General features: G+C 41.9%; 59 protein-coding genes, 1 tRNA gene, 1 other RNA gene, 1 pseudogene and 3 riboswitches (2 of these 65 only partly in view). Of the genes and pseudogenes, 17 read left to right on the top strand and 45 right to left on the bottom strand.

Going from position 1 to position 57,671, the window contains the following annotated elements; genetic code table 11:
• The 6 genes from ACFO3D_RS12895 to ACFO3D_RS12870 all read right to left on the bottom strand — a co-directional run.
• On the bottom strand, window positions 1-175 hold the beginning of the coding sequence (locus ACFO3D_RS12895) for a methylated-DNA--[protein]-cysteine S-methyltransferase (protein WP_390296587.1). Its footprint begins 332 nt before the window's first position; the window shows 175 of its 507 coding nt (coding positions 1-175); the start codon lies at window positions 173-175; its stop codon lies beyond the left edge, outside the window.
• A 32-nt stretch (window positions 176-207) separates the two neighbouring features.
• On the bottom strand, window positions 208-1,353 hold the full coding sequence (queG, locus tag ACFO3D_RS12890; RefSeq protein ID WP_390296585.1) for a tRNA epoxyqueuosine(34) reductase QueG: 1,146 nt from the start codon (window positions 1,351-1,353) through the stop codon (window positions 208-210).
• Between the two features lie 13 nt (window positions 1,354-1,366).
• On the bottom strand, window positions 1,367-3,070 hold the full coding sequence (locus tag ACFO3D_RS12885; protein ID WP_390296583.1) for an ABC-ATPase domain-containing protein: 1,704 nt from the start codon (window positions 3,068-3,070) through the stop codon (window positions 1,367-1,369).
• A gap of 157 nt (window positions 3,071-3,227) precedes the next feature.
• A tRNA-Gly gene (locus tag ACFO3D_RS12880) sits at window positions 3,228-3,301 on the bottom strand.
• Between the two features lie 152 nt (window positions 3,302-3,453).
• A complete protein-coding gene (locus ACFO3D_RS12875; RefSeq protein ID WP_390296581.1) occupies window positions 3,454-3,771 on the bottom strand; it encodes a helix-turn-helix domain-containing protein in 318 nt (105 codons plus the stop codon).
• On the bottom strand, window positions 3,761-4,144 hold the full coding sequence (locus ACFO3D_RS12870) for a cyclic nucleotide-binding domain-containing protein (protein ID WP_390296579.1): 384 nt from the start codon (window positions 4,142-4,144) through the stop codon (window positions 3,761-3,763). The genes ACFO3D_RS12875 and ACFO3D_RS12870 overlap by 11 nt, the downstream gene beginning before the upstream one ends.
• Before the next feature lie 142 nt (window positions 4,145-4,286).
• Here ACFO3D_RS12870 and dat point away from each other — a divergent pair, with 142 nt between their 5' ends.
• Together dat and ACFO3D_RS12860 are read left to right on the top strand one after the other, a co-directional pair.
• Window positions 4,287-5,150, top strand: a complete 864-nt coding sequence (dat, locus tag ACFO3D_RS12865; protein ID WP_390296577.1) for a D-amino-acid transaminase — start codon at window positions 4,287-4,289, stop codon at window positions 5,148-5,150.
• Between the two features lie 656 nt (window positions 5,151-5,806).
• Window positions 5,807-7,807, top strand: a complete 2,001-nt coding sequence (locus tag ACFO3D_RS12860; RefSeq protein WP_390296575.1) for a S9 family peptidase — start codon at window positions 5,807-5,809, stop codon at window positions 7,805-7,807.
• Between the two features lie 50 nt (window positions 7,808-7,857).
• Here ACFO3D_RS12860 and ACFO3D_RS12855 read toward each other — a convergent pair whose 3' ends face one another.
• Window positions 7,858-8,817 carry an alpha/beta hydrolase gene (locus ACFO3D_RS12855; RefSeq protein ID WP_390296573.1) on the bottom strand — a complete coding sequence of 320 codons (960 nt, stop codon included), beginning with the start codon at window positions 8,815-8,817 and terminating at the stop codon, window positions 7,858-7,860.
• A 128-nt stretch (window positions 8,818-8,945) separates the two neighbouring features.
• Window positions 8,946-9,437, bottom strand: coding sequence for a DinB family protein (locus ACFO3D_RS12850; protein WP_390296571.1), 492 nt, complete (start codon window positions 9,435-9,437; stop codon window positions 8,946-8,948).
• Between the two features lie 112 nt (window positions 9,438-9,549).
• On the opposite strand from ACFO3D_RS12850, the gene ACFO3D_RS12845 reads away from it, so the two are divergent.
• Window positions 9,550-10,650 carry an SDR family oxidoreductase gene (locus ACFO3D_RS12845; protein WP_390296569.1) on the top strand — a complete coding sequence of 367 codons (1,101 nt, stop codon included), beginning with the start codon at window positions 9,550-9,552 and terminating at the stop codon, window positions 10,648-10,650.
• Between the two features lie 552 nt (window positions 10,651-11,202).
• Here ACFO3D_RS12845 and ACFO3D_RS12840 read toward each other — a convergent pair.
• Together ACFO3D_RS12840 and ACFO3D_RS12835 are read right to left on the bottom strand one after the other, a co-directional pair.
• On the bottom strand, window positions 11,203-11,535 hold the full coding sequence (locus ACFO3D_RS12840) for a DNA-deoxyinosine glycosylase (RefSeq protein ID WP_390297339.1): 333 nt from the start codon (window positions 11,533-11,535) through the stop codon (window positions 11,203-11,205).
• On the bottom strand, window positions 11,502-11,699 hold the full coding sequence (locus ACFO3D_RS12835) for a uracil-DNA glycosylase family protein (protein WP_390296567.1): 198 nt from the start codon (window positions 11,697-11,699) through the stop codon (window positions 11,502-11,504). Before ACFO3D_RS12835 ends, ACFO3D_RS12840 begins: the two co-directional genes overlap by 34 nt.
• 115 nt (window positions 11,700-11,814) lie before the next feature.
• On the opposite strand from ACFO3D_RS12835, the gene ACFO3D_RS12830 reads away from it, so the two are divergent.
• Window positions 11,815-12,750: an NADP-dependent oxidoreductase gene (locus ACFO3D_RS12830; RefSeq protein ID WP_390296565.1), complete on the top strand. Its 936-nt coding sequence runs from the start codon at window positions 11,815-11,817 to the stop codon at window positions 12,748-12,750.
• 221 nt (window positions 12,751-12,971) lie between these two features.
• Here the strand turns inward: ACFO3D_RS12830 and ACFO3D_RS12825 are convergent, their stop codons facing one another.
• The 16 genes from ACFO3D_RS12825 to ACFO3D_RS12750 all read right to left on the bottom strand — a co-directional run bounded on the left by ACFO3D_RS12825 (window position 12,972) and on the right by ACFO3D_RS12750 (window position 28,341).
• Window positions 12,972-13,472, bottom strand: coding sequence for a GNAT family N-acetyltransferase (locus ACFO3D_RS12825; RefSeq protein WP_390296563.1), 501 nt, complete (start codon window positions 13,470-13,472; stop codon window positions 12,972-12,974).
• Between the two features lie 251 nt (window positions 13,473-13,723).
• Window positions 13,724-15,169 carry a DHA2 family efflux MFS transporter permease subunit gene (locus ACFO3D_RS12820; RefSeq protein WP_390296561.1) on the bottom strand — a complete coding sequence of 482 codons (1,446 nt, stop codon included), beginning with the start codon at window positions 15,167-15,169 and terminating at the stop codon, window positions 13,724-13,726.
• Window positions 15,170-15,278: 109 nt separating this feature from the next.
• Complete coding sequence (locus tag ACFO3D_RS12815; protein WP_390296559.1) at window positions 15,279-16,424, bottom strand: AI-2E family transporter; 1,146 nt, start codon at window positions 16,422-16,424, stop codon at window positions 15,279-15,281.
• A 158-nt stretch (window positions 16,425-16,582) separates the two neighbouring features.
• Complete coding sequence (locus tag ACFO3D_RS12810; RefSeq protein WP_390296557.1) at window positions 16,583-16,954, bottom strand: VOC family protein; 372 nt, start codon at window positions 16,952-16,954, stop codon at window positions 16,583-16,585.
• Between the two features lie 145 nt (window positions 16,955-17,099).
• Complete coding sequence (locus ACFO3D_RS12805; RefSeq protein WP_390296555.1) at window positions 17,100-19,541, bottom strand: S8 family serine peptidase; 2,442 nt, start codon at window positions 19,539-19,541, stop codon at window positions 17,100-17,102.
• A 152-nt stretch (window positions 19,542-19,693) separates the two neighbouring features.
• Complete coding sequence (locus ACFO3D_RS12800) at window positions 19,694-20,353, bottom strand: response regulator (RefSeq protein ID WP_390296553.1); 660 nt, start codon at window positions 20,351-20,353, stop codon at window positions 19,694-19,696.
• The gene (locus ACFO3D_RS12795) at window positions 20,328-22,181 is read right to left on the bottom strand and encodes a GAF domain-containing sensor histidine kinase (RefSeq protein ID WP_390296552.1); all 1,854 of its coding nucleotides are present in this window, start codon (window positions 22,179-22,181) and stop codon (window positions 20,328-20,330) included. Before ACFO3D_RS12795 ends, ACFO3D_RS12800 begins: the two co-directional genes overlap by 26 nt.
• A gap of 296 nt (window positions 22,182-22,477) precedes the next feature.
• Window positions 22,478-22,660: non-coding RNA, 6S RNA (ssrS, locus tag ACFO3D_RS12790), on the bottom strand.
• 64 nt (window positions 22,661-22,724) lie between these two features.
• Window positions 22,725-22,982, bottom strand: a complete 258-nt coding sequence (locus tag ACFO3D_RS12785; RefSeq protein ID WP_390296550.1) for a sporulation protein — start codon at window positions 22,980-22,982, stop codon at window positions 22,725-22,727.
• Between the two features lie 2 nt (window positions 22,983-22,984).
• Entirely contained in the window at window positions 22,985-23,125 is a 141-nt protein-coding gene (gene sspL, locus ACFO3D_RS12780) for a small, acid-soluble spore protein L (RefSeq protein WP_390296548.1), read from the bottom strand.
• A gap of 252 nt (window positions 23,126-23,377) precedes the next feature.
• Window positions 23,378-24,982, bottom strand: a complete 1,605-nt coding sequence (locus ACFO3D_RS12775) for an acyl-CoA synthetase (protein WP_390296546.1) — start codon at window positions 24,980-24,982, stop codon at window positions 23,378-23,380.
• 237 nt (window positions 24,983-25,219) lie between these two features.
• On the bottom strand, window positions 25,220-25,681 hold the full coding sequence (locus tag ACFO3D_RS12770) for an RDD family protein (RefSeq protein ID WP_390296544.1): 462 nt from the start codon (window positions 25,679-25,681) through the stop codon (window positions 25,220-25,222).
• A 12-nt stretch (window positions 25,682-25,693) separates the two neighbouring features.
• Complete coding sequence (gene sppA, locus ACFO3D_RS12765; RefSeq protein WP_390296542.1) at window positions 25,694-26,692, bottom strand: signal peptide peptidase SppA; 999 nt, start codon at window positions 26,690-26,692, stop codon at window positions 25,694-25,696.
• A 157-nt stretch (window positions 26,693-26,849) separates the two neighbouring features.
• On the bottom strand, window positions 26,850-27,074 hold the full coding sequence (locus tag ACFO3D_RS12760; RefSeq protein WP_390296540.1) for a YdbC family protein: 225 nt from the start codon (window positions 27,072-27,074) through the stop codon (window positions 26,850-26,852).
• Window positions 27,075-27,086: 12 nt separating this feature from the next.
• Window positions 27,087-27,686, bottom strand: a complete 600-nt coding sequence (locus ACFO3D_RS12755) for a short chain dehydrogenase (protein ID WP_390296538.1) — start codon at window positions 27,684-27,686, stop codon at window positions 27,087-27,089.
• A gap of 40 nt (window positions 27,687-27,726) precedes the next feature.
• Window positions 27,727-28,341: a 3'-5' exonuclease gene (locus ACFO3D_RS12750; protein WP_390296536.1), complete on the bottom strand. Its 615-nt coding sequence runs from the start codon at window positions 28,339-28,341 to the stop codon at window positions 27,727-27,729.
• Between the two features lie 136 nt (window positions 28,342-28,477).
• A riboswitch (SAM riboswitch) is annotated at window positions 28,478-28,582 on the top strand.
• Window positions 28,583-28,711: 129 nt separating this feature from the next.
• Between ACFO3D_RS12750 and ACFO3D_RS12745 the strand changes: the two genes are divergently transcribed.
• On the top strand, window positions 28,712-29,818 hold the full coding sequence (locus ACFO3D_RS12745; RefSeq protein ID WP_390296534.1) for a 5-methyltetrahydropteroyltriglutamate--homocysteine S-methyltransferase: 1,107 nt from the start codon (window positions 28,712-28,714) through the stop codon (window positions 29,816-29,818).
• Window positions 29,819-30,396: 578 nt separating this feature from the next.
• Here the strand turns inward: ACFO3D_RS12745 and ACFO3D_RS12740 are convergent.
• Together ACFO3D_RS12740 and ACFO3D_RS12735 are read right to left on the bottom strand one after the other, a co-directional pair.
• Entirely contained in the window at window positions 30,397-30,858 is a 462-nt protein-coding gene (locus ACFO3D_RS12740; protein ID WP_390296532.1) for a GNAT family N-acetyltransferase, read from the bottom strand.
• 125 nt (window positions 30,859-30,983) lie between these two features.
• A complete protein-coding gene (locus tag ACFO3D_RS12735) occupies window positions 30,984-32,393 on the bottom strand; it encodes a DHA2 family efflux MFS transporter permease subunit (protein ID WP_390296530.1) in 1,410 nt (469 codons plus the stop codon).
• Between the two features lie 234 nt (window positions 32,394-32,627).
• On the opposite strand from ACFO3D_RS12735, the gene ACFO3D_RS12730 reads away from it, so the two are divergent.
• Genes ACFO3D_RS12730 through serA form a run of 3 tightly spaced genes read left to right on the top strand, consistent with a single transcriptional unit; the run spans window position 32,628 to window position 36,161 of the window.
• Entirely contained in the window at window positions 32,628-33,398 is a 771-nt protein-coding gene (locus ACFO3D_RS12730; RefSeq protein WP_390296528.1) for an NRDE family protein, read from the top strand.
• Between the two features lie 20 nt (window positions 33,399-33,418).
• Window positions 33,419-34,564 carry a pyridoxal-phosphate-dependent aminotransferase family protein gene (locus ACFO3D_RS12725; protein WP_390296526.1) on the top strand — a complete coding sequence of 382 codons (1,146 nt, stop codon included), beginning with the start codon at window positions 33,419-33,421 and terminating at the stop codon, window positions 34,562-34,564.
• A 10-nt stretch (window positions 34,565-34,574) separates the two neighbouring features.
• Window positions 34,575-36,161, top strand: a complete 1,587-nt coding sequence (gene serA, locus ACFO3D_RS12720) for a phosphoglycerate dehydrogenase (protein WP_390296524.1) — start codon at window positions 34,575-34,577, stop codon at window positions 36,159-36,161.
• A 142-nt stretch (window positions 36,162-36,303) separates the two neighbouring features.
• Here serA and ACFO3D_RS12715 read toward each other — a convergent pair whose 3' ends face one another.
• The 3 genes from ACFO3D_RS12715 to ssuE all read right to left on the bottom strand — a co-directional run bounded on the left by ACFO3D_RS12715 (window position 36,304) and on the right by ssuE (window position 39,125).
• Window positions 36,304-37,086, bottom strand: a complete 783-nt coding sequence (locus tag ACFO3D_RS12715; protein ID WP_390296522.1) for an HAD family hydrolase — start codon at window positions 37,084-37,086, stop codon at window positions 36,304-36,306.
• 135 nt (window positions 37,087-37,221) lie between these two features.
• A complete protein-coding gene (locus ACFO3D_RS12710) occupies window positions 37,222-38,205 on the bottom strand; it encodes a ring-cleaving dioxygenase (RefSeq protein WP_390296520.1) in 984 nt (327 codons plus the stop codon).
• A gap of 371 nt (window positions 38,206-38,576) precedes the next feature.
• A complete protein-coding gene (gene ssuE / locus ACFO3D_RS12705; protein WP_390296518.1) occupies window positions 38,577-39,125 on the bottom strand; it encodes an NADPH-dependent FMN reductase in 549 nt (182 codons plus the stop codon).
• 95 nt (window positions 39,126-39,220) lie between these two features.
• Window positions 39,221-39,327: riboswitch (SAM riboswitch) on the bottom strand.
• 397 nt (window positions 39,328-39,724) lie between these two features.
• A riboswitch (PreQ1 riboswitch) is annotated at window positions 39,725-39,769 on the top strand.
• Between the two features lie 82 nt (window positions 39,770-39,851).
• Here ssuE and queC point away from each other — a divergent pair.
• The 3 genes from queC to queE are packed head-to-tail and all read left to right on the top strand — an operon-like array spanning window position 39,852 to window position 41,708.
• A complete protein-coding gene (queC, locus tag ACFO3D_RS12700; RefSeq protein WP_390296516.1) occupies window positions 39,852-40,520 on the top strand; it encodes a 7-cyano-7-deazaguanine synthase QueC in 669 nt (222 codons plus the stop codon).
• On the top strand, window positions 40,520-40,987 hold the full coding sequence (gene queD / locus ACFO3D_RS12695) for a 6-carboxytetrahydropterin synthase QueD (protein WP_390296514.1): 468 nt from the start codon (window positions 40,520-40,522) through the stop codon (window positions 40,985-40,987). Before queC ends, queD begins: the two co-directional genes overlap by 1 nt.
• A complete protein-coding gene (queE, locus tag ACFO3D_RS12690) occupies window positions 40,980-41,708 on the top strand; it encodes a 7-carboxy-7-deazaguanine synthase QueE (protein WP_390296512.1) in 729 nt (242 codons plus the stop codon). The genes queD and queE overlap by 8 nt, the downstream gene beginning before the upstream one ends.
• A 78-nt stretch (window positions 41,709-41,786) precedes the next feature.
• On the opposite strand, the gene proC is transcribed toward queE, so the two are convergent.
• Window positions 41,787-42,629 carry a pyrroline-5-carboxylate reductase gene (gene proC, locus ACFO3D_RS12685; protein WP_390296510.1) on the bottom strand — a complete coding sequence of 281 codons (843 nt, stop codon included), beginning with the start codon at window positions 42,627-42,629 and terminating at the stop codon, window positions 41,787-41,789.
• Window positions 42,630-42,931: 302 nt separating this feature from the next.
• Between proC and ACFO3D_RS12680 the strand changes: the two genes are divergently transcribed.
• Window positions 42,932-43,660 carry a M48 family metallopeptidase gene (locus ACFO3D_RS12680; RefSeq protein ID WP_390296508.1) on the top strand — a complete coding sequence of 243 codons (729 nt, stop codon included), beginning with the start codon at window positions 42,932-42,934 and terminating at the stop codon, window positions 43,658-43,660.
• 28 nt (window positions 43,661-43,688) lie between these two features.
• On the opposite strand, the pseudogene ACFO3D_RS12675 reads toward ACFO3D_RS12680, so the two are convergent.
• Window positions 43,689-44,424: pseudogene (locus ACFO3D_RS12675) on the bottom strand (nucleotidyltransferase domain-containing protein).
• A gap of 145 nt (window positions 44,425-44,569) precedes the next feature.
• Here ACFO3D_RS12675 and ACFO3D_RS12670 point away from each other — a divergent pair.
• The gene (locus tag ACFO3D_RS12670; RefSeq protein WP_390296506.1) at window positions 44,570-44,662 is read left to right on the top strand and encodes a putative holin-like toxin; all 93 of its coding nucleotides are present in this window, start codon (window positions 44,570-44,572) and stop codon (window positions 44,660-44,662) included.
• Window positions 44,663-44,853: 191 nt separating this feature from the next.
• On the opposite strand, the gene ACFO3D_RS12665 is transcribed toward ACFO3D_RS12670, so the two are convergent.
• From ACFO3D_RS12665 to ACFO3D_RS12655, 3 genes are all read right to left on the bottom strand, one after another.
• Complete coding sequence (locus tag ACFO3D_RS12665; RefSeq protein WP_390296504.1) at window positions 44,854-46,140, bottom strand: type I restriction enzyme endonuclease domain-containing protein; 1,287 nt, start codon at window positions 46,138-46,140, stop codon at window positions 44,854-44,856.
• Between the two features lie 3 nt (window positions 46,141-46,143).
• On the bottom strand, window positions 46,144-46,266 hold the full coding sequence (locus ACFO3D_RS12660; RefSeq protein ID WP_390296502.1) for a MerR family DNA-binding transcriptional regulator: 123 nt from the start codon (window positions 46,264-46,266) through the stop codon (window positions 46,144-46,146).
• Window positions 46,267-46,386: 120 nt separating this feature from the next.
• Entirely contained in the window at window positions 46,387-46,584 is a 198-nt protein-coding gene (locus tag ACFO3D_RS12655; protein ID WP_390296500.1) for a cold-shock protein, read from the bottom strand.
• 257 nt (window positions 46,585-46,841) lie between these two features.
• Here ACFO3D_RS12655 and ACFO3D_RS12650 point away from each other — a divergent pair, with 257 nt between their 5' ends.
• Window positions 46,842-47,027: an H-type small acid-soluble spore protein gene (locus ACFO3D_RS12650; RefSeq protein WP_390296498.1), complete on the top strand. Its 186-nt coding sequence runs from the start codon at window positions 46,842-46,844 to the stop codon at window positions 47,025-47,027.
• A gap of 97 nt (window positions 47,028-47,124) precedes the next feature.
• Here the strand turns inward: ACFO3D_RS12650 and ACFO3D_RS12645 are convergent, their stop codons facing one another.
• From ACFO3D_RS12645 to ACFO3D_RS12635, 3 genes are all read right to left on the bottom strand, one after another.
• Window positions 47,125-47,736 carry a DedA family protein gene (locus ACFO3D_RS12645; protein WP_390296496.1) on the bottom strand — a complete coding sequence of 204 codons (612 nt, stop codon included), beginning with the start codon at window positions 47,734-47,736 and terminating at the stop codon, window positions 47,125-47,127.
• Window positions 47,737-47,936: 200 nt separating this feature from the next.
• Window positions 47,937-49,526 carry a BCCT family transporter gene (locus ACFO3D_RS12640; RefSeq protein ID WP_390296494.1) on the bottom strand — a complete coding sequence of 530 codons (1,590 nt, stop codon included), beginning with the start codon at window positions 49,524-49,526 and terminating at the stop codon, window positions 47,937-47,939.
• Between the two features lie 250 nt (window positions 49,527-49,776).
• A complete protein-coding gene (locus ACFO3D_RS12635) occupies window positions 49,777-50,808 on the bottom strand; it encodes a S66 family peptidase (protein WP_390296492.1) in 1,032 nt (343 codons plus the stop codon).
• A gap of 181 nt (window positions 50,809-50,989) precedes the next feature.
• Between ACFO3D_RS12635 and ACFO3D_RS12630 the strand changes: the two genes are divergently transcribed.
• Window positions 50,990-51,952: a GGDEF domain-containing protein gene (locus tag ACFO3D_RS12630; RefSeq protein WP_390296490.1), complete on the top strand. Its 963-nt coding sequence runs from the start codon at window positions 50,990-50,992 to the stop codon at window positions 51,950-51,952.
• Window positions 51,953-52,464: 512 nt separating this feature from the next.
• On the opposite strand, the gene ACFO3D_RS12625 is transcribed toward ACFO3D_RS12630, so the two are convergent.
• The 3 genes from ACFO3D_RS12625 to ACFO3D_RS12615 all read right to left on the bottom strand — a co-directional run bounded on the left by ACFO3D_RS12625 (window position 52,465) and on the right by ACFO3D_RS12615 (window position 54,710).
• Entirely contained in the window at window positions 52,465-52,953 is a 489-nt protein-coding gene (locus tag ACFO3D_RS12625; protein ID WP_390296488.1) for a metallophosphoesterase family protein, read from the bottom strand.
• Window positions 52,954-52,972: 19 nt separating this feature from the next.
• Window positions 52,973-54,370: a hypothetical protein gene (locus ACFO3D_RS12620; protein WP_390296486.1), complete on the bottom strand. Its 1,398-nt coding sequence runs from the start codon at window positions 54,368-54,370 to the stop codon at window positions 52,973-52,975.
• A gap of 133 nt (window positions 54,371-54,503) precedes the next feature.
• The gene (locus ACFO3D_RS12615) at window positions 54,504-54,710 is read right to left on the bottom strand and encodes a hypothetical protein (RefSeq protein ID WP_390296484.1); all 207 of its coding nucleotides are present in this window, start codon (window positions 54,708-54,710) and stop codon (window positions 54,504-54,506) included.
• A 137-nt stretch (window positions 54,711-54,847) separates the two neighbouring features.
• Between ACFO3D_RS12615 and ACFO3D_RS12610 the strand changes: the two genes are divergently transcribed.
• Window positions 54,848-56,035 (top strand): cation:proton antiporter, encoded by a 1,188-nt coding sequence (locus tag ACFO3D_RS12610; RefSeq protein ID WP_390296482.1) that lies wholly within the window; start codon window positions 54,848-54,850, stop codon window positions 56,033-56,035.
• A 35-nt stretch (window positions 56,036-56,070) separates the two neighbouring features.
• Here the strand turns inward: ACFO3D_RS12610 and ACFO3D_RS12605 are convergent, their stop codons facing one another.
• Window positions 56,071-56,634 carry a DUF3231 family protein gene (locus tag ACFO3D_RS12605; RefSeq protein WP_390296480.1) on the bottom strand — a complete coding sequence of 188 codons (564 nt, stop codon included), beginning with the start codon at window positions 56,632-56,634 and terminating at the stop codon, window positions 56,071-56,073.
• Between the two features lie 111 nt (window positions 56,635-56,745).
• Between ACFO3D_RS12605 and ACFO3D_RS12600 the strand changes: the two genes are divergently transcribed.
• Window positions 56,746-56,910 (top strand): hypothetical protein, encoded by a 165-nt coding sequence (locus ACFO3D_RS12600; protein ID WP_390296478.1) that lies wholly within the window; start codon window positions 56,746-56,748, stop codon window positions 56,908-56,910.
• Window positions 56,911-56,928: 18 nt separating this feature from the next.
• Here the strand turns inward: ACFO3D_RS12600 and ACFO3D_RS12595 are convergent, their stop codons facing one another.
• Both ACFO3D_RS12595 and ACFO3D_RS12590 read right to left on the bottom strand, forming a co-directional pair.
• Window positions 56,929-57,192 (bottom strand): hypothetical protein, encoded by a 264-nt coding sequence (locus tag ACFO3D_RS12595; protein WP_390296476.1) that lies wholly within the window; start codon window positions 57,190-57,192, stop codon window positions 56,929-56,931.
• A gap of 387 nt (window positions 57,193-57,579) precedes the next feature.
• On the bottom strand, window positions 57,580-57,671 hold the end of the coding sequence (locus tag ACFO3D_RS12590; RefSeq protein WP_390296474.1) for a TerC family protein. It continues 820 nt past the right edge of the window; 92 of the gene's 912 nt are visible here — the last part of the coding sequence; its start codon lies off the right edge, out of view; its stop codon occupies window positions 57,580-57,582.

The following is a 57,671-nucleotide window of genomic DNA, read 5'->3' as shown; positions in this document are numbered from 1 at the left end:
CGTGTGAAGCATCCCGGATAAATTCAGGACTGTCAAAATAACGGTTGCTCCAACGCATCATTTTTTCTTCAACATCCGCCAATGAACCATATTCTATCCGGACAATTTTTTCGCCATCACTAACCAGCAGCAATATGCCGACAGGTGTTTCCATTTCATCATAATAAAGTTTCATGTCAGATCTCCTTCCAGATTAAAGGTCAAGCCTTATCTAGCTGACGATTCCTGTTGAAAGCAAAGTCCTTTTTCCATTTCGACTATTACCTGTTCATCTTCTTCTTTTGTCATTGCTTTCCGAATTGCACGATACGCTTCGTCGGTTCCTATTTTTCCAAGCGCCCATGCGGCAGTACCTCTTATCACCGGACGGACATCGTTATTCATGACTTCGATAATCTCATCGACCGCTGATTCGTCCCGGTAGTGCGCAAGCGCAATCAGAGCGTTACGCTGCAATGGTTTCTTCCCGCGCCAGGAACCGGCTATATGGCCGAAAGTTTTTTTGAACTCCCGGTTAGACATCCGCAGCATAGGTTTGAGTTTTGGCTTGGCGACATCGGGATCCGGCTCAAGCTCCTCATGCAAGTGAAAATCAACGTTTTTATTATACGGACAAACTACCTGGCATGTATCAAACCCATAAATGAAGTTACCGATTTTGGAACGGTATTCATCATCAAGGAACCCCTTCGTCTGTGTCTGAAACGCAAGGCATTTTTGTGCATTCAATTGTCCGCCTTGAACAAGGGCTCCAGTCGGACATGCATCCAGACATTTGGTGCAAGAGCCACAGCCATCGGCCAGCGGTTTATCCGGAACAAACGGAATATTGGTAATCAGTTCTCCTAAATATACGTAGGAACCAAACTCCGGGGTTATAATAGCGGTATTCTTACCACTGAATCCTATTCCGGCACGTTCGGCAACAGCCCGGTCAGACAGCTCTCCCGTATCCACCATTACCTTATTCGACGCACCGGGTATCTTTTCCTTTATAAAAGTGTTAAGCTTCTCCAATTTCTCGCGCAATACCACATGGTAATCGACACCCCATGATGCACGGCAGAACACACCCCGCCGTTCATCTTTGCTGCTTTTCGGTGCATTTTTTATTCTTGAAGGGTACGCGAGGGCTATTGAAATAATTGATTTAGCCTCGGGCAGTAACCGCTCAGGCTCGGTCCGTTCCTCAATCGACCCTTTTTCAAATCCAGACTGGTAGCCAAGAGACTGCTGTGTACGTAAGCGTTCCTTCAGCTCACTGAACACGTCAGCTGAAGCGAACCCTATTTTATCTATGCCAATTTCTTTACTGTAGTCAATGATGTCCTGCTTCAGCTGAACGTTATCCATTCAGTAAACCTCCCTATTTTTGTGTCACGTTTGCTGTCCGCATCCGGTTCAGAACTGCGGCAATTTCATACCGGCGCGGTCGGGCAATATCACCTGGATGCTGGTTTTTAAACACGGTGAATGATGCCAGCCCATCCCGGTCCATTTGCTGCTCAATATCATCAAGTAATTCAGCCAGTGACTTTCCGCCAAGTTCACTATTTCTGTCCAGATACTGGATGATTTCAGCAATCATTCGTGTCTGAGACGGATCCACCAGTTGCTCTGTATCATCAAACGATATATCGGTTCGTCCCATAATGATTTTTGTAAGACCCTTTGCCTGGGTTTTATGATTCTTTCCTTTTTTGGTCTGCAAGGAATTTTGTTTAAAAGACCGCTTGGTTACATCACCGAATGATTGATCTGCTGTCATATCACGTTCCAATGGATTCTTTCGCATGATATCGCGCGCCTCATCTGTCACATTATACGGAACATATGACTCCATCTTGATCACGGAATCGGCAACGGCAAAATAATCACCGGATCCGCCCATAACTAAAATTGTCGAAACCCCACGCTGGTCGCTCATCTGTTTAATTCGATCAATAAACGGTGTAATCGGTTCTTTATCTTTTTTCACGAGTTGCTGCATACGATGGTCACGGATCATGAAATTCGTCGCACTCGTATCTTCATCAATCAGTAATGTAGATGCCCCGACTTCAAGTGCCTCCATAACGTTTGCCGCCTGTGAAGTGCTTCCGCTGGCATTCTCTGTTGAAAAAAACGAGGTATCCTGTTTATGCGGCAGGTTATTGATAAATGGTGAAATATTAACACCAGTTACCTTTCGTCCGTCTTCCGCCCGGATTTTAACTGCGTCACGATCTGTCAGAACAAACCCCCGTCCGTCCCCTTCAACATGCGAATAGACCCCACGCTCGATTGCTTGAAGAATTGTACTTTTTCCGTGGTAACCTCCGCCTACAATAAGTGTAACGCCCCTCTTGATGGCCATTCCTTTCACGGGTTCAACACGGTGCGGAATGTTAATGGACACCTCATTCTCAGCGGGGCTTCTGAAAGCCACCGCGTTCTTCATAGGCCTATTGCTAATCCCGCTTTCCCGCGGCAATATTGACCCATTCGCAATGAATGAAATCCAATCGTTTGTTTGCATTTCGGCCCGGATTGCTTCCTGCTGATCAGCCAATTGGGTCGCCTTCTGAATCTCTTCATCGGTAATTTTAAACACAGAGTTATTAATAACCTGTGGAATCACGCTGGAAAATAACTTCTCTGCCTCACGTCCATTAATTCGCCGTCCATTGGCGGGAAGGCCTACTGATATACAGACGGTCATTGATTCTGGACTCACCTGAACTGCACTGCGTTCCAAAACTTCCTGACCAGGTTTGTCGAATAGAATCTGACCACTCTTCCCGGACCCTTTTATAAAAAAGTTTCCCTGCGTGATTGCAGACCCTACTTTACGGGCAATTATATCTTCTGTAGCTGTTTTCCTTGCCTCGGTTTCTAGCCAGGTCTTTTTAACCTCGCGCTTTGCGGCTGGAATTACAACCCGAATCTTAGATGGTGAAGCAAACGGGTCACCCTGAACATAATCCAAGTGTAAATTAAAATTTTTATACTTGTAGTGACCCTGCACACTTTTGTATGCTTTATATCCTTTCCCATCTAGCTGTTTTAACTTCTGCATCAATTCTTTCATAGCCACAACCCCTTACATCACAGTTTGTATCCTTGTTTAAGAATACTATGTAAAAAACAGCCGCTTCAAGCGAACCGCAGATTTGTTACAAAATAAAAAACGCAACGCTTCGTAAATCCTGGTTACGAAACACTGCGTTAAGACGTATGTAATGTATTGGAGCGGGTGATGGGAATCGAACCCACATCATCAGCTTGGAAGGCTGAGGTTTTGCCACTAAACTACACCCGCACTTGAAATTATCCGCTTTTTTTGGGAACGATTTTAATTATAACAACTCTATTAAATCGTGGCAACAATTTTCTACAATTTTTTTACCTCCCATAATCTTCCTCAACTAAACGAAGTCCCCTGCACGCTCCATCTGAGCTCAGGGGAGGCGATTACAGCACACAATTATTGACTCCGCATTTGTCACATACCAGCAGTTTCTTAAAATAGTCCATGTCTTTCAGTGTGAAAGTTTTATTTTCGTTTTCAATTATCCCTTGATCCTTCCATTTATTCACAATCCGGCTGACTGTTTCCCGGGAGACAGCAATGTGCTTGCTTATAACGCGAATCATGATTGGTTCGGTAATCTCAATTCCATTTCCCGTTACTTTTCCGTGCATATTGGAATATCGGACAAAAACTGAAGCGACTGCTCCTTCCGATCCAAATGCAAGATAATCTCGTATTTTAGCATTGCTAGCCTCCAAGGACTCCGCCACCCAGCGTGTAAATTGGATGCCCATCCCCCCCATTTTCTGTGATTATATTTTCAATTGTATCCCTATCTATTTCACATAATAGGCATGAAGACTGTGTTTCTGCTGTATTAGAATATCTGCTTCCACTGAAGATACCTATTTCTCCAAACCCGTCATTCAGTCCACGCATAAAAATAGTCAAATCTTTATTCTCCCCGAGTTTTTTGTACACCCGCACCTCTCCCTTCAGAATAAAGAACAGCTTATCAGCACGGTCGCCTTCCTCAAACAAAGGAACCCCTTTTTGTACCTTCCTTTGGTGTGAATTTGCCAGAAGCAGATCATATTCTTGCTTGTTCAAACGCTCTAATAAAGGTTCCATTTTCCACAGCTCCCTTATGTTTCTAATCAAAATTATAATTAAGATACGAAAGAGTTTCTGTGATAATTATCACTATTCATTAAAAGTTTTACATATAGTTAAATACACTTTAAAATAATCATCATACTGAGGAGGCGAAAATATGGATGTATACCCGATTATATTGGCACAGACCAAGTTTATCCAAAGAGAGGATTTAACATACCCTTTTGAAGAACGTGGATTGCAGTTTGGTGATGGTGTTTATGAAGTTATCCGCATCTATGATGGTAAGTATTATCTATTGGAGGAACACATAAATAGACTATTCCGTTCAGCAGAAGCTATTAAACTTGAACTCCCATTCTCAAAAGAAGAGATTACTGATCTATTACTTGAAATGCTTAACAAAAATTCCATGACACGTGATGGAAAGCTTTATATGCAGGCTTCCCGTGGATCTGCTCCCCGTGATCATGTATTCCCTGGGGATGTGCCGGCTAACGTTTACGCGTATATGCAAGATTTACCCCGCAAAACTGACCTTCTTAAGACAGGGGTTAGTACGATTACCCAAGAGGATACCCGTTGGAAGAAATGCTATATAAAGAGTCTTAACCTTCTCCCAAACGTTCTTGCAAAGCAGGAAGCTAAAGAAAACGGGTGCTATGAGGCAATCCTCCATGAAGATGGACTCGTGACCGAATGCAGCTCATCGAACATCTATCTGGTTAAGGACGGAAATATTTATACTCATCCTGCCACCCACCGGATTCTGCATGGATGTGTTCGTATGCGTGTTGAGAAATTCGCGGAGGATCTGAAGATTCCATTTGTGGAGGAAGCATTTAAATTGGAATCCATTAGCGATGCCGATGAGATGTTTCTTTCCAGCAGTACGTCGGAAGTACTTCCTGTCACGAAAGTGGATAATACGGTGATTGCTGACGGCAATGTTGGCAAAATCACCCGTCAGCTGCAGGAAGCCTACGAACAGGACGCCAATATAGCCAAACATGTTGTCTGAGGCTGGGACGAAAGTGTATAAGTAACATAAATCCGAACTATAAAATGATATGCTCCCTTTTAAGTAGACAGTTTAAAAAACAAAAAACTTCTACTTTAAGGGGGCATTTTTATGTTAGCATGCCTTCAAATAAGCTATAAAATGCGACATAACGGCGAAGCTTCGCTCCGGAAATACACTACGCTTTCCACGGGCTCGCGTTGAGCCTCCTCGCTCGCAAAGAACGCTCGCTGTGGGGTCTCAACGTCTTCGCTTTCCCGTAGGAGTCTACGTGTATTTCCTTCGCTGATATAGCTGATGATTGAAGCGTAGGGCAGTCGACTCCTGCGGGAAAAGCAACAGCTGAAAATCCCGCAGGAAGTGGTTTTCTTCCGAGGAAGTTGAAGCGTTGCCCGCGGAAAGCGACTGCGCGAAGCGGAAATAAACATAGCTAGCTATGTCGCAATTTATATCAACTTTGAAATAAAATCCAATTATAGAAGGGTAACATTAAAAGCTTCCCATCCTAATTAGTTCGTCTCTGGAAAGCAAAGTTTTAGTTATGTCCCAGCCTCATTTTTTTGTTTAAATATATGAAAATATTCTGCCAATCTAATTGATTCGCGTTACGAAATAGTTTACTATAAAGAAAATCTAAACTAATTAGGAGGTACTTTATGAGTGAGAAAAAACGGCCCCTGAAAGCTGACGATCTAACGAAAATTGATGTTTATAGTGATCCCCGGTTTACACCGGACGGCTCGGGCTTCGCATTTGTTTCGATGACAGTTAATGATAAAAAAGAATATGAATCACATTTATTATTTCAGCGGCTAAATGAAAAATATCCTTCCTGCTGGACATTCAATGAGGCAAAGAACAGTAATCCACGGTTCTCCCCTGATGGAAAGAAAGTTGTATTTCAATCTGACCGAAGCGGTGTGCCTCAATTGTGGCTCTTACATACTGATGGTGGAGAAGCATGGCAAATTACTACATTCAAACATGGCGCGGTAAACCCTGTGTGGTCAAGCGACGGTAAAAGCATTATATTCAGCGCTTCTCTTGAAAAAGGTGATGATGTTACTAATCAGGAAGAACAATCCAAGGAAGAGCAGAGGAAAGAAAAGGAAGATAAGAGCAAGAAACCAATCGTTATAACTCGTTTAAAACACAAATCCGATGCAAAGGGTTTCCATGATGAAAAATATAGCCAGATCGTTCTTTATGATATTGAAAAAAGCACATTCAAACAATTGACTGACGGAGAAGCACACCATAACTTCGAGGATATTTCCCCTGACGGAAACCAAATCCTTTATACAGCCAATCTGAATGAGGATGCGGACTATGAGCTGACTAATGACCTTTATCTCTTGGACGTGCCCACGGGAGATACGACCAAACTTACTGATAGCACTGGAGGGTATGGCAGTGCATCATTTTCACCAAACGGAAATAGGATTGCCTGCTTTGGCCACGAATATGATTATCTAGGAGCCACTTTAAATGAGTTGTATGTCCTTGATATTAACAGTGGTGAACGAACACTATTTAGTAAGGGATGGAACTTTCAGCTGGGCGATGCGATGATTGGTGATACACGCCTTGGACAATCGGAATTAGGACCCGTCTGGGATGAAAACGGAAAGCATTTATATTTTATAGGCACTGATCATGGAAGCACAGGACTTTATCGGGTCAGCCTGGATAATGCTGAACTGGAGACCCTTTATGAAGAAAATAATCATGTTTTCGGGTTCTCTTACCATAAAGGCGAGTTCATCCTTGGCATTAGTACACCAACGGATCCGTGCAATTTCTATCATTTAAATAGTCAGGGCAAGCTAAAACGGCTGACCAATGCAAACGAAGAATTTCTCGGAAATGTTACTATAAGTGAACCTGAAGAACTGACATTCAAAGCAGAAGATGGATGGGATATTCAGGGATGGCTTATACGCCCATATGGTTTTGAAGAGGGCAAAAAGTATCCGTTTGTTTTGGAAATACATGGTGGTCCACACGCGATGTACGGCCAGACATTTTTCCATGAAATGCAGCTGTTGGCGGCAAAAGGGTATGTTGTTCTATACACCAACCCACGCGGCAGTCATGGTTACGGGCAGGAGTTCGTAAATGCCTGTCGTGAGGATTATGGCGGCAAGGACTATACAGATTTGATGAGTGCAGTAGATAATGCCTTGGAAACCTATAATTTTATTGATCAAGATCGTCTTGGAGTTACCGGTGGAAGCTATGGAGGATTTATGGCCAACTGGATTGTCGGGCATACCAATCGTTTTAAAGCGGCTGTTACACAACGTTGTATCAGCAACTGGCTCAGTTTCTATGGTGTGAGTGATATCGGTTATTTCTTTACAAAATGGGAACTTGGGAAGAACCTACTTGAAGACCCTGCAAAACTATGGGACTTTTCTCCACTGAAATACGCTGTGAATGTGGAAACGCCGCTATTGATTGTTCACGGAGAGAAGGATTACCGCTGTCCAATTGAACAAGGCGAGCAAATGTTTACAGCGCTTAAACACCTGCGAAAAGAAGTTGAATTTGTCCGCTTCCCAGATGCTAACCATGAATTGAGCCGAAGCGGCAAACCAGAAATGCGAATAGAACGATTGAACCACATTACACGCTGGTTTGAAAAATATTTATAAAGACAAAGACTAAGAAGGCTGACATCCAATTTTGGACATCAGCCTTCTTTCTAATCTTCCATATAATTTCCAAGAAACGTTTTCAGTCTTTCCACATATTTTTCTTTTTCCGTTACGAATGCTTCCCCATGGCCAGCCCCATCGACAATCATGAGTTCAGCTTCACTTTGTGTATTCTTATAAAGAACCTTAGCCATTTTCGTTGGGACAAACGTATCGGCATTACCATGAATATACAAGATTGGCACTTCTGCCTTCTTCACCTGCTCAAGAGCTGAAGCCTCAGTAAATGAATAGCCAGCTTGTAACTTTGAAACTATGCTTGTGCTTGGGAGAACTGGAAAGGACGGAATATTGTACATCCGATCCATCTGATAGGAAAACATACCCTCTACACTTGTATATGGACTGTCCGCGACAATTGCTTTTACATTTGACGGCAACTCTTCACCGGCCGACATCAGAACAGTCGCGGCTCCCATTGAAACACCGTGCAGAACGATTTCCGTATCTTTACCATATTTCTCAACGATTCGATTTATCCAATCGATATAGTCAAGACGGTCATGCCACCCAAAGCCAATGTAGTCACCGCCACTTGCAGCATGCCCCCGTGCGTCAGCCATAAAAATATTGTAGCCGAACTGCTCATAATAATACTGACCGTATAGGCCCATATCCTGCGCATCACCAAGATAACCGTGTGCCAGCACCACTACTTTATTGGTAGGTTCCTTAGCCTCCAGGAAATAGCCTTTCAGCTTAATGCCATCATAGGAGGTCATCGTCCATTCATCAAAGTCCTGATTGGCGACCCATGTGCGCCAGTCACCATCAAGGAAAACCTCCATTGCTTCGGCAGAAACCTCCAGATCTTGATTTCCCTGTAGAAATTCTTTTTTATTCCGGTCGATTGCAAGATTATAAAAATAAAAGCTTGCTATAATATCTATAAGTAACAGGACAGCGAATATCCCGAGTGTAATCTTAAGCCATTTTTTCTTTTTCACGCCTCTTCCCCTTTCAAATATTGTCTCTTTGTATCTATTATACTAAAAATTCGACATAATTTCGCCCTTAAAAATATGGAAGTTTACGATAGAAAAAGGACAGCCTATAGCTGCCCATAATATTAATTCTATGCAATTCCAAGCTGTATTTTCACTTCCCTAATCTGTTGCACGTGCCGAAGCTCATGATATCCAACGAACGGAATCCACTGTTTGAGACTCATATCATTGAAGAAAGGGTGTGGAAACCCGCGCTCAGATAATAACTTCTCATCCGATGTATCCGCGAGAGTCTGCAGATTACGATGCGATGTCGCCAATTTTTCTTTCATCTCCTCGACTGTCGCAAAATCTTCAGTAGGTCTTGCAAACTCTGGTGCCTCGACTTTCCGCTGCCGATTGATCGTCTGATCGATTGGATGATCTTCTGCGTTTATCATCTCACCGTTGTCGAGCTGTCCCTGTATGTTGTTCGCAATCCCCTCTTCCATAAGATACAAGTGCTCCAATATTTGCTTTATGGACCATTTGTTTTCTGCTGACTTCTTGTTTAAATTTTCATCAGATATTCCGTCTATTTCCTCCATAAGTTGTTTGCGAGCCTTTTCATTAACTTCCACTCTACCACTCCTAACAAATGCAAATTTTTTATAATAAGTGAATCTCTACTTTACCATCGCATAATATACTATAATAATAGAAAGTTAAAAAATTAGAAAAGGGGCGAACAATTTGAAACATACTCATTTTCTTACAGGTTATCCCGGTTTTCTTGCATCAAGTCTGACCGAACAACTTATCCAAGACCACCATGATTCTATCCAACATATTTACCTTTTAGTATTACCTACCCTCAAAGATAAAGCAGCTAAACAAATTCACCATTTTGCTAAAAATAACAACATCAACCCTGACATGTTTACTGTTGTTGGTGGAGATATCACGGAACCTAACCTTGCAATAGACAGTGACACGCAACGCATTCTGCAGGAGACAGTTACACACGTGTTTCATCTTGCTGCGGTATACGACCTGGCAGTGCCCCAGGATATAGCTTTTAAAGTGAATGTAGATGGTACAGAGAATATCAATAACTGGGTGAAAACCTTAGGGAATCTAGAACGTTATATCTATTTCAGCACCGCGTATGTAGCCGGAAAACGCGAAGGGAAAATTTATGAGGAGGAACTTGCCGAAGGTCAATTATTTAAAAACCATTATGAGGAAACAAAATATCATGCTGAAGTCCTTGTTGATGGCCTGAAAAGCTCAGTCCCAACAACCATTATTCGGCCAGGTATAGTTAAAGGTCATTCGCAGACCGGGCAGACAATCAAGTTTGATGGCATCTACTTTATGCTGAACCTGCTTGACCGATTACAGTTCATGCCAGTTATTCCATACATAGGGGAAGGCATCCCTGAAGGAAACTTCGTGCCCTCTGATTATGTTCTTAAAGCTACAAGCTATCTGGCATTTGCGCCAGTCGGTGCTGGTAAAACATACCATTTAACTGATCCGAACCCTTATAACATGAGGGAGCTTCAGCAAATCCTTGCAGAGGCCTATTTAGGAAAAACGCCAAAAGGCACGGTTCCTCTTAAATGGATTAAAAAATCCTTTTCCTATGCCCCGGTACGCAAATGGCTTGGTGTCGAAGAAGAAGCAAGTGATTATTTTGTTATTAATGCTTCGTTTGACAGTTCTCAGGCCCAGGCAGATTTAGCCGCTTCAGGAATTAGTTGCCCTGACTTTAAGGGTACAGTAGAACCATTGATTAATTTTTACCGCAGCTATAGGCATGACAGTACCCGGCATATAGAAATCAGGTAATCCGTGCATTCCTAAGAACTTTGTACCATTTCCTGAAAATTACAACACTTACAATTTCTTTTATAGTATAATAATAAGGACAGGTTTATACAGGGTGGGCTTCAGTTAACACAGTATGAGTTTGCTTCTAACGCCCGAGGCGGCTTCAAATCCCCTAATGAAAGGGGTTGAAGCGAGTGATATCAATTGACAGCACGCTGGAGTTGATGTTAATGTTCGGAACACTCGTATTGTTAATTGTTAACAACAATGAAAAAAAGTAATCACCCTGTCGCAATTGACCTGGAATGATTACTCTTTTTCGAACCCTTAGACGAAGTCGCTGATCCCTGTATAACTGTCCGAGTCGCAAGGTGCCGCTTGCGGCTCGTTTTATTGCTCTTGCTTAGGTGTGTTAAAAACCAACCAATTTCATTGTATTTATATTATTGCAGAGATATTCATTATTTCTCAGTTTTCAACTGGTCCAATAGTAACTATTCAAGATGGATAAACCTCTTTGAAATGGTACTTTTTTCTTAATTAAATAGTATCACGTTACGGCTTTACCGTCTATACCAAATAATCAAGAATCCTGCTCCATGCTTCAACTTTCCCCTCAAAGCTTTTCGTATACCGTCCCGGAATTGGGCTGGTCGAAGGCATTTTTATTACATCTATTCCCTGAATGTTAAAGTTTTTTCTAAATATTTTATATGACTTTGTACCATTGCAGGCAATCAGCCGGATTGTGGGGTGCCTGCTTATAACTCCTTCGATATCGTTCGGCTCCTCGTCCATAATATTTCCGTCAAGACTTCCCTCCCGGTAACAGCTTTTTATTGAATCCCAAAGAGCAATACGGTGTTTTTTTACAAACTCCAATTTTTCCTGATAGTCATGGATCGGTTCCTGATCAAACAGCGTATAAAGGATATCCCAGAAATGGTTACGGGATTTCCATAATATTCACCTTTCTCAAGTGACATTCCACCTGGCATGGACCCCAAAATCAGTACATTGGGTTCTTCTGATAATACCGGGTCGAAGGATGTCAGTTTTTCAACCATTTTCTATCTCCTCTTTCATAAATATATTACCTATTTTTTCGTGTTTAAACATATGATTTAATTTTTATCCATTCGGGAAAACTATCTCCAAGCATCTAACAAAGCGAGGGATACCATGAAAGCAATCATTATTAATGAGTATGGTTCGGCTGAAAATCTGGTAGAGAAAGATATTCCAAAACCTATCATAGCGGATGACCAAGTATTGGTTGAATTGCATGCTACCTCTATAAATCCAATTGATTGGAAACTTCGCGAAGGCTACTTAAAGGAAAAGCTTCCATTTGACTTTCCTATTATTCTGGGATGGGATGCCGCAGGAGTTATAGCGGAGAAAGGACATAGTGTTACAGAATTCTCCGTTGGTGACCGTGTTTTTGCCCGGCCTGCCACCACGGAAAAAGGAACATACGCTGAATACACTCCTGTTGACAAAAATTTACTTGCCAAAATACCGGATAACATTTCATTCGAAGAGGCGGCCGCAGTCCCTCTGGCAGGACTTACCGCATGGCAGTGTCTCGTTGACTTTGCAGACATTCAATCGGGGGATAAAGTCTTGATACACGCAGGCTCCGGCGGGGTAGGCAGTTATGCCATTCAGCTTGCCAAAAGTTTTGGTGCCCATGTAGCATCAACGGCAAGCGGGAAAAATGAGGACTTTTTAAATGAACTTGGAGTTGATGCGTTCATCAACTATCAGCTACAGGATTTTGAGGAAGAATTGGAGAATTATGACATTGTTCTAGACACCATGGGCGGGGAAATTCAGAAAAAAAGTTATAATGTCCTGAAGAATGGTGGAAAACTAGTATCCATTGCCCAACCACCTGATGAAGAATATGCCGCAACCAAAGGTGTGAAAGCAGGATTTGAATGGCTCGATCCTGACGGTAAAAAACTGGCCAAAATCGGCGACTTAATGGAGAAAGGAACGGTTAAATCCCATATAGGGCATACATTTCCGTTTTCAGAAGAAGGACTTCGCGAGGCACATAAACTTAGTGAAACCCATCATGCGCGGGGAAAAATTGTGATTCAAATAAAATAAGTACTGAGTCTGGGCATTTAAACAAGCATACCGTTAAAACCCAGCATATGATGGATTGAATTCGCATTAAGATGGAGTTGTGGTATGAACGGGAACAGTTACTCTGCTGACAGCCCTCATCTTTATTTTGCATATCTATAAACTGTCTTGTTACGAAGAGATGTGGTGTATGGCTTTGACCGGGGCTGCGGGAGAGTGTCATTATTGGCACTCTCCTTTTTTTACTTCAAATACATTACCATATGCTCCTCATCAAAGTAGTTGTCGCCAAGTTTAACTGCTCGCTTTCGGGTACCATATGGCACATACCCAAGTGCATAATAGAGGCTTTTCGCTGTATCATTTCTTGTTACAACTGAAATACCCACCTGTTCCACACCTTCCAATGTTTTTGCAAAGTCGACTGCGTGGATCATCAGCTGTTTGCCAATACCTCTGCTTCGTTTATACGGTGTCACATACAGCGCAAAAACGGTTGTCCGGTGGTCCATCTTCTTTTTTGTTTCCCGGGTTAATGTAACCACGCCGATCAAATTATCACCTTCAAATGCACCAAATGTAAATGCGTTATCTGCCTGAAATCTAACTTTGAATATGTCGACCGAGTTGGATAATTCCTCCTCATAACTTATTACGAATGCTTCTGGACTGTTAAGCAATGCTTCAAGCCTCAAAGTTCGGTATACTTCTGCATCTTCCGGCTCAAGTAATCGAATTTCCATCTGGACCAACCCCTTTGTAACGGTTTATTTCTTACCATTATATGATTGGGTGGACAACTTTCATGATGTAAAATTGTGAAGGAATAATAAATGGTTGTTCCTAACAGGTGTACTTGTTTTGCAGTTTGAACATGCGGCTTCCGTTTCTGTGACAAGCGTTCTGCTTTCCCACTGATTATCTCTGCATTTGCCTATCCGTTCGGTTAACCCGGAAATGATAAAAAAACTGCCAGTCCCGAAGGAATGACAGTTTACTGGTTATCTCTTTCGGCTAATTCAGCGGCAGCTCGATCTTCAGCTGGAGTCGATCGCTTAATGAAAAATGCAAGCACCAGTGCACACAGTGAAAGGCCAGTGGCCACAAGGAATGCCATATTTACTCCTGGTATCATTTGCGACGGATCAGCATCCGGGCTGCTGTCAATTGCGGCAGCGGTCATGACTGTAACCAGGATAGCTGTACCAATTGATGCTGCAATCTGCCGCATCGTGTTGTTCATAGCAGTACCATGTGCAATTAGCCGGACCGGCAACTGATTCAATCCCGCGGTAGTTGCAGGCATCATTACCATGGAAATCCCTAGCATTCGTACAGCAAAAACGACAGTCAGATAGGTAAGCGACGTTTCTGTCGACAAATTTGTAAATAAAAACGTGGTGATGGTCATAATCGATAGACCGATGATAACCAACCATCGTGCCCCCACTCTATCAAAAATCCTTCCTGTTATCGGTGACATAATCCCCATTAACATGGCCCCGGGCATAATCATCATGCCAGACTCCAGCGCAGAAAAACCAGCCATATTCTGCATGTAAATTGGCAGAATAGTTTCAGCCCCGATAAGCCCCATAAAGGCAATCATTCCAATGGCAGTTGTAATGGTAAATGTTTTATATCTAAACACACGGAATTCAAGAATTGGTTGAACCAGCTTGAACTGGCGCAATATAAAAGCTGTAAGTGCGATTGTTCCTATACACAGCGACCCTATTACAACCGAACTGGACCATCCGTAATTACCGGCGCTGCTGAAACCATACAACAGACCACCGAACCCGAATGTAGACAAGAGAATGGAAAGAATATCAACTTTCGGATTAGTTTGTTCGGTCACATTCTTCATGATAAAATAAGCAAAAATAATATCAATTACTGCAAGCGGAAGTATGATAAAAAACATCGCCCGCCATGGTAAATGTTCTACAACCCAACCGGCGAGTGTGGGGCCGATTGCGGGAGCAAATGATATAACAAGCCCAACTATCCCCATCGCCGAACCACGTTTCTCGATGGGGAAAATCAGCAGAAAGATAGTCATCATAAGGGGTAACATAATTCCTGCACCAGATGCCTGAATAACTCTCCCCACCATCAAAATTAAAAAGCTCGGTGCGATCCCGCAGATTAAAGTACCAATGGCAAAAACCGACATGGCCGTTAGTAACAGCTTCCTTGCTGTAAATGTTTCAATTAAAAATGCTGATACAGGAATCATAATCCCATTTACCAGCATAAAAATCGTTGTCAACCACTGGGCCGTACTTTCCGTTAAGTGAAAATCGACCATAATCGGTGGAATTGCGGTTGCCAGCAGCGTTTGGTTTAAGATAGCCAAAAAAGCACCTGAGAGTAAAACCGCCACAATTGGAATTCTGTTAATTTTCCGGGCATTCTCCTGCTGATTATTTTCCATGATCAATTTCTCCTTATTCTCTAACCCATTAGTATAGTAGGCTGGAAAACAGCAAGTTAGTATCAGGTTTCATCTGACCGTGGCCAATTTCCTGAAAGATGCGGGAACTTTACTTTTCATATCCACCGTACTTTTCACCATAAAACCGATTATATCGCATTTTAAATTTATTAAACACATAAACCGTGATTACTTTTAAAATTGCATATCCCGGTATTGCTAGTATGATTCCGACAATACCAAACAGATTCCCCGCTACAAGCAGGACAAGAATAATTGTCAATGGGTGTACTTGCATGGTTTTCCCCATAATATTCGGCGAGATAAAGTTACCCTCAAGAAACTGGACGATTGCCCAGACAATAGCCAGCTTAACCAGCATAAATGGTGACTGTACCAACGCGATGATAATTGCTGGGGTTATGGCAATTATTGGCCCCAAATAAGGAACTACGCTTAATACACCTGCAATAATAGCTAGAGTTATAGCATAATCCAATCCAATAATCAGATAGCCGATATAAAGCAATGCGCCGATACATAGCGCCACAATAATTTGTCCCTGAATATAGGAACCGACCTGAGTGTCCATATTTTTTAAAATCTGGTTGGCATCATCCCGGTATTTCGGAGGCAGAAGTTTAACACTGTAATTCTTAAACCTTTTCCCATCCTTAAGCAGAAAGAAAAGAATGAACGGAAAGGTAATTATCACAATGATCGTACTGGTAAGCATACCGATAAAGTTACTTAAACTTTTCATTGCTCCGCCAAAATATTCACTTACCCTGCTCCACATATCACTGAGATTTGTGGTTGCCCACTGATAACCCTGATCATAATACGGTGCCAAAAACGAGTTCTGAATCCATGACTTTACCTTGTCCCGCATTTGACTTATGTAATCAGGGAAGTTTTGAACCAGATCTTTCACCTGTGACTCAATCGTCGGTGCCGTAAGCAAAATAATGCCTGTAAGCAATCCGCCAATCCCAATCGTTATGATAATAATTCCCCAGAGCCGCTTTACATGCAATTTCTCCAAAAGACTCACAATCGGATTAAGCAGATAAAATGCAATAAAAGCAAGGATGAGCGGTGGAAAAATAGTTGAGATAACTACAATGAGCGGATCAAAAATAAATGAAATTTTGCTGTATATCCAAATCGTTATTCCAATCAAAATCAAAAACATTAATCCGTAAAACAAATCCCGCCCACCAATAAATTTCATAAATCGTGTTGATAGCTTCATTTAATGGCCTCCTCGATATTCAAAGTATAGAGGAAGAAATAAGGATTTTCCAAGAAAGAGCGTTGTAAACCGCGTGTAGAACTTTCCTTCAATAAAAATGGAGCATCAGTGTAACTGAGCTCCTAATAATTATTCCATTTATACTACTAATTCAAACTTTATTCTTCCCATTCGAGAAACTCCAACCTGTTTCCAAATGGATCTGTTAAGTAAAAGCGATTCGCTCCAGGCAAACGCTCATCATTTTTATACAAAATTTCTTTTTCGTCAAGATATGCCATCAGTTCCTCAATATGATGTATTCTGAATGCGGGATGAGCTTTTTTGGCAGGAATAAACGGATCCTCGATCCCAATGTGGATATGTACGAAACCGGCCTGAAACCAGACACCACCATTCTTTTTAAGAAGCGGTGGTTTATCAATCTCCTGAAACCCAAGCAGGTCTTTATAAAACATCCGCGCCTTATCCTCCCCACCCACAGGGGCAGCTAATTGAACATGGTCAATCACATCATATGTAAACGACATATAAAGCCTCCTCCTTTGTACTCGTTATCTTTACCATACACTATCTATTTTGAGAATAATAATACCGGTTGGTTATCGTTTTTGAGAAGTTCTGCTTATCATTTATCTAAAAAACCCTCTGGACAATTTGCCCAGAGGATTTAACTTAGTTAAAAAAAGCATTATAATAACGGGTCATTGCTACCGCAAAGTCGCCTCTCGTTACGGTTTTATTTGGAGAAAAAGTTGCGGTAACTGTAGGTTCCAGGTCATATGGACCCTGGGTTGCATCAAATTTAGCATTCAGGATATTTAAATCCAGTGCCAATTGTACATACCCTCGGAGTTTTTCTGGTATATCGGAGGAATCCTCAATCGGAACTCTTTCACCGTTATACTCGACGGTTACATCGCCTGAAAAATCCTGCGCTTCTTCCTGGAGACCGAGACTCTGGACCAAAGAGTATGAAAGCTCTGCTCTGGTAACATTGCTGGTTGTCTCAAATTCTCCATCATTTGTCAGCATGACACCATCCTGTATTTGCTGTCCATCTTTGAGAGCAGCACCCTGCTGCAGAACTGCCTCAACATACGGGGAAAGCTCTGATTCATCACTTGCTTGACGTATAGCAGCTCCCATTACAAGGTATTGTGCCAGCTCTCCCTTTTTCAGCGGATTATCCGGCTTGAATTTGCCATTTTCATAACCGTCGAAAAGCCGTTCTTTTACCCCCATTTTAATAGCATCCGCTGCTGGATGACGAGCTATATCATCCATCCCGGTAAACCCGGTGACCTTTGAAAATGCCAATGTACCTTGCACTGTCTCGGGTAAAGCTGTGCCAAGCGGATTTTCTTCAGCACCCCGAAGACCCCGAAGTTCGGCCTTCCATGTTCCAGGCAAAGGGCTGTTTACCGATACCGTCCGGTCAAAATAGAGCGAGAATAAAACATTTATTCCCGAACTGTATTCAGTTCCGTCCGGGGCAATCAGTATAAGGTTAATAGGGTTACCTGTCGCTTCCATTAATCCACCTGCATTTACTTGGGCGACCAGACTGTTTACTCCCTCTTCCACTTCAAAGGTATACTGGTTATCGGATATTGCAGTTACCGGATTATAATCAACAGTAAAATCTTCCACTGTAGTTGAAGTTTCTACGTTACTGTTAAATGACTGGTTCATGTTCAATGTGGTTCCGTACTCCGTAGTTGTATTAAATGCCATATCTACTGCGGCATAGGCATTGACATATCCAGCGCCAACCTCCCATGTTTCATATCCTGGCATGTTTGTTGCCGTCTGTTGGAGAATATTTTTCACCTGCGAGGGTGACAGTTGAGGATTAGCCTCAAGCATTAGGGCGACGATACCAGCAACATGCGGAGTTGCCATGGAAGTGCCGCTCATTGTTGTATAGTACGGCAGGTATGCTGTTTCAATCAGTTCAGCATCCTTATCAGGAGCCAGCGATGATGTAGGAGCGAGTGTACGGGTGGAAATGATATCGACACCTGGTGCTGTAACTGAAGGCTCATCTGTCCATGTCCACGTTTTACCATTCATTTCAAACGTTCCACCTGCTCCCTTTGTACCACGGGATGAAAAATCTGCCAGGGTACCAGCTTTCGTTCCAGCAGCAACAGAAATGACCCACGGTGCTTTCGCATACGGATTATGTGTATTCTCGGCAGGTCCTGAGTTTCCAGCAGCGAATAGCACTGTTATACCACGGTCATACGCCTTTTTACTGGCAATATTTACTGGATCGTCGGGACTAAACCCACCTGAGCTTCCCCAGGAGTTAGTGATTACACGGATATCGTACTCGGCTTGGTGAGTGATTGCATAGTCAAACCCACCAACCGCATCCAGGATAAATAAAGCAGCACCTGATCCATATCCAATTAGATCGGCCCCCGGCGCGACACCTTCATATTTACCACTGGACATCTCTCCTGTTCCTCCAACTGTTCCAGCAACATGTGTACCATGCCCAGAGTTAGTATCCGTGTTTGCAACATTTTCAGCATACGTAATTGGCAGTAATCCCGGTGCAAGACTACTTAGATTGGCACTTGCCATCACATTCTGCACAAGGTGGTCCCCGAATTCAATATCCTGATGTGTTCCATCTACTCCACTGTCATTGACGACGACTCCAATTCCCTCGCCACTCAACGGAAATCCTTCGTTCATTTTTTGCATCTGTTCATCTGTACGGACCTTATCGACACCTGTCAGGGATGTGGAATCCGCATTAAAGTATTCCAGCTTTCGATTAAGAAATACAGAGCGGACTGTATCTTCCTGTTTGAGTGTTTCTATCTGATCAGAAGTGGCGATTGCAGCTACCATTGGTAATGACTTAAGGGTTAGACCTTGATTAATCCCGATAGCTTTGAGGAGGTTTAAATTCTCTGCGGTGGGTTTCTCATCGCCATGGAAGGTTATTATAACTTGATGCTCCGTTACTCCCGAGTCTATTGCTTCTAGCAATTTCGGTCCAATAGTGACCCGCTCAGTAGCATCCGTTTTCGTGCCGCCACTAAACAGCAATGAAAGCAATAATCCGGTGATCGATAAAAATGTTATTAATTTCTTCACACACTTCTCCTCCTTATTAAATAGAATCTTCATCTAATTATATATTCAGAGAAGGTATGATTACTATTAGGCAAAGGTTATAAAGAAGGTGAAATGAGAACTATTTAAAATTGTACCAAAGTTGTAGTTTCAATTAGGTTTTTTTCGGGTAATTAGTTATCTTTACGAATATGAGATAAGGGAACAAGTTGGTTTTGGACTGCATGAATAATAACCTGTGATCTGCTTTTGACATTAAACTTTTTAAATATTTTACTAACATGGATTTTTACTGTCTTATCACTTATAAACAGCTTGCCTGCAATCTCCTTATTGCTGAGGCCCTCGAGTAGACACATAAGAACCTCTTTCTCACGTTCACTGAGTTCGTTTGAAGCCTCCTCAAGCTCATTATTCTGCTGATGAAATGTCAGCAGTTTTTTAGTCATGGAAGGATGAATCACTGATTCACCACCAGCTATTGTCCTTACTGCCTCAATAACTTGTTCTGACGGTGAATCCTTTAATAAATAACCATCAGCTCCCTCACGTATGGCAGCCATAAAATATTCATCATGACTGTACATTGTAAGAACACATATTTTCATATGTGGATACTCACTTTTTATAGACCGGGTCACTTCAATCCCGCTTTCCCCTGGCAAATTTATATCCATTAAAATAATATCCGGGTTTGTTTCCCTTGCCTTCACAAGAGCTCCCTCTCCCGAAACCGCCTCTCCCACTACTTCAATATCTTTTTCCAAATCAATAATATTTTTCAAACCGTCCCGCAGAACAGCATGATCATCTACCAGCATAACTTTTATCAATCTTTTTCCCTCCTTCCAGCCCCATACGAGGAATAATAACTGAAACTTCAGTACCAGATTTTCTGCTACTGTCAATCTGTAGTGACCCATTCACTTTTTCGACTGAATCATTCATATTTAAAATGCCGAAGTGCGAAGTGTTTTCTGCTTTAATCATTTCCTCATACAATGAAAAACCTATTCCGTAATCCTTTACGCGAAGGAGAATTTGTTGTGATTGATAGCTTAGCAGAACGTCTACTTTCTTCGTCTTACTATGTTTTATACTGTTTGCCATACTTTCCTGGAAAACATCAAACAGAATTTTTTCGGTCATTGAACTCAACTGGTCTTCGGTGCCTCTAACCTCAAAATTGATTTCCAGCCCAATATTTCTGTTAATTTCTCCTATTTTCCCTGAGATTGCGGGAATCAGACCAATTCGTTCTGTAGGATAAGGTTTTAAAGCATAAATGGATTCCCTGATTTCTTTCAAACTAGTACGCAGCTTCGTTATACTACCTGAAACTATGGACAATGTTTCAGCTGGTTTTTCTGCAAATTTACGTTCAGCCGTTTCCAGACTCATAATTGCCCCTGCAAGAGACTGGGCAACGCCATCATGAATTTCACGGGCAATCCGATTCCTTTCCTCCAAAACCACCCGCTTTTCCTGCTCTTTTATCAGGGTGCGGGTTTTCATGGCGATTGCCAGCTGGTTAGCAAAAGAGGTAATCGAATCTACATCGTCATCAGTAAAACTTTTTGTACGACTTCTGCCGATAACGAGAACCCCAAACATTTCACTCTTGTGAATTACTGGTGTGTAAATGAACGATTTTATACCGTCCTCAAAACTGTTGGAAGCAATCCCGGGATCCTGCTGGCGGTTATCATATACAGCCGGTTCCCGCATACCCTCAAGTAAAAAGAACTTTTCTTTATTAAGCGTTGAATTACTCACTACATTCCCCTGCTCAAATCGAGGGATCCAGGAATCCCCCTCCTTCATCCATAATATGGAAGCATCCACTGCAATAAAAGTTTGAAAACTTGGCTTCAGACTATCAAGCCAATCATCCGTAGGAACCATGGAATTCAACTCGGAAGTGATGGAAAACAATGCTTTCAGTCTACTCTCTTCTTTTCGAAGCCGGAAAATGACCCCACTTAACAGAGAAAGACCAACCAGCGGAGAAAAAAAGAAGAAAAATGAAAAGAAATCTATCTCCCGATTTTGGCTCCCTAACAAAAAGAGCATGAATCCATAACTCAACGAAATGAGCAGACTGGATAGTTCGGACAATGTTTTGTGTTTCCATGATCGGAACGAATATACCTGTGGGCGTAACCATAAAACCATATCAACAAGCAGATTATTGATCAGATGAAAGAATAGTAGAACGGTGCTGTATTCTAAGAAGTTTTCCATAATCGGTGAACTGGCTACAAATCCCAAACCAACTGTATCAGCCAGTTTAACGGCAAGGAAAAAGCTAAGAGTCAATTGAGCAGGATTAAAAAAGAGAATCCGAATAGGGCGTCTACTGAGTAGGTTGACAAGCAATACTACTCCCGCATATATCACTACTGTATAATCCAGGCCAGATACAAGGTAAAGGGTGAATAAAATTGGAAAGTTTATAGCCGTATTACCCTTCCAGACTGGGATCGGATAATATTCGCTAACCCCAAGAAATACGGTGAATAAAATGAGAATGATTGGACTGTGCGGTACCTGCAAATTGGACATCTGGCTGATTATAAGGCCTAATCCGAGAATGGATACTGTGGCCATAAAAAACTTTGCATGATATTCTCTTGTCTTAATACGTTTAGTATATGCCATTGGTCCCCCCAATTAATTAGAATTATTTACTTTTATTTTATAAGAAATGCTTTATAAATGCCAAATTTTTTAAAAATTTAAAAGACCCGAACTAGTCTAATGAAAACTTCACTGACCAATTCGGGTCTAAACCTATAAAAGGTTTACATATTTATTTTCGCAAAGGATCCGACAAATGCCAATTCGCTTAATTGGCTATTTGGATACTACGAAAGTATTATACCGTTTCCCGTATTCATAAAAAATGAATTCAAAAAAACCAGCTTCCAACTGGAAACTGGTTCTGATTATCAATTATTAGAGCCACAATTGCCGTACTTAGATAAAAAGTTTTAAACCACCACTTCGCAAAGTGGGTGTTTGCAGAAACCTTCCTGTCTTCCACACAATGGAGGCACGACATTAGAGTTTCAATGTAAAACTCCCTATTCATATGTTAGAGGTTAAAACTTAATTTAATACGAACATTGCAGCTTATAAATATATATTACAGCCTATCGATCAGGAAAGCAATAGTAAATTTATCCCAAATTGAAACCGTTTTCAAAGCAACTGTTCATACATCTCGGTCAGTTCTTTGACACGGACATCGTCCGCAGCATTCCGTGCATAGTCCAGCTCATTTTCTAAAATAGAATTCAGGTATGCAATCTCCTCTTCACTCAAATCTTTAGCAAACTGATTCTCATCAGTATATTTACCCATTTCTATCTTTCGGACTATTTGATTGCACATCTCCTGGTCACTGTAATTCGCCAGTGATTCCCGCAAATAGTTCAATGTATTATCGATGTTGACCACCCTCAGATTTTCGTGTTTTTCTTTTTGGCGCGCTGTTCAAGCTGTGACTTTGGCCGCTGGTCCGCGGTATCTTCATCCAGGCCCTGTGGGTTCACGCTAGTACCTGGCCGATGCTTGCTCTGATTTTCTTTTTTATTTCGCATTAAGCAACACCTCCAGTAAGTAGTTTTTCTGGAAATGGTATTTTTATTCGGAACAAACCTGGAGCCTGGAGACTTTTCAAGTTTCGCGATTTTATCATAAAATTTCGAATATTGCTGTGATTGTTTCGCGATTTAACTTTCAATCATTTTCTTCACAGTTAACAACGAAGACTGCACGGACTTTCTGACGATTTTTAAAAATTTCCCGGAATTTTCATGTTCCGTCTAACCAACAGAAATTAATGCAGACGGTTATTGCTCTCCCAACTCCTCATACTGATCACGTAAAGATCGTTTCAAAACCTTACCACTTGGATTTTTTGGCAGTTCTTCAGCGAAGTCAACGTATTTTGGAACTTTAAATTTGGACAGCCGCTCCCGGCAAAACTCTACAACATCTTCTTTTTGAAGGGTCGCACCTTCTTTCGGTACAATAATTGCGGTAACCGCTTCAATCCAGTATGCATCTGGGATGCTTATCACAGCCACTTCAGATACACCGTCCATCTGGTATATCGTTTCCTCGACTTCTCGGCTTGAGACATTCACCCCGCCAGTGTTAATCATATCTTTCTTTCGATCAACAATTGTAATGTACCCTTCTTCATCCATTACACCAAGATCACCGCTATGGAACCAGCCGCCACGGAACGCTTCCGCAGTCTTGTCGGGATCATGAAGGTAACCTTTCATTGTATGCGGTGTCCGGTGCACAATCTCTCCCATTTCACCTCGTGGTACTTCCTCATCATTTCCATCTACAATCTTTGTCTGTACATTTAACGTCGCAACACCCGCTGATCCAAGTTTTCGCAGCTGGTCTTCAGGCTGCAGAGCAGTTGCCAGTGGAGCAACCTCGGTCTGTCCGTAGAAGTTCCAAAACTTTGCATTCGGCAGTCGTTCGGCTAGTTCCTTCAGTATTTCCCGTGGCATGATGGCAGCACCATAATAGCATTTTTCGAGTGTGGAAAGATTACGCTTATCAAAATCCGGGTGACGCAACAGAGCAATCCATACTGTCGGTGGAGCAAATAATTGGGTCGCACCTTCTTCTTCGATTGTTTTTAAAATAATTTCCGGGCTCGCTGCACCGAGAATAATCCCACTTGACCCAACATAAATACTCGGACCAAGAAAAACGTGCAGCTGTGCACTGTGATAAAGCGGCAATGCATGAATCGCTACATCCTCTGCTGCCATCTTTCCATCAACAATACAGCTGACATACTCACTAATCAGACTCTTATGCGTCAGCATTACCCCTTTAGGGCGAGATTCTGTCCCACTTGTATACAACACATGTGCAAGGTCATCGTCACTGAGTTCAGCATCGACAAAATCAGTTGGCTTTCCATCTCGCGCAACCGAAAGTGGTGTCCACGAAGCTAGGTCTCCATCATATGTACCCAATGCATCCATCAGATATCGGAATTTGATTTCTAGTCTACCAACCGATTTGTCCAGGGTCGGCGCATATTCCTCTGAGGCGATAAACCCTCTTACCTCTGCATGTTCAAGAATGTACTGAATATCCTCCACGGACAGCATGTAGTTAATTGGAATCATAACCGCCCCAATTCTTGCCAAAGCAAAATTAACCACAACAAAGTCAAGGCTGTTTTTAGACATGACTGTAATCATATCGCCTTTTTTCATTCCATCTGCCAAGAATGCATGTGCCGTCTGGTTAACAAGGTTGTCCAGTTCCGCATAACTCAATCGCTGACCGTCATAATTAACCGCAAATTTTTCCGGCATCCGGTCCCTTGTACGGGCCAAAAGATCCCCAAGCGTGTTTCGCCTGGCCCTCTCCAACATTCTGTGAAGATCCTCCTGTATATTTGCTTCTGTGTTCATACACCCACTCCTCAAATTATTTTGATGACTTGTGTGCTGAATATTCTTTCTTTTAGTTTAATTCAGTAAAATATAATGTGCAAGTGTAAGAAGGAGTGTTTTTAACCGACAAAAATCGTTTAGAAAAACATAAAAGTCATTCTAAAAGCTTATTTTGCTTTTCTTTCAAGCCCTCGGATATCTAACCATAAAAACGCCTGGACCAAATGATCCAGACGCCTTTTATAGTTCAGTCTGTTAACGCTCTATTACAACCCGAGTATTACCGATCATATCATGGATTCCCTGCTTTTCCCTGCTGAAGGCAACAAATAAATACAACAGGCCAGTAAAGAAAAATACACGATGAAAAAACCTGCCGACAACCTCGCGGAAAAGAAGATCACTCCATCTAAGCTGTTGAAAATCCTCCCGGATAACACGCAGACCAAAAATCATTTTCCCCAATGTCTGTTCGAAAAATCGGGTCATCAGCAAAAAATAAACATAAAAAATTATCGCGCTGAAAATCCCTGCCAACGTCCAGAATCCAATATCAACAGCTGCTCCGTTGTCAATAAACTTTAACGGGCTAAGCAGGATGCCGTTTATGCTGAAGACAATAATTAAATCGGCAAGATATGCCCAAAACCGCATCCAGAAACCCGCATAACGGGGCTCTTCTCTAACTTCATGTATGTGCTCCACATTTTCACTCATAACGGCCCCCCCTTATTCCGAGTATAGATACATTGCTCGTGGGCCATTCGATTCCCGGAACAACTCTTTAATCCCAAGTAAATCTGTCTGTCCCTTGAACATACTTTGTACAGTTCCACCCAGAAATTCGTTGATTCCCAGCCCATTCTTGTATTCAACGACTTTCGGGTTATCCCAATTAAAGTCTTCTGCCATCATGGCAATTGTGTCGTCCATTGTTCCAAGTGCATCGACGAGCCCATTGTTTTTTGCCTGTTCACCGGTATAAACTCTGCCGTCCCCAAGTTCGCGGACTTTAGCTTCATTTATACCCCTGCCTTCGACAATCACCTGAACGAAGTCTGCATACAAATCCTTGATCATTGTCTGCAGAATCTCCCGTTCTTCTTCGGTCATCTCACGTGCTGGTGACATAATATCTTTATACTCACCGCTTTTTATCGTGTTGAACTTCACACCGACTTTATCAGCCAGTTCCGAATAATTCAGACTCTGCATAATTACACCGATTGAGCCTGTAAGTGTTGCCGGATGTGCGACAATTTTATCAGCAGGGGCTGAAATATAATACCCGCCCGATGCAGCCGTATTACCCATCGATACATATACCGGCTTATCATGTTCTTTCTTGATTTCCACTATTTTATCGTGGATTTCATCACTTTCCACAACACCCCCACCTGGAGTGTTAACCCGTATGACAATTCCATCAATCGTTTGGTCCTCGCCTGCAGTCTCAAGCATCTCAAGGAACCTTTCATGGTTATATCCGCCGGTGTTCAGGATTGATGCTGTGTTTGTGTTCTGGATGACTCCATCTAGCTCCAGAACAACAATCTTATTGCCTGAACCCTGTTCCATAACTGTTTCCTCAAACTTCTTGGATGTATTCGGTAATTGAAACATTGCCTGGAAGTCAGCTGTAACAATGCTTGTTATCGCCTGAAATCCAATTGATACTACAAATAAAACTGCTGCGATACTAAGTGCAATCCAACGCTTTTTGTTCAATCCTGGTCCTCCATTTCCTTCTGCTTAAATATGTATTCTTTACTGACAGATACGCTTGTACATTATTATCGGAGAAACTGGCTTTCACCAGTTTATAGGTAAAAGCCTTGGTTCATCCAGACACGAAAAACTATTCTTCCGGTTCCCCGTCAGCTCCCTAAATTTCATCCTGATCAGCAAGAGCTTCCTTTAAGTTACTTAAATCCTCTTTTGTCAGAGTGACACCTTTCCCCATCTTTTCTTTGTCGGGTGCCCAGTCTCTGATGTCATATTTAGGATCCCGGCCATTCCAGCTGATCAGATTCAGTTCCTTGGTCCATCCTTTTGGCGATTCACTAAGTACAGCCATTGTTTTAATAATTTCAAATTTCAGCTCCGCCACATTCCGTTCCTCCTAGTACACTTCGTAATTGTTTCCGGTTTGCTTACCATTTACACTCTTCACAAATGCACGGGCAACACGGCTTGCCGGGACAGGTTCAAATCCTGCAAAAAAATCACCAAGCCGATCCCATGATTCCTGCACGATATTCGGGCTCACACTGTTGATACGAATCCCCCGCGGCATTTCGATCGAGGCTGCTTTAACAAAAGCTTTCACCCCACCATTAGCCATTGCAGCAGACGCACCCATCGGTATCGGATCATCCATCATTACCCCGGTAGTCAGCGTAAAACTGCCGTTGTCATTAACATGTTCCATGCCAAGCAGTACCAGATTAATCTGTCCTTTTAGTTTACTTTGAATTCCTTTTTCGTTAACTTCAGGTGTCAGCTCGGAAACAGCAGAAAAATTGGCTTTTCCCGAAGCATTGATGACTGCATCCACTTTGCCGATTTCTGCATACATTTCCCGTATGCTGTCAGGCGACGTAATATCCACTGACACATCAGCACCATTACGCCCTGCCTGGATAATTTCATTGTCACCTTCTAGTGCACTGACAATCTCTTTACCTATCGTTCCAGACGCGCCTACAACAAGTATTTTCATTTGACATCAACTCCTTCACATTTTAAAAACCTTCTCCGCTTTATCTGAAATAAAGCTTCCTGCTCTGCCTGGTCCGCTTAACTTTTGGCGGCACATAACCACGGTCATATACCCTACCCTTTGACATACGACACTTCTTTAAAAATATATCCATATCACCTGTATCGTATGTCTCAAATGCTTTTAATAATATTTTAGCCGCCACCCGCGCATCCTCAAGTGCGTGGTGGTGCTCAAAGGGAATCCCATGATGATTTGCAACGGTATTAAGTTTATGGTTCATCAGGTCCGGCCATACCTGCTTTGAAATATTAACCGTGCAAAGGTACTCCATTTCTGGATAGGAAATGTTGAAATAATCCAATGTATTCCGAATCACACTCATATCAAAACTTGCATTATGTGCGACAACTATTTTACGGGATAAGTAGTCTTTAAGTTTCGGCCAGATTTCCGGGAATGTTGGTGCATCCTCCACGTCTTCTTCACGAATACCGTGAATCCGTGTATTAAATGAGCTAAAATGCATCATGGGATTTATCAGGCTGTAAAATTCATCTATAATACCTGTCTGGTCAGCAACAACAACACCGACTGCACAGGGACTGTGACGCTTTTCGTTGGCTGTTTCAAAATCTATCGAAACAAAATACATGCCAGACCTCCTTCATAGCTTTATAGGATAATTTTAACACACCTGCTGAAGGCACCTTACAAAAAAGTTTCAAAATTGTATTGACTTTCATAATACGTCCGTGTATTGTATTCATTAACCAAAAAATTGAATAACTTTCTTATCCAGAGAGGTGGAGGGACTGGCCCTGCGAAACCTCAGCAACAGATTTTTTAATACTGTGCTAATTCCAGAAGCTTAACATTAAGCTTGAAGATAAGAAGAGCGACAATTACGGAACCTACTGCCCTCTTCTTTTTTCAGAAGAGGGCTTTTTATTTTTTATCAGGCTTATTGTCAGAGCTTCCATCTTCGGAATTACACAAAAAACTAATAGAAAGAGGGAATTTTCATGTCAGTTACATTAACCAAAGCACCATTCAGAGCCGATCATGTGGGGAGCCTGCTGCGACCTGACCGGTTGCACAAAGCACGCAAACAATTTAAAGATGGAAGCATCAGTGCCGCAGCTCTTCGGGAAGTTGAAAATGAAGAAATAAAGCGTGTTGTCGACAAACAAATTGAACTAGGCCTTAGAGTAGTTAGTGATGGAGAATTTCGTCGTACATGGTTCCACCTTGATTTTCTCGAGCATTTGAATGGAATAGATGGTTATATTCCAGACCACGGCTATAAATTCATCGGCACGGAGACAGAAAAGTATGACGTACGGAATACCGGCAAAGTTTCCTTTAATCCCAATCATCCTCATATACAGGATTTTGTGGACCTGAACAAAATCGTCGACGGCCGCGCAATCGCCAAACAGACTATTCCAAGTCCAAACCAGCTGTTTAACTCCGGCATTCATAACAGCGATGTTTATCCGGATATTGAAGACTATGCGAATGATATCATCAAAGCTTATCAGGATGCCATCCAGGCATTTTATGATGCAGGTGTTCGTTACCTTCAGCTCGATGATGTTTATATTGCGGGACTGTCAGCGCCTGAAATTCCATTCAACGAAGGAAAATATTCACGCGAACAACTTATTGACTTGGCGCTTCGCGTCGTAAACGGTTCACTTGAAAACAAACCAGAAGACCTGATCGTTACTACCCATTTATGCCGTGGGAATTATCAGTCTACATGGGCTTTCGAGGGCAGCTATGCAATTATTGCACCAACATTGCTCGCAAATGAAAATGTCGACGGATTTTTCCTTGAATACGATGATGAGCGTTCCGGAAGTTTTAAGCCACTTAAACATATTCCAAATGACGGACCACAAGTCGTACTTGGATTGGTTACTTCCAAGAATGGTGAACTAGAAGATAAGGAAGCAATTAAAACCCGGATCAGGGAAGCATCTCAGTTTGTCCCGCTGGAGCAATTATGTTTAAGTCCGCAGTGTGGTTTTGCATCCACCCATCACGGAAACAAATTGACCGAGGAGGAACAGTGGAATAAATTGAAATTCGTAGTTGACCTGGCAAATGAAGTCTGGGAGAAATAAGGATTAATAAAAGCCTGCAGCGAGGAGTTCTCACTGCAGGCTATTTTCAAACCATTTATTTACTATGCTGGCAGTTCTTCGCCGGGCTTTTTTCAGTATATTTAAAGAGGTACACTAAGAGACTGACAGAAAACAGTAACTCTACCATCATGGTAAGCAAACTAGGCGTAAGCTGCATATTTTCTCCCAACATTAATATTGGCTCATTCGAATTAAAATTGAATAAAAGATGACCAAAACAATACATGCCTGTAATCCAGACAATAGTAGTTAACATATTTTTCATCGGTCTTCTCCCTCACTTTCGTTACGTTGATTTAATCCTACATCATATTAACAAATTTCCACAGGAATTGGGAGCCTTTTATTGTATTTTTTTATAAAAATTTTTGCGGGAAATTTTACACCTAATCAGATTTAGTTAAACCATTGGTGTGACGGGCTATATCGTCCACTGATAATTCACCTGAAAGGATAGTATATGCCCTGTTTCCAAATCCACATGCACTATTTTACTTTAGGACATTTCGTCTGCCGATAACACCTTCGTTTTCGTTTTTTTCTGATTAGAACAAGACTTAGTCTGCCCAGTCAGCAGCGTCCAGTGACCAATACAGCATATCTCCATCAAAACAAGTTCGTTGCATTCCTGTTTTCTCAAGGACTCGAATAGAAGCAAAGTTATCATTCAAGCATTCTGCTGTAATCTGTTTCACCGCCCCCGTTTCAAAAGCCCAGTAGATTATTCCTGCAACCGCCTCAGTGGCATAACCTTTGCCCTGATGCATTGGTGAAACACCATAACCGATTTCTACATTCCCCTTTAGATCAGGACTTCCTTTAAAGCCGATGTCTCCAACAACTTCTCTTGTTTCCTTAAGAATAATAAACCATACGCCCCATCCTTCCTCAAGAGGATCCTCATTCAGTTTTTCGAGATACTTTTCAATATGAGGTCCCATCGTATATGACTCGGAATAATGAATGAACCTTTCCTGGTCACATGCTAATAACTCCAACTTATTCGTGAAAAATTCCATCGTAACTTCCTCATTTCATCTCTCAATCTCCAGTACTTCCAGATTATATTACCATAACAGTCACTAATATTTTTCGAAAAAAACCCGGGAACAGAATCCCCGAGTTGTTTAAGCATATTCTATTTTTAATTGTCCACACCGGGACGAGAATTTTTTACAAAGAAAGCAAGAATAAATCCAATCAGTGATATCACTCCAGCAACGATAAACGAAACATTTACGCCGTGTATCTCACCACTAATTCCTTCTCCAGGAATAATATTGTTGGACATGACCGTGACAAGCAGTGCTGTCCCCACAGCCCCTGCAATCTGGCGCATCGTGTTATTCATGGCTGTGCCATGCGGAATTACATCTGGTGGCAGTTGATTAAGTCCTGCTGTAGTAACAGGCATCATAACCATTGCTACCCCAAGCATCCGAACTGCATTAACGACTGTCAGATAAACAAAGGTTGTTTCGGTTGTCAGGTTAGTGAACATAAACGTTGTCACCGTCAAGATAAATAGACCGATGATTGCCAGCCAGCGGGCTCCGAACCTGTCGAATAATCGACCAGTCACTGGGTTCATCAGCCCCATCACAACTGCACCCGGAAGAAGCATAAGTCCTGATTCAAATGCCGTGAAGCCGAGCATGTTCTGCATTAATAACGGCAAAACAACCGCCCCACCAATCATCGCCATAAACACAATCATTCCAAGAATCGTTGTCAGCGTAAATATCGAGTATTTATATATTCGGAACTCAAGTATCGGTTGTTCCAATTTCAACTGTCTTAAAATAAACCATGTAAGTGCAATCGACCCGACAATCATGGAAATGACAACCTGATTACTCGTCCAGCCGCTGCCTCCCGCGGTACTAAATCCGTACAGAAGTCCACCAAACCCAAGAGTTGAGAGCACAATTGAAAGTATATCCACCCTTGGAAACGTCTGCTTCGTAACATTTTTAAGAAGGAAATAGGCTACAATTATATCAATTAGTACGATTGGCAAGATGACGTAGAACAAACTTCTCCAATGAAAGTGGTCAACCAGATAGCCTGACAGAGTCGGTCCGATGGCCGGAGCAAAAGCAATTACTAGACCGAACATCCCCATTGCCGTGCCCCGTTTTTCAATAGGAAAAATAAGAAACAGGATTGTCTGCATTAACGGCATGATGATACCTGCCCCACCAGCTTGCGCAATCCTTCCGATCATGAGAACGGCAAAGTTGGGTGCCACCGCACAAATAGCGGTTCCAAGTGCGAATATTCCCATCGCTGAGAGAAACAGCCCACGGGTAGTAAAACGCTGAATTAAAAAAGCGGTAATAGGAATCATGATCCCATTAACCAGCATAAAGACAGATTGCAGCCACTGAACTGTATTAGCATCCAGTTTCAGATCTTGCATAATATGTGGCAGTGCTGTCGCTAGAAGTGTTTGATTCAGAATGGCGGCAAATGCGCCTGAGATTAAAACCAGCATTAACGGCACTTTATTAATTGCAGGTAGTTGCTGTGCCTCTCTATTTTTTTCATCCATTTTATATTGCCTTCTTTCTATTTGTTGCTTTAAAGCTAGTTTATTCCCGAATAAGCCTGCAAACAGACACCTATTACGAACATATGCAAAAGAGAATCATACCATAATTTCTTTCTACTAAACAGTTATTTGACTCAAAAAAACACCTGAAAGTTATTGAGAAATATTCAGTCACTTTTCATTGATATCACAAATTTTTTCCGTATAATGATGTAAAAAGGGGGACCGGACACTATGTGCCTGATCAATTTTCAAATAAATGATCATCCAAACTATAAACTGATTGTTGCAGCTAATCGGGACGAATTCTATCAACGTCCTACAGCACCCGCTCATTACTGGAAGGACAATCCATACATATTGGCGGGACGGGATCTCGTACAAAACGGCACATGGCTCGGTATTACGAAAGATGGTCAATTTGCCGCCCTGACCAACTATCGGAATCCTGGTGAAGATACTGCAGATAAATTGTCACGCGGCTCAATCGTCCGTGATTTTTTATCCGAAGATGGTCCACCACTCCAGTTTCTGGAGTCTCTCCAGGAGAAAAAGAATAACTATGCAGGCTTTAACGTGATAGTCGGATCAGCTGATGCCCTGTATCATTACAGCAATGCAAACGATACGATCACTAATGTCCCTGCTGGTACACACGGGCTAAGTAATCATCTACTGAACACTCCCTGGCCAAAAGTTGTAAAGGGAAAACAGCAACTCCAAACTTATTTGGAAAAAAATAAGCAACTCAATCCAGATGAATTGTTCCGCATTATTTCAGACGCCGAGGAAGCTGAAGATAACATGCTTCCTGATACCGGTGTCGGGAAAGAACTTGAACGAAAACTTTCACCCTTGTTCATTAATATGGCCGATTACGGTACCCGCTCATCCACGGTTTTAACCATAGATAAGAATAACCAAGTTCATTTCGTGGAACGGTCATACGAGAACAGCCAGTTAACGCAGGAGAAGCAATTTGAATTTTGCATAAAAGACAGATAAACAGAGGGGAGAAATGCAGTATGTTTACCGACCAGCCTATTTTACGAATTCCCGGACCAACCCCTATCCCGCCAAGTGTTCGACAAGCGATGAGTCAACCAATGATTGGCCACCGTACGCAAGAAACCACTGAACTGCTTACACAGGTTCGCCCAAAGTTAAAGCCTGTTTTCGGTACGGACCAGGAAGTTGTCATTCTTACAGGCAGCGGTACAGCAGGCCTTGAGGCGGCAGTTGTCAATACAGTGAAACCCGGAGAAGATGTACTTGTAATTGTTACAGGCGCGTTTGGTGATCGCTTTGCAAAAATCTGTGATGCCTATCAAATCAATACCCAACGCTTTGATGTTAAATGGGGAGAAGCCGTCAACCCTGAGGATATTGCAGCGTATCTTAAGAAAAACACATCAATTAAAGCTGTTTTTGCCACCCACTGTGAAACGTCAACAGGAATCCTTAATCCCATTAAGGAGCTTGCAAAAGTAGTCCATGATAATTCAGATGCTCTATTTATCGTTGACGGTGTTTCCTCCATTGGTGGGGTTGAAACAAAAATGGATGAATGGAATATCGACCTGCTTGTGACGGGCTCACAGAAGGCTTTAATGCTGCCACCAGGACTAACATTTCTTGCTGCAAGTGACCGCGCATGGAAAGTTATGGAGAACAACGGAAATTCTCGCTTCTATCTGAATTTGCAAAAATACCGGGATAGCCAGCAGAAAAATGCTGTGCCATACACCCCGGCATTAACGTTGATGTTTGGCCTGGAGGAAGCACTAAAGCTCATTGAAGAGGAAGACCTTCAACACATTTTTAACAGGCATCATCTGCTTCGGGATATGACACGAGCTGCTTTCAAGGCGCATGATATTCCGCTGTTAACGGTAGATGAATTTGCATCGCCAACTGTAACCGCAATCCGTCCAACCGACTTTAACCCGGAGGAGCTACGTAAAACAATAAAAAGCGAGTTCAACTTGGACGTTGCCGGCGGCCAAAAGCAATTAAAAGAGAAAATATTCCGGATTGGCCATATGGGTTATTGCACCCCTGCGGACATCTTGGAAACAGTCAGTATGGTTGAAATAGGATTACGAAAAATCGGCAAAGAAATCGAGTTGGGTGCAGGTGTTCGAGCCGCACAGGAAATTTATCTAAAGTAGAGGTGTTGAAATGACATTTAATATATTAATTGCAGACCCACTCAGCGAAGATGGAATACAGCCGCTTCAAGACTCTGAAAATATGAATCTAGTTATTGACACGACATCCTCACCAGAGGAGCTAAAACATAAAATAGGTGAATTTGACGCCTTGCTTGTGCGGAGCCAGACAAAAGTAACCAGAGAATTAATCCAGGAAGCCAGAAACCTTAAGATAATTGGAAGGGCCGGTGTCGGGGTTGACAATATCGACCTGGATGCTGCTACCGAACATGGAGTTATCGTAGTTAATGCGCCAAATGGAAACACCAATTCAGCTGCCGAGCATACGATGGCAATGATTATGGCGTTATCCCGTAAAATTCCCCAGGCATTTCTTGCGTTAAAGAATAATCAATGGGACCGCAAAAAATACGTCGGAGTGGAATTGAAAGATAAAACACTTGGTATTGTTGGACTTGGCCGCATCGGTGCAGAAGTTGCATCCCGGGCTAAAGGCCAGCGAATGAATGTGATGGCATATGATCCGTTTCTGACGGAAGAAAAAGCGGAAGAGATGGGAATACGGTATGGAACCCTGGAAGAAGTTTTAGCTGCAGCAGACTTTATCACCGTACATACGCCACTGATGAAAGAGACCAGACATTTAATTGATTCGGAAGCCTTCAGCCTGATGAAGCCTGGTGTGCAGATCATCAATTGCGCCCGTGGTGGTATCATCGATGAGGATGCACTTTATGAAGCAATCCTTTCCAAGAAAGTGGCAGGTGCTGCAATGGATGTTTTTGAGAAGGAGCCGTTCCTGGATCACAAACTGTTGACATTGCCCGAAGTAATCGCGACTCCGCATCTGGGAGCAAGCACAGTGGAGGCACAGGAGAATGTGGCAATTGACGTCTCAAAAGATGTCATCCGTTTTCTGACAGGTGAGCTTGTCCAAAACCCTGTAAACCTTCCATCAGTCGCTAAAGAAATAATGAACAAAATTGAACCCTACTTCAATCTTTCAGAAAAACTTGGATTGTTCCTTATTCATTCAGTCACAGACCCGGTTGAAGAAGTGAACATTCATTATGCTGGTGATTTGTCTGAAGTTGAAGTGGCTCCACTGACACGCAATACAGTAAAAGGAATTTTAAAACGTCACCTTGGTGAGCATGTCAACGACGTCAATGCGCTTTATTTTGCCGAACGGAAAGGTATAACAATCCATGAGAACAAAACTTCCAAAACTAGAGGGTTCACCAATCTATTAACAGTAGAAATAAAGACAAAATCTGAAACGAAAAGTGTTGCTGGAACTCTGCTGAATGGTCTTGGACCACGTATTGTAAAAGTGGACCATTATAGCGTGGATGTTACCCCCGAAGGCCATATGATTGTCATTCATCATCAGGATCAGCCGGGTGTTATCGGAAGGATGGGCAGCATCCTTGCTGAGCACCAGATTAATATCGCTACCATGCAGGTAGACCGTTCCGATGTCGGCGGGGAAGCTATCATGATGCTGAAAGTCGACCGGCATATGGACGAAGAGCAGTTAAACCAACTCAAGGAGCTTAACGAAATTCACGACGTAACCGCGATTGATCTATAATAAAAGAAGGTTCAGCATCCAAAGAAACCCTGTAAATGGAGCACTAAAAAGAGGCACAATTCGCCCGCCGAATTGTGCCTCTTTTTAGTGGTAAAAAACTGGGATTCTCATTCCACTTTCTTTCCGTCTGGGCTAAGCTGAACTACGACATTCTTTCTATTAAAAGCGGTAATTCATCGAGTGATTTAATAGTGTATGTTGGCTCAATAACCCCAGATTCTTCCCCTCTCCGGTTCACCCACGCAGAAGGAATTCCTGCCCGTTCAGCACCCAGTATATCTGTCTTCAGGTTGTCCCCGACCATTAAAGCTTCCTCTTTATGGACCTTCATACGGCTGAGTGCATGCGTGAAAATCGCCGGATCAGGCTTTCCTTTACCAAATGCACCAGAGATTATAATATGCTCGAAGTAAGGACGAAGCTCCGGTGTCATATCCAATTTGGTCTCCTGAAGATCAGGTGATCCGTTTGTCAGCAGCGCGAGCCTAAACTCCCTTTCTAATGTTTCAAGTGCCCTAAATGTGTCGGAAAAAACAAAGGCTTTTTCCCTGCGTGCCCTCCGGAAAGTCTCTGCCAGATCCCGGCCTAGTGCTTGATTATCAATTCCTGTATCACGCAGCCCGCGTGTCCACGCTTCCATCCGGTATGTAGGGGCAATGTTTGCTAGTTCCCGGAACTCCTCTCCCTCATCATTAAAATCACCCCATAACGCTTCAAAAGGATTTATCCCGATCATTTGCGTAAACTCATATATTTCATAGGACGCATATAAATCCCGCGCATTTTGCCGTACATTTTTTTCCAGCACCTCTGGATGTAAACCAAACCGATCGGCTGCAACAGAACATGCTGCCGCGAAAGCTTCATCCACGCTTTTTTTATCCCATAATAAGGTGTCATCCAAATCAAACAGTATTGCTTTCACACCTTTCCCCTCCCAATTCTCCCGTAATAATTGATGCCTTATTTTAACACATACGGAATAACTTCTTAGAGTATAAGCGATAAAAAGCCATAAGACCGAGAACGAACTCGGTTTTATGACTTTTCCTATCAAGACTTATTCGTATTCTTTTTCAATATTTCTGGTGCTACGTGTAGTATCAATCGGGCGGACCTGCTTTTCAATCTGCTCACGTTTTGGTTCAAGCATTGGTGGAAGTGCCAATTCCTCACCAAGCGTTTCGTATGGCTCATCGTCCATAAATCCAGGTCCATCAGTGGCAAATTCGAATAATATCTGTGGCGCAACATTGGAATACAGTGATTCAAAATAAAAACGATTCACATAGCCGGAGTTCGGCAGGCGGAACTGATTCAACCAATCGATCCACTCTTCCAGAACAGAGCGGTCATTTACTCGGAATGCTGTGTGGTGAACGGTACCGTATCCTTGCCGCGCCTGCGGAAGAACGGCATTGTATTCGACAACAACCTGTGCACCGTTACCGCCTTCCCCAACTTCAAACAGATGGAAATCAGCCTCCTGATCGATTTCCTTAAACTGAAGAACTTTTTCCATCATCTCTTTAAAATAATCGAAATTGGCAATCCGGACAAAAATTGGTCCAAGGCCGGTAATCGCAAATTCATTGGGAATTGGTCCCTTCTGCCATGGTGTTCCAGCCGGTACCCCTTCATTGTTTTCATCGGAAATTAACTGATAGTTTTGGTCATCAAAATCAACGAATGACAGTGTTTTTTTACCAAATTGCTCTTTGATACCGCTATGTTTTACTTCAAGCCGATTAAACCGTTTAACCCAATAATCAAGCGCAGCATCACTTGGAACCCGAAATGATGTTTTGAAAATTTCATTGGTTCCATGCACGCCTTTTGGAATTCCAGGGAAATCAAAGAATGTCATATCGGTTCCCGGGCTTCCAGTATCATCGGCGAAAAATAAGTGATATGTCTGTATGTCGTCCTGGTTGACCGTCTTTTTGACAAGTCGCATTCCCAGTGTATATGTGAAAAATTCATAGTTTTTCTCGGCGCTGCTTGTTATCGCTGTAACGTGGTGTATCCCTTTTAACCCATTCATGTAAATTCCTCCAATAAAAATATCCTTAATTCAAGATAAATCTATTTATTGTATTTGTCAATGAATCGGTCCTGGTTGTCCGTCTTCCCCATTGTTTCCAGTTACGGGATGTATGCCTAAACGCACACCGAGTATGTAAAACACACCAACAAGGAGCCTTCACCGATGAAGGCAGTACATCAGGGAGGACAATTTGCTCCTTGTCGTATCCTTGTCAGGGTCCGGCAATGCGACTGGCAGAAAGTAGTGCATTTGTATAGGAATGATGTCTAGGAGATATCAAAGTTATACTCAGCTATTTTTAGCTATCTCTTTTTAGCCCCATTTTAGCCGGGGCATTAACGAACGAATGCCCGGATTCTTGCTTACATTCAGGACATTGTCCGGGCATATTCCTGTGTTTTTATCATTTCAATTAGATAAGCAAGCTGTTTTCTTACACGCAGGAGAATCTCCTCATCGATGATCGGGTGTTCCTTATACTTGTCTATTTGACTGTCTAGTAAGTAAATCCCCTTTAAATTCTGCCCCTTAAGTGTTGCGAGGAGGGGTTTAAGTGCATATTCAAGTGCAAGCAGGTGGGATGGACTCCCGCCTGTCATAAGCGGAAGAACAGGTGTATTCTGAAGAACGTCCTGCGGAAGCAAATCTATTAATGCTTTTAATACCCCCGAATAGGCAGCCTTGTATACAGGCGATCCTACAATAACGCCATCTGCATCCTGAATATGTTCGGCTATTCGCTTTATTACCGGACTGTCAAATTTTCCTAAAAACAAATCATCCTGGGGGACGTCCCGAACAGAAAAATGTGTGACAAAAAAATGCTCCTCTTGAAGTACCCTCCCTAGATATTTAAGTACACAATCCGACCGTGAAATTTCTGACGGACTCCCTGACAAAATTACGATTTTAACCATTTGGTTGCCCCTCTCTAAGCTATATCCTATCGAAAAAGGCCCCTTCCTGAGATAAGAAGAGGCCTTAAATAATAATGAACTTATTAATCACACTCTTCTTATCTCTTGAACACACAATGTATGCTCACAGGAATTAGCACAGTACCAGATGGTCTGTTGCCAGGTTTCGTAGGGCCAGTCCCTCCACCTTTCTTGATAAGAAATAGCTATTAAATTGTATTATTCCATACAATACTCGCTTATTTATGTAGTGTCAAGTATAAAATTAAAGTATCCCTATTTAAAAAGTCTGTTATGACTAGTGGAAGAGGCACGCCTATTTATAAAAAAATTTACGCATTTTCCTCTTGCAATATTTATATGGATGTATTAAGGTAAGTTATTCCGCTTCTCGGTTAGTCTTGAGCATGTTGATGACCTGATTGCAGACATCGACCAGGCTTTGCAGGCTGCATATCAGCGGGTAGGGGCCACTGGTCGGGCAGGCTAATGTCGACGTCTGCAGCTCCAGGCAGCTCCTGTTTTTCCACGTTCGTAACTTACCTGTGTTTGTGCTATAATACGAAATGTAAAAAAATCAATAACAAGTCTGCAATTATGCAGGAGAGGTTCTAGCTACACCCTCTATAAAAAACTAAGGATAGAACTTTACCTTGCCTTAGGTATGGTTCTTTTGTTTTTGGGTGGGTATGGATTCTCTTTTTCACGATGAAAGGGGAATTTTTTATGGAAAAAAATAATAAAGCAGTCGTAGTTTTCAGTGGCGGCCAGGATAGTACCACGTGTTTATTCTGGGCATTAGAAAAATATGACAAAGTGGAAGCTGTCACATTTGATTATAACCAGCGTCATCATGAAGAGATTGAAGTAGCAAAAGAGATCGCATATGACCTGAATGTAAAACATCATGTACTCGACATGTCTTTACTCAGTCAGCTGGCACCGAATGCATTAACACGTGAGGATATCGAAGTTAAAGATGGTGAAGAAGGAGAATTACCTTCCACATTTGTACCCGGACGAAACCTTCTCTTCCTCTCTTTCGCTACGATACTTGCCAAACAGATTAGCGCCAAACATATCATTACAGGGGTCTGTGAAACGGACTTTAGTGGCTACCCGGATTGCCGGGACATGTTTGTAAAATCACTTAACGTTTCGCTCAATCTCTCAATGGATGACCAGTTTGTGATTCACACCCCATTAATGTGGCTTGATAAGGCAGAAACATGGGAGCTTGCCGATCAGCTCAGGGCCTTCGACTACGTACGTAAAAACACCTTGACTTGTTATAACGGAATTCGTGGTGAAGGTTGTGGCGAATGTCCAGCGTGTAACCTGCGACAAAAAGGTCTGCATACATACCTTCAAAAGCGTGGGGAGGTGAATTCCTGATGTACGGGTTTACGATTGTGGAGAATTTGCAGAAAATGAATGACGACATTAACTACCACGAGTTAAAGTATCATCAAAAGCGCGTAATGGTAAGTAAGGAATTTACATTTGATGCAGCTCATCACCTTCATTGTTATGAAGGAAAATGCAAAAACTTACACGGCCATACGTACAAAGTTATCTTCGGAATTAGTGGACATGTAAACGATATAGGAATCGTAATGGATTTTGGAAATATTAAACAGATCTGGAAAGAACAAATTGAAGTTCATCTTGACCATCGTTATTTGAATGAGACACTTCCAAACATGAATACGACGGCAGAGAACATGGTCGTCTGGATATATGAGAAAATGGAGGAAGCTCTCCAGAATGATCCGAATGATTGTCGGGTAGAATTCATAAAACTATACGAAACACCAACAAGTTATGCCGAGGCCAGACGGGAGTGGGTGAGCAATGAATAAATTCCCTGTACTCGAAATCTTTGGTCCGACCATACAAGGTGAAGGTATGGTCGTTGGCCGAAAAACCATGTTTGTCAGAACTGCGGGTTGTGACTACAGTTGCTCCTGGTGTGACTCTAAATTCACCTGGGATGGGAGTGCCAAACAGGAGATTGTAAGAATGACTGCTGATGAAATATTAGCAAAGCTTACCGAAACTGGTGGAGATAAATTTGACCACGTTACCATTTCAGGCGGGAACCCTGCGCTTTTAAAGAATCTGAACGAACTCATTGACGTCTTACACGATTCAGGTAATGAAGTGGCACTTGAAACGCAGGGCAGCCGCTGGCAGGATTGGTTTATTTCCATAGATGATTTAACCATTTCCCCTAAGCCTCCAAGCTCAGGAATGATCACTAATTGGAAAAGTCTTGATCACATCATTGGAACCTTAAGGGAAAGTAACCGCCTAAAAAATACAAGTTTAAAAGTTGTCATTTTTAATGATGAAGATATAAAGTATGCCGAAAAAGTCCATGAACGTTATCCCGACATTTCCTTCTTTCTGCAAGTCGGAAACGATGATCTCGAAGAAAATAAGGCTACTAATCTTGCCAACCATCTGTTGGAGAAGTATGAATGGCTTATTGATAAAGTGGTAGCTTCCACCAAACTAAATCACGTTAGGGTTCTACCCCAAGTCCATGCGCTTGTGTGGGGTAACAAACGAGGGGTATAGTGACCTGTCCCAATCTCTCTTGGTGATAAAAAAACACATCGTCCTGCCTGGTAAAAGGAGGACGATGTGTTTTTTCTTTTAGGAAGGAATCAATACACGATCCAATTCCTTACTGATTTCTTTTGATCGTTTTGCAGCATGACTGACTGCCTGTGAAATAGCTACGCCACCATTATACTTTCGCAATGCTTCAAGTCCAGCTGCCGTTGTGCCGTTAGGAGAAGTTACTTTTTCCCTAAGATCAGCTGGTGATTCTTCTTTTTCAATAATCATTTTCGCTGCACCGTACAATGTCTGTGCTGCAATATTCCGTGCGGTTTCTGCATCCATACCGTTCGACTTTCCGATGTTTTCCATTTGTTCCATCAGATAGTAGAAATAAGCGGGTCCGCTTCCGGCCATACCGGTGAAGACATCCATTTGATCTTCTTCAATGACATATACTTCACCCATGCACTGCAGCAGCTGCTTTGCAATTTTTGCATTGCCATGTTTGGTATTCTCGCCAATTGACATTGCAGTTGCTGACTCCTGAATCATGCTTGACGTATTCGGCATGACGCGGATAACTTCCTGCCCATTAGTTAAACGCTCTTCCATATAACCAGTTGTAATTCCAGCTAATACTGAAACGACAACCTGATCAACTCGAACTTTATCCTTAATCATTTCAAGTGTCTCTTCTGCTCCTTTTGGCTTCATAGCCAGGATAAAGAAGTCTATTTCTGCGTACGGTAGTTCATTCATAGGCATTGTACGTACACCGTATTTATTCTCAATTTTATTTAACCGCTCTGTGTTCGATTTGTTTGTAACGATAATCTGATCCGCTGGTACACTTCCTGTTGAAACTGTTCCTGAAATCATCGCCTCGGCCATTGAACCTGCACCGAGAAAAGCAATCGTTTTATTTTTTAACATTTAATCGCTCCCAGATGTTTTTAATAATCAATATTATGTATGGTAACATCTGTGTATGAAGTTTCAAGGGTTTTTTTGCAATTCATGCGTATATGCTCCAATTAGTTTGATAAAACGGTTACATTCGAAAATAAGTCCGCAAAAACCTTATTAAACCACATATTATGAGAGTATATCAGCGATTATGGAGAAAAGGTTTTTTCCATTTTTTGAATAAATGCTAATATACATGTGTAATTTCTCAAATAAAGCCAGTGCATGATATGATATAAGCACCGACAAAACAAAGGTTCGTGATTTCAATGCCAACACTTACATATGGTACTACTGTAATTGACTATCTATTATACGAACAAAAGCGCAAAGATCTTAAAATCTCCGTCTCACTGGTTAACGGAATAGAAGTTTTTGCCCCCGCAAGTCTGGAAGAAGACAAACTTAAGAATTTACTTTCCAAAAAAGCTCCATGGATACTTGGCAAACTAAATGAACTTAACCAGGTGGAAGCTTCCATCATGCCTAAAGAATTCGTAAGCGGTGAAAAACTCCCCTACCTAGGACGTAATTATCGCTTAAAGGTCCACCGTGAGGCAGTAGAAAATGCCACGTTATCATTTTATCAGGGGAAGTTCATTGCCACCGTTCCGAAAAAGTGGTCACAGGAAGAAGTTCAGGATACGTTGGAGAAGCACCTCATCCATTGGTATCGAGAGCGAGGCGCCCAAAAACTGCAGGAACGAGCTACTGCTTACGAAAAACTGATGGGAGTTAAGGCCAATTCTATAAGCTTACGAACACAGCATAAACGTTGGGGGACGTGCACACCAGATGGGGATATTTATATAAATTGGCGGTTGATTATGGCTCCAGTAAAAGTACTTGACTATGTCATTGTGCATGAACTGGCACATTTGCGAATACAAGACCACTCTCCAGAGTTTTGGAAAATAGTAAAATCAATATTGCCAAATTATGAAACCAGCAAAGAATGGCTCCGAGTAAACGGCATGGGACTTCATTGTATTGGGTAAAGAAAAGGGTATATTTCCCGCGAAGGAATCATACTCTTTTGTCTTTTTGCTTACCTAGCGAAAACCCTTCAAACAACCTTCCGCCATGCGGTTCTAGAATGCTATCGGTAAGGACAATAACCCCATCCTTAACACCGGTTTTGTAGAAATTATCAAATACCTTTACAAAGGAATCAGCAAAATCCGCATCATGTTGTTTTAAAGCACGGATTACCCATTTAGAAGCGCCAATCCATTTGCGGTTCGTGCGTAACACAAATTCACTTAAGAGTTCGGCAAGTGTGTTTGCAATGAATAGTTCTTCAGCCCTGTCGGTGCTCCCTTGGAAATCCTCCAGGGTATCTGTTATGAAATAACGCTTCGTTCTAATCGTACTCGCAGACCATGGTTCCGGACCTTTATTCAGTAAATCTTTAGCTTCCCTTTTAATGGGATTGATAACCTGTTCACCTTTTAATATAATCCCTTCTGCTACCATTCTTGGAAGTGAAGGTCGTGCCCGCTCACAATCACTTTGAAAAAAAATCTTTATATGACGTTAAGTTATGTACAAACACTTCAATAGGCCAGGCAGAGTCAATAAGTGACTCCCTGTACGAAGCACTAATATTTTTATTGAAAATAACGATATCCAAATCTGACGTTTCGGTTGCCTCTCCCCTTACCACACTACCTGCTAGCACCGCCCCATCACAATCCGGAAAGTATGTACCAATGAAGTGCTGTGCTGCTGTGAGAGGGGTTAATTTCTCTTTGTATTCCATAATTTTTCTCCTTTTTAATCAAAACCTTAATAAATAAGGAACAAACGTTCTGATTATGATATAATAAAGGTACAGTAGACAGGCTTCACGTGAGGGGGATGGCACATTTCGCTTTCTGGGGATAATTATTCCCGGAAAGGAGGTGATGCCATTGGATATAAAAGATGTATTAACACTGATGATTTCTTTCGGTATGTTAATTGCATTGATGATGTCCGAAAAAAGCAACAAAAAATAACCCCTCATATAGTCTAGCCGGACAGTGAGGGATTATTCTCTTACTGTGCCTTCCCCTCTTGATGGGGTTGGTCTATTGAACCGTTCCATGTTCCAGCATGGAGCGGTTTTTATATTGTATGATTCTTTATAACTATTATACCACAGGTTTTGGTGTTGTACACTTATTACTCAAGTCAGCTGACAATCAAGTTAGTACGCAATATGTTTATAATGCACCTCAGCTAGGTCCATCAATTGTACGGCAAGTGCCTCTATTTGAGCACCGGGACAATTATATTTCCGCAACTTCTTCTTGATTTGCCTGCGCATTTCCCGTTTGACGTCATCCTTTACAGTCCAATCAATGACGGCATGCTCTCTGATGATCCCTGTGATAATATGCGTAAGGTCTTTTACATCATCCTGTTCAAATCCTTCCAAATCTTTTTCAAGCATCTGATAGAAAGGGTATTCTTTTGGTTCAAAACCGTGTTGGGCACTTTCTTCTGCGTTGTTTCGCATGACCCCCATTACATCCCGATATTCTTCCAGCAATTCTTCAATGGTAAGCTGGCGTGTCTTACGCTGCTCGATTAGTTCCTCCAGCCGTTCTTTCAGCGAGGTATACAGTACTGGATTTTCTTCCAGCTTAACCCGGATTTCATGCTTGATCGCATGCTCCATCTCGGCTGCTTTTGATTCTGGGGATTTTATCTCGTCTAATTTCTGATCAAATCGATTCGATAAAATATCAATCGGCTCGACCAGAATATGAGGAGTTGTCGCATATACATGCTCCTCGACCAGTTCCCTTACTTTTTCACCACAATCAGATATATCCATTCCATGTTCCACATGATATCTCGATTTAGCCAATTTACGAATCTTCCCAAGCCACTTCAAATCATCCACATATGGCTTGGCTTTTGGATTTGGTAACACCATGTCCATGCTCTCGGAAAACTTCTGGAATGCTGTATCAAATTCATTACGGATGTCTTCAGGTGCAAGTACCATTAAGCATGCTTCAAGATTATCTTTATTTTTATAGTCAAAAAACCGCATTGCCTTGCGGTGCCGCGTTTGCAAACGCGGGATTTCCACATCGACTTCCCGCAATGCACCTTTTATATCTTCCTCATGGAAAACACCCAGCGCTTCCTCCAAGAAACGTGATACCCCATAATAATCTACAATTAACCCGTATGTCTTCTTATCATATGTACGGTTCGTCCGGGCAATTGCCTGAAGCAGATTGTGTTCCTTCAGCGGCTTATCCAAATACATAACCTGTTCAATTGGTGCATCAAAACCAGTTAACAGCTTATCGCAAACAATAATAAAACTTAACGAATCCTCACTCATTGGCTTTTTAAACCGTTGAATGACTTGCTTTTCTTCCTGTTTGGTTAAGTGATGTTCTTTCATCTCTTCTTCATCATTATGCCCACCGGAGATAATTACCTTGGATTCATAATCGGTGAGTTCATCCAGCATTTGTTAATAGCGGTAGTTGTTACGTGGATCAATATACGCTGGTTCGAGCAATCTCACCTCTGCATAGTAGCGCAATGTCTCTTTGCTTAAGCCGGTCATCGCAGCAAAATCACTTATCTTATGCATTCTTTTCCTCCCACCTCTATCTTAAACTGCGGGGCACACTACAGGGGCAACAGATATACTAAAATTATATAAAAAAAAAGGACTCCCTAGTTAGGAAGTCCCTTTTCTGATAAGAAATACTTATCTTTGAACGTTAGCAGCCTGTGGGCCACGGTTACCTTCAACGATTTCGAAAGTTACTGTTTCGTTTTCTTCTAGAGTTTTGAAACCTTCGCCTTGAATAGCAGAGAAATGAACGAATACATCGTCCTGACCTTCTACTTCAATAAAACCGAAACCTTTTTCTGCGTTAAACCATTTAACATTACCTTGTAACATAATTGTTACCTCCTGCGTGGATCAGATCCACAATGTATTACTATTAATGCTCTGCATATTCATTCCAGACGAAAGTCACTTACAAGTTACTTTTCTCTTTCATTCCTAATCGAACAAGAATAATTAATTTTAATTATAACGGCTTATCTGCCTTTCGTCAAGTGAAGTTTAAAATTCTTTACAGTTAACTTTTCTTAAATGTATATAAAGCAAATTTCCGGAAAAAATATAATCGCAAACTTAAGGAGGTTTTACATATGAACAAGGAACGCGCAAAAGAGATTTTCAATTCTCCTGAAACCATTGATGTTACCCATGAGGACAGACCCGTTTATATTGAGGAAGTTATCGAGAGAAGCGAAACGGCAAAGGTTCACCCGCTGGACCAGCCGAATATCATTCAAGAAGTACCCCTCTACGAATTGAAGGAACAGCAGCACTAACGCTTTACACCGGCTTAACCTTAACTTAAATTATAAGCCGAAAGACTAAAAGCATGTCAGCCACATACGGCGACATGCTTTTGATTTTATCAAACAATTATTTTCTTCTTTTTCTTGATCTCACAAACAGTACAGCTCCGACAACCAACAATACCGCCAGTATGGCGTACATAATTTTGGAGTAGGTATCCATGTAGTTTACGATTTCATGCCATGAGGAACCTACAGACGCTCCTAGGTAAACCAGTACAATATTCCATATCAGTGTTCCTAGAGTGGTTAAAACGAGGAACAGGATAAAACTCATATTGGACATACCTGCAGGAACAGAAATTAGACTTCTGATCAACGGTACAAACCGGCAAAAGAATACCGTCCAGGGTCCATATTTATCGAACCATGCATCTGCACGGTGGATGTCCTTTTTAGTAACCCTGAGAATATGCCCCCAGCGCTCAACGATCTTCTCCAGCCTTTCTACATCAAGCAAAAGACCAATTCCATACAGAACAACCGCACCTAGAACCGAACCAACTGTTGAAGCAATAACTACTCCCACGATTCCAAGTCCTGATTGGGTGGTCATGAACCCACCGAACGTTAAGATAATTTCTGAGGGAATCGGCGGAAAAATGTTTTCAAGTGCAATCAGAAGTGCTATACCAATGTAACCATAATCGTTAATAATATCCGTCAACCAGTTTTCCATAATATCTCCCTTAACCTATGTTTTGAATTTTATTATTTACTTGTCATATATTATCATAATTTTCGTTTCTGCCCTATATGTATCCACTATAATATTGAGACTCACTCAGGCACCTATTATGGATTTCCCCGTTACAATCCTCTTAAAACAGAAAAAAGATGACTGCACACCTTGTGCACAATCACCTCTTTTCCTACCTATTAACGGTCATAGTTTTTATATTTTTGCGGGACTTTATCCCGTCGCACATTATTAACCCATGCCCGGTCCTCATTCATCATCTTTATAGCAGCATAAATTGTTAGGAACTGAATAACTATTATCGGTATACCCATCAGACCGGAAAGTACCTCCAACGGTGCTAGTCCACCGATACGCATCAGGATCAGCGCAATCACTGTGATTACTGCCGCAACAATAATTCGCAGCAGTCGAGATGGTTCTGCTTTACTCATATTTTCCGTACCTGTGTAGGATGCAATCGTATAAGTGGTTGAATCCAACGTTGTGGTAAGGAAGATGAGCGCCACAATGATAAACACCGTGATTATCAGCCCGGAAAATGGCAGTGTCTGAAAGATTTGCGGTATTGCAGCCATTGGATCATTATTTTTAATAAACTCAGGCGTATTGAACTGACCGGTGATGAATCTATGAACGCCGAGACCTCCTAATACCCCGGTTGCCGCCCAGGAAATCATCGTCGGTGCCAGCAGATAGGTCAGCAGCATCTCTTTAATTGTCCGCCCCTTGGAAATCTTAGCTGCGAATACACTATGCAGCATTGCCCATGTTGCACTGTATGCAAACCAGAAAACAGTATAGGTTTCAATATGTGTGCTTCCTTGCAAATCAAGCGAGTTCGTATACAGCGACATATTTACATAGTTGGAAAACAGGAATCCGACACTGTCAGTGAAATAATTTAAAATGAATATTCCTGGCCCTACCACAATTACGAAAATCGCAAACCCTGCAGCCATATACATGTTAAACGTACTTAACTTCTTAATACCTTTCTCAATACCCAGATAAGCACTTATTGAGAACAGGAATACCCAAATGATTGTAACAATCAGTGTGAGCATAAAGGATGGCTGTAGGTTGAACAATTCTACCAAGTTAGACGTAACAATCGGTGCACCAAGGCCCAGTGTAACTGCAGCCCCCGCAAGAATACTTACAAGAAAGACAACATCGAGTAACTTACCGCCAAAACCATCGGTGAACTTGTCACCAAATATTACCCGACAAGCCTCTGAAATCCGCATAAACGGTCTTTTACGGACGTGGAGAATATAACCCATTGCCGGTGCAGTCATTACAAAAATGGCGAAAACTTGGAAGCTCCAAAGGAACATACTGTAAGAATTTCCCCAAAGTAGCGCATCAGTAGACCCAGGTTCGACACCAAATGGAGGATCATTTGCAACGTGTGCCCATTGCAGCATTCCTGTACGCATAATGGTAGATCCGAGGCCCATCGCAATCAGAATTGATGAGTATTCAAATAACGTAAAACGTGGCTTTTCAGTGGGATCACCAAGTACCACATTCCCGTACTTCGAGAAAGATAAGTATAACGCTGCAACTACGAGAATTATCCCGTACCAGATATAACCCCATGTAAACCAGTTAACAATCGTGTTGAAAATGCTGTTCAGCAGACTCAGAGATTCGTCTTCATACAGCGAAAATGGAATAATTATAGCGATAACAATAAGGATAGCCGGGGCAAAAATACGGTAATCAATTAATTTCCGTCCACCTATCCCATTATTTTTGTCCATATAGAATACCTCCAATATTTCTGCGTTTAAACGAACCACTCCTAAAGAAGAGCAAAAGTTTAATCAATTAGGACATCCGTCTGCTTTCTTAATACCACAAAGTTATAATTATAAACTTGAGTAAAACAGACAATTTTATACAGTGGTGTTAATCTTATAAGCAAATCCCCGGCACCTCGGGATAGTCAGAAATCAAGCTTTTCGATAAAAAAATTGACCATCCCCTGTGGGGGATGGTCATTTCCTCGGTTTAAATAACACCACTTTCTATTATGGAGAAAGATTCTCTATCACAATTAATCTCTGCCATTACACCATAAGGGAAAACACATTTCGGCTCAGTGTGTCCGAAATTCAAATTATAAAGAATCGGCAGACTTTCAAGTTTATATTCATACATCACCTGTCTAATCGATTCCTTATATTCTTCGTAGTACTGTTCGTCTTTTGGTTTTCCGACAACGATTCCTTTCGCTTTGTGAAGGATTCCCTGTGCAGCATAATTGCGGAGCCAATAGGTTAACAGGGCTGGTTCCGGCTTCTCTTCAGATGTTTCAAAAAATAGTATAGAGTCTTTCCAATGCTTATTTTCAGGCCAAATATCTGTACTTTTAGCAAATTCTAGTACTTCGATACATCCACCCATCAGTCTGCCTCGTACTACTCCGTTGCCCTGAAGGATTTCATACCCCAAATTCTCATGCATGGGCCGCTGTTTATCTTTATTTTCTTCGGTCCACTCTAGGCGTTCACTGGTCCATTTTTTGGCCGGTGGTATTTCTCCGATTGCGCTGTTGGAAAATAGAGAACGCTTGACCATCTCAACTGTATACGGATCCATTTTTACATTTTCAGCAAAATCGGTCATGATAGCTGGGCCGTAAAATGAGGTTACACCTGCTTTTAAGCAAAAAAGGTGTGGTATCGTAACGTCCGAAAATCCCATGAAGATTTTAGGATTAGACCTAATAACACCAAAATCGATATACGGAAGCAGACGGATACTATCGTCCCCTCCTATGTTAGCGATAATCCCTTTTATACTCTTATCCTGAAATGCATTCATCAGGTCTTCCGCCCGTGCTTTAGGATTTTCATATACAAAGTCAGTACCTTTTAGGCTGTTCGGCATTGGTACAACTTCCAATTCAAAAACTTTCTTTAGACGCTGTATTGCCTGTTCATACCTCCACTTGAGTTCAGGGTCCCCCGCCCCTCCCCATGATGGACTTATGGTAGCGACTTTATCACCCGGCTGTAATTTTTCTGGCTTTATTAACATCGAAATACCCCACCCTTTCCTACTATATATATTTCTATTTTATCGGATCAACTCAATGGATATTGAACCATTGAAAAAAAATTAAACACCTTTATCCTTTATCCCATTAAAATATTGAAGTATTTGGAAATTTGTTATACTATAAAAAAATAAAACTTCCAGGAATAGAGATGGTAAAAAAATGGTGGACAGTCTATTACAGGAAACTTACTCCCCGTTATTAGAGAAAGTAATACCGGCTATTGTATCCGATCACCTTAATGAAATGAAAACCAGTATTGAATTCAGTGCATTCATTAATCATTCCGAGAATTATGCCCATGAACTTTCTGATACATTACTTAATCATTGTAAAGCTTTTTTTTATGAAGCTGAGAAGTACCAGGATTTTATAAAAAAAACAGATACCGAAGCATTTGATTTAGGTATGCAATTCGCCGAAAATAATCTTCTAACCGTGGAGTTGATTCTAAAAATGTCCCACAGTACCCGAATGTGTTCTATTCGCCATGTCCTGACTGTACTTAACGGGAAGAAATTAACAACTTCAAATGCAATTATTTTCGAACGTCTCTATGAGCTGGCTAATACCCGACAAAACGCATTCTTTCAGGGATATATCCACGAACAAAATGAAAAGCTGCGGGTTCAGAGTTATACTGATCCACTTACCGGATTGTTTAACCGGCGTTATTTTTATAAAACTATTCCCGGAGAGATAACACGTGCTCACCGAACAAATTGCCCACTGACATTAATGCTTATCGATCTTAACAATCTGAAGGATATAAATGATGAATTCGGTCATATTGAAGGTGATAAGCTGCTCGAACACTTTGCAAAGTCAGTTTCTAAAATCAGAGCTGATTTTGACAGTGTATTCAGGTTCGGTGGTGATGAATTTGTCGTTCTGGCACCTAATTGCAACAAAGAGAATGCGGAAGAAATCGGAGAACGGCTTAATTCCGAACTTAATAATTATAATCGGAAAGTATCGTTGTCGTATGGGGTTGTTGAACTGCCGCTGAACCAACGGCCTGAAGAGATTAACATAGACAATTACATCCGGATAGCCGATACAAGAATGTACAAATATAAGGCCCGTTATAAAGGAAGCAGCCGATACCTGTGCATTGAAAACTAATTCATTCAGGTCTTTTTCATAAATCTGTTGCTCTCGTGAGCAGTTGATTTAAACTACGACGTAGCAGCAATGTAGATTTCCACTTCAGGCAGTCGCTTTCACCGCTCCGGGTGTAAGTACGACAACTGCTCATACTTTCGCAGTGTCTCCTTTGCCGCCGGGCTACGCTTCAACTTCCTCGGAAGAAGAACACTTCCTGCGGGATTTTCAGCTGTTGCTTCGACGAACAGGACGTTCTAGTACCGGCGTTGGTCAAAGGACGTGACCGGTTTTAGCCGGTGACCCGCAGGAGTCGACTCCCCCTACGCTTCAATCATCTGCTATATCAGCGGAGGAAATACACGAAGACTCCAGCGGGAAAGCGAAGATGATGAGACCCCACAGTGAGCGTTCTTGGCGAGCGAGGAGGCTCAGCACGAGCCCGCGGAAAGCGTAGTGTATTTCTGTAGCGGCATATTAAGTCGCAGTTTATAGTGTTTGTATCCAAACACTGCACCCTTATATAAAACAGCTTATTTAAAGTAGATAAACTTTGCGGTAATTTCTTCTCCGATTTCCAGAATGCCGAACGAGTAACACGGCAAACGCCGCTTATCAGTTGGAGAGCCAGGGTTAAACAGCAGGATCTTTTTAAAGTAACGCATCATTGGAATATGGGAATGCCCGAAAATAAGAACATCGATCTTTTCCCCATCAAACGCTTCGATTGCCCTTTTTTCAGTTGTCTTTTTTTCCCCGTGGCCGTGTACAATTCCGATTCTGCACCCTGCCACCTCTACAATCTCTCGCTCCGGAAACTTCTTTCTTATTTCTTCATCATCCACATTTCCATATACACCTCTTACTTCCGCATACTCTGCAAGTTCATAGTAGACCTCCATGGAATTCCAGTCACCTGCATGGATGATTAAATCTGAATCATCCAGTTCTTTTTTTAGTCTAAACGGCAGGGGTTTCTTCCCATCGGATGTATGCGTGTCAGCTGTAACCACAATCTTCATGGCTTCTTACTCCCTTCATCTAAACCACCCACTGAATATACCCCTGTACCATTACATAGAAAACTACTGCATATTTCAGGTTGAACTTTATCCCATTTTTATATCCGCTCAGTCCATTCGTTCCACTTAAAACAATAACCGGCATAATCAGCGGTGATAGTAAAATTGATATGGCACTCCCCGATGTAATGGCGAGAACAACCAGTTCAGGGGGATAAGGAAGCGAGATGCTGTCCAAGATTCCGGTTACCAGTACCATTACTGTAAGTGGGCCAAGACCCATAAAACCAAGAAATATAACGATAAGTGGCAAAAAGTACAATATATTAACAAACGGGATAACTTCCTGAATATGATAAATTCCGTTTATTACGCTCTCCCCAAACCCGGTTTGATTTAAACCGTATATCATAACACCTGCCGATATCAAAACACTGAACTGGTAACCTTGGTTTATCAGGCCTTCCAGGTAATACTGCTTCGTTTCAGTTACAAGCTTCCCTGGTCTTTTTTTAACAAAATAGTAAACAGAGGTCCAGCCCATTATTATTAGTGGAATCAACACCATCAACTGGATACCAGTTAGTGCATAAAACAGAAAAATAGAGCCGAACAGCGAAATGAACAAAATGGCAAATTCAACCGAACTGTGGACCTGATGCTTATGGTCAGAGGAAACACGGACAACTTCATCAATTTCTGATTTAATTTCAGCCGTAAAATCCATGCCGTACCGTTTTTCAGTAAATGATGCGAATATTACCGCCAGAATAATGGCGATAACTGTCACCACAAACCCCTGCAGAATCGTATGCCATAATGAGGCATCCAGCGCCTCCACGGCGAATGTGAAACTAGGACTGCTGATAACCCATAGTGTTGACAGAGCAAAAGCACGAAGAAGTGCTGTACTTTTAAAGTTTTCCCAAGCCTCTCCTCGCTGATGTTTCAGGATATCGTCTGCGAACTGGTACATGAGCGGGATAGACCCGAACAAGAGAAAATAAGAAATGACATGGGTAAATGAAATCATGCCAAAGTAAAACTTGCGCGAAGTATCAAGCAGTCGATGTGCAAGTCCAATAATTTCTTCGATATACGGTTCTTCATGAAGTACCCGTCCGATAATCGGAACCATAATCAATAGTCCGATAATGCTGCTCATCTGCCGGAGTCCGTCTGAAAGCCCCGGTAATAACGGAGCTCCACTTAGCAATAGGGTTGTGATCCCGGTTGAAAAGAGAAACAGAGGCAGTTTGAAACGCTTAATGCCCAGACGGATTGCTGAGAGGACAAGCAAAACCATTCCGCTCAGCGCCTGCACGTATGCCAGAGGTTCACTTGGATAAAAGTATGTAAAGAAATGCAGCAAGGCATATATGAAAATAGCCAGCCTAAGTATTCGTGTCAGCTTCATATTAATAACTCCCATAAGTCCCCATTAGAAATCTGGCGTTAACCTTATACAGACAGAAACGAATTACTTCCCTGCCCGCTAAAAAATAGTATACCAAAAATGGCATACTATTTCGGGAGCGGAAAGGAATTTTCTACAGGTTGTTGTATTCCTGTGAGAGTTCTTTTTCTGCAATTATTTCATTTGCCGACTCGAGTCTGTTATGCTCATCCACCGATTCGCCCTGGAAACGCTCATCTTTCTCAAGTGGTTTATTTGCCCGAAGGCCGGTTCGTACACTGATCTCCTCGTTATTTTCGGCATTATTTCGTCCTACGTATTTCTCCTTTTTAGTTCGCATTAGTTTTATCACCTCATTCTATAGCGTGTGCATGGCTGCATAATTCATTCCCCTTTGCACCCCTAACTGCAACCGTTTAACACACAAAAATTTGGGTATCGTAAAGAGCAAATAATATAGCATAGGGAGGGTACTCATTGTCGACAGTTCAAATCATCTTGCTATTGTTAATTGGCTATATCATTTTTACAATTGATAAAAAACAAGCTAACTTTCCGGTCCCGACGGTATTGGTAATATTGGGACTGGCGTTGTCCTTTATTCCATATTTTTCAACGATCGAATTAACAAAAGAAATGATCTATCACATTTTCCTGCCGCCTTTGTTATTTATATCCGCATATCAGTTTCCACCTGATCAGTTTAAAAAGAATGCAGGAATAATTGGTGTATTGGCAACGATTGGAATCATGCTCACTGTGGCGATTTTGGGCACATCGATTTTCGCACTTAGTAATCTGTTTATCCCCCTATCATTTCTTGGCGCATTAATTATCGCCTCAATCCTGACGCCAACCGATCCTGTGTCAGTTGTATCAGTGTTAAAGAAGTCATCTGGGGATGAAAGTATTGCCGATGTGGTCGAAGGCGAGTCCTTGATAAACGACGGGACAAGTATCGTTATTTTCACTGTACTTGCAGGTATGCTTGCGCACGGTAAAACTTTTTCAGCCTGGTCATTCATCGGTGATTTTCTTTTTGTATCAATTGGCGGAACACTGATTGGGGTGTTATTCGGTTGGTTAATGAGTAAGGCTGTCCACTTTACCCATCACCGGGAATATCAGGTGATGTTAAGTATTGTGTTAACGTACGGCGTGTTCAACCTTGCAGAGCATCTGGGAGTTTCAGGAGTGCTTGCTACTGTCTTTGCAGGCATCATGTTATCGTTTGAGTATGGAAAAACTATTAAGGAGAGTCATTTTAAAGATTCACTGAACGGGTTCTGGAGTGTTGTCGAACTGTCTATTCTGGCACTTATATTTCTTTTGATCGGAATCTATGCAGCAGATTACCTATCGCTCGATAACCTGCTATTTGCATTAGTTATTTTCATCACATCTTTACTCGTCCGTTTCCTTATTATCGCAGGAACCACACAAATCTTCCCGAAATGGCGAAAAAGGATCAGCTGGAAAGAATCAATTCTCGTTACATGGTCCGGACTAAAAGGGACAATGTCTGTATTCCTCATTCTAAGTTTGGAGCTGAAGAGCTTTGAAAACAGCGACATTATTCTTACACTGTCGTTCATGGCTGTACTGATTTCCCTAATTGTACAGAGTCTTGGTGTATATCCGCTTTCCAAGAAAATTTCCGACTAATACAGCGCCTCCACCAACCTGTTGGAGGCGCTGTTTCATTTTTGGGGTGAACCCGGTGGGACATAATATGGTGGTACATTAATCCAGCCCCGGTGCCGCATCAGTGTTTTCAGCGTACTTCCAAATGTTACCCATTCGGTAAAAAAGCCAATCCATATTCCTCCGATGTCCTGACGGAGAGAATCCGCCTGGGCCTTGGCACATATCTGCAAGCAGGTTGCCAGTTTTAGGGCAACTCCATTAGCGAGCTCGCTATCGGTAAGCTTAACGCCAAGTGGAACCTCTTGCGGCTGTGATTCGGGTTTTGGAGAGGGACCATTGGGCAGTGGTATTCCTTCCTGTTTCATAAATTCTTTCAGCCGCCTGCTTTGTCCTTCACATAAACGAACTACATCTGTTAGCATTTCATTCATTTCATCGTCTGTGGTTGTATTTAGGCCAACTTCTTCATAACGAAGAAACTCTTCCAGCATAAGAATGTAAGTCCAGCAATCACCTGCTTCTATAATATTTAACGGTGAAGTTGGTTCATCTGTATTATCAATTGTAGTTTTAAGTATGTTCCAGACCGCTTCAAATGGATTAGAAATCTTCCACACCTCCTTTTTCCCTAGTGTGTTCTATTTATGTAAATAAATGTAAGATAAATGAAATTTAATCTTTTGGTTAAGATAACCTTTGAGGTAAAAAAGTACGGAGGTGCAAGTTCCTTGGAAGAAAATTTTCGTGAATACCGGACCGGTCAGGGTGTACCGGAGAAAGGGCAGTACATCTGTCAGTCAGGAAAGAGGGCAATCCTTAACAAAGATGAAGATTTCCCGGCTTGCCCTGTGACCGGGGATGAAACAACTTGGAAGCGTCATGATCATGAATAGGCGAATAAAGCCTTTGTACTAATGGTACAAAGGCTTTATTTTATCCAAATCTTTTAGAAACAGGTCTATCTCTTCCTGATTCAGACGGACCAGAAGCTGATCATATAAAGAAAGTACCTGCCCATCCTCTTCATCCTTATGCTGATCAAGATATTCAGCAAGGGCATTTAGCTGGCTCTCTTTTATAGTGGATTCGGTAGTAAAATGTTTAATCTGCTTTAAAGTGAACTCATTTGTCTGCTGATCAAATTCACCGGTAATGATATTCCCGTCTAATCTCATGGTAAGTCCTCCTGTTTTTTACTGTAGTTTCCCCAAAAGATTACGATTAAACAGCTAACTTAAAAGGAGGCACCATTTTTCGAAAAGATGTCTCCTTTTTTTATTGGAGAGCGATTATAAAGGTAGTAGGATTGTTTGATCATGGTAGGCTGGATATTAATTCAGCGCCCAAGAGATTTTTCCAGCGCTAAATCGGAGAATTCGGCTTTTTTCAGCGATCCAACGGTTTAAATCAGCGTTCACCATGGTTTATCAGCGCTCGTGGAACTTTTTTCAGCGAAACGGCCCTTCGCCCATCCAAAAATCCACAGGAACCAAATCCCGTGGTAGAGACAAATTTTCTTATCTTTTAAAAAAAGCCTGCTCGCGGCAGACCTTTTTTGTAATTTAGCGTTGATACATTTTCTCTTTTTTCTCTTCGCTTGTTTCTTCTTTTTTATCTTCTTTCTTCTCTAAAACTTCTTCTTCCCGAATTTGTT

This window comes from Virgibacillus kekensis, assembly GCF_042654125.1.
Lineage (GTDB): Bacteria > Bacillota > Bacilli > Bacillales > Amphibacillaceae > Lentibacillus > Lentibacillus kekensis.
The sequence above is the reverse complement of the archived record's forward strand: the minus strand, read 5'-3'. Positions and strand labels throughout refer to the sequence as shown.

Coding starts and splice junctions, on each gene's coding strand:
- ACFO3D_RS12635 (WP_390296492.1), bottom strand. CDS start 50,808: ATGTTAATAAAGCCAGAAAAATTACAGCCGGGTGATAAAGTCGCTACC.
- ACFO3D_RS12815 (WP_390296559.1), bottom strand. CDS start 16,424: ATGAAGCTATCAACACGATTTATGAAATTTATTGGTGGGCGGGATTTG.
- ACFO3D_RS12745 (WP_390296534.1), top strand. CDS start 28,712: ATGTCAGTTACATTAACCAAAGCACCATTCAGAGCCGATCATGTGGGG.
- ACFO3D_RS12650 (WP_390296498.1), top strand. CDS start 46,842: ATGAACAAGGAACGCGCAAAAGAGATTTTCAATTCTCCTGAAACCATT.
- ACFO3D_RS12825 (WP_390296563.1), bottom strand. CDS start 13,472: ATGGAAATTCGATTACTTGAGCCGGAAGATGCAGAAGTATACCGAACT.
- ACFO3D_RS12830 (WP_390296565.1), top strand. CDS start 11,815: ATGAAAGCAATCATTATTAATGAGTATGGTTCGGCTGAAAATCTGGTA.
- queE (WP_390296512.1), top strand. CDS start 40,980: ATGAATAAATTCCCTGTACTCGAAATCTTTGGTCCGACCATACAAGGT.
- ACFO3D_RS12885 (WP_390296583.1), bottom strand. CDS start 3,070: ATGAAAGAATTGATGCAGAAGTTAAAACAGCTAGATGGGAAAGGATAT.
- ACFO3D_RS12775 (WP_390296546.1), bottom strand. CDS start 24,982: ATGAACACAGAAGCAAATATACAGGAGGATCTTCACAGAATGTTGGAG.
- queD (WP_390296514.1), top strand. CDS start 40,520: ATGTACGGGTTTACGATTGTGGAGAATTTGCAGAAAATGAATGACGAC.
- ACFO3D_RS12615 (WP_390296484.1), bottom strand. CDS start 54,710: ATGCGAACTAAAAAGGAGAAATACGTAGGACGAAATAATGCCGAAAAT.
- ACFO3D_RS12630 (WP_390296490.1), top strand. CDS start 50,990: ATGGTGGACAGTCTATTACAGGAAACTTACTCCCCGTTATTAGAGAAA.
- ACFO3D_RS12795 (WP_390296552.1), bottom strand. CDS start 22,181: ATGGCATATACTAAACGTATTAAGACAAGAGAATATCATGCAAAGTTT.
- ACFO3D_RS12750 (WP_390296536.1), bottom strand. CDS start 28,341: ATGTATTTTGTTTCGATAGATTTTGAAACAGCCAACGAAAAGCGTCAC.
- ACFO3D_RS12645 (WP_390296496.1), bottom strand. CDS start 47,736: ATGGAAAACTGGTTGACGGATATTATTAACGATTATGGTTACATTGGT.
- serA (WP_390296524.1), top strand. CDS start 34,575: ATGACATTTAATATATTAATTGCAGACCCACTCAGCGAAGATGGAATA.
- ACFO3D_RS12640 (WP_390296494.1), bottom strand. CDS start 49,526: ATGGACAAAAATAATGGGATAGGTGGACGGAAATTAATTGATTACCGT.
- ACFO3D_RS12860 (WP_390296575.1), top strand. CDS start 5,807: ATGAGTGAGAAAAAACGGCCCCTGAAAGCTGACGATCTAACGAAAATT.
- ACFO3D_RS12730 (WP_390296528.1), top strand. CDS start 32,628: ATGTGCCTGATCAATTTTCAAATAAATGATCATCCAAACTATAAACTG.
- queG (WP_390296585.1), bottom strand. CDS start 1,353: ATGGATAACGTTCAGCTGAAGCAGGACATCATTGACTACAGTAAAGAA.
- ACFO3D_RS12740 (WP_390296532.1), bottom strand. CDS start 30,858: ATGGAATTTTTCACGAATAAGTTGGAGTTATTAGCATGTGACCAGGAA.
- ACFO3D_RS12820 (WP_390296561.1), bottom strand. CDS start 15,169: ATGGAAAATAATCAGCAGGAGAATGCCCGGAAAATTAACAGAATTCCA.
- ACFO3D_RS12595 (WP_390296476.1), bottom strand. CDS start 57,192: ATGAGATTAGACGGGAATATCATTACCGGTGAATTTGATCAGCAGACA.
- queC (WP_390296516.1), top strand. CDS start 39,852: ATGGAAAAAAATAATAAAGCAGTCGTAGTTTTCAGTGGCGGCCAGGAT.
- ACFO3D_RS12710 (WP_390296520.1), bottom strand. CDS start 38,205: ATGAATGGGTTAAAAGGGATACACCACGTTACAGCGATAACAAGCAGC.
- ACFO3D_RS12755 (WP_390296538.1), bottom strand. CDS start 27,686: ATGAAAATACTTGTTGTAGGCGCGTCTGGAACGATAGGTAAAGAGATT.
- ACFO3D_RS12625 (WP_390296488.1), bottom strand. CDS start 52,953: ATGAAGATTGTGGTTACAGCTGACACGCATACATCCGATGGGAAGAAA.
- ACFO3D_RS12735 (WP_390296530.1), bottom strand. CDS start 32,393: ATGGATGAAAAAAATAGAGAGGCACAGCAACTACCTGCAATTAATAAA.
- proC (WP_390296510.1), bottom strand. CDS start 42,629: ATGTTAAAAAATAAAACGATTGCTTTTCTCGGTGCAGGTTCAATGGCC.
- ACFO3D_RS12870 (WP_390296579.1), bottom strand. CDS start 4,144: ATGGAACCTTTATTAGAGCGTTTGAACAAGCAAGAATATGATCTGCTT.
- ACFO3D_RS12680 (WP_390296508.1), top strand. CDS start 42,932: ATGCCAACACTTACATATGGTACTACTGTAATTGACTATCTATTATAC.
- ssuE (WP_390296518.1), bottom strand. CDS start 39,125: ATGGTTAAAATCGTAATTTTGTCAGGGAGTCCGTCAGAAATTTCACGG.
- dat (WP_390296577.1), top strand. CDS start 4,287: ATGGATGTATACCCGATTATATTGGCACAGACCAAGTTTATCCAAAGA.
- ACFO3D_RS12670 (WP_390296506.1), top strand. CDS start 44,570: ATGCCATTGGATATAAAAGATGTATTAACACTGATGATTTCTTTCGGT.
- ACFO3D_RS12660 (WP_390296502.1), bottom strand. CDS start 46,266: ATGCATAAGATAAGTGATTTTGCTGCGATGACCGGCTTAAGCAAAGAG.
- ACFO3D_RS12770 (WP_390296544.1), bottom strand. CDS start 25,681: ATGAGTGAAAATGTGGAGCACATACATGAAGTTAGAGAAGAGCCCCGT.
- ACFO3D_RS12620 (WP_390296486.1), bottom strand. CDS start 54,370: ATGAAGCTGACACGAATACTTAGGCTGGCTATTTTCATATATGCCTTG.
- ACFO3D_RS12810 (WP_390296557.1), bottom strand. CDS start 16,954: ATGTCGTTTACATATGATGTGATTGACCATGTTCAATTAGCTGCCCCT.
- ACFO3D_RS12665 (WP_390296504.1), bottom strand. CDS start 46,140: ATGCTGGATGAACTCACCGATTATGAATCCAAGGTAATTATCTCCGGT.
- ACFO3D_RS12835 (WP_390296567.1), bottom strand. CDS start 11,699: ATGGTTGAAAAACTGACATCCTTCGACCCGGTATTATCAGAAGAACCC.
- ACFO3D_RS12655 (WP_390296500.1), bottom strand. CDS start 46,584: ATGTTACAAGGTAATGTTAAATGGTTTAACGCAGAAAAAGGTTTCGGT.
- ACFO3D_RS12725 (WP_390296526.1), top strand. CDS start 33,419: ATGTTTACCGACCAGCCTATTTTACGAATTCCCGGACCAACCCCTATC.
- sspL (WP_390296548.1), bottom strand. CDS start 23,125: ATGCGAAATAAAAAAGAAAATCAGAGCAAGCATCGGCCAGGTACTAGC.